The 57,671-nt window shown below is 54.0% G+C and carries 46 protein-coding genes and 3 tRNA genes (1 of these 49 running past the window's edge); 32 read left to right on the top strand and 17 right to left on the bottom strand.

Annotated elements, in window-relative coordinates:
- On the bottom strand, positions 1–288 hold the 5' portion of the coding sequence (gene rpl7ae / locus QFX31_RS02665; protein WP_348530600.1) for a 50S ribosomal protein L7Ae. The gene continues 81 nt to the left of window position 1, outside the view; the window shows 288 of its 369 coding nt (coding positions 1–288); the start codon lies at positions 286–288; its stop codon lies beyond the left edge, outside the window.
- Between the two features lie 108 nt (positions 289–396).
- Positions 397–1,272 (bottom strand): hypothetical protein, encoded by an 876-nt coding sequence (locus QFX31_RS02660; RefSeq protein WP_348530599.1) that lies wholly within the window; start codon positions 1,270–1,272, stop codon positions 397–399.
- A 460-nt stretch (positions 1,273–1,732) separates the two neighbouring features.
- Here QFX31_RS02660 and QFX31_RS02655 point away from each other — a divergent pair, with 460 nt between their 5' ends.
- The 3 genes from QFX31_RS02655 (at position 1,733) to QFX31_RS02645 (ending at position 3,927) form a co-directional block, all read left to right on the top strand.
- The gene (locus QFX31_RS02655) at positions 1,733–2,194 is read left to right on the top strand and encodes a hypothetical protein (protein ID WP_348530598.1); all 462 of its coding nucleotides are present in this window, start codon (positions 1,733–1,735) and stop codon (positions 2,192–2,194) included.
- Between the two features lie 99 nt (positions 2,195–2,293).
- The gene (locus QFX31_RS02650) at positions 2,294–3,190 is read left to right on the top strand and encodes a cation diffusion facilitator family transporter (protein ID WP_348530597.1); all 897 of its coding nucleotides are present in this window, start codon (positions 2,294–2,296) and stop codon (positions 3,188–3,190) included.
- Between the two features lie 182 nt (positions 3,191–3,372).
- The gene (locus QFX31_RS02645; RefSeq protein WP_348530596.1) at positions 3,373–3,927 is read left to right on the top strand and encodes a TMEM165/GDT1 family protein; all 555 of its coding nucleotides are present in this window, start codon (positions 3,373–3,375) and stop codon (positions 3,925–3,927) included.
- A 213-nt stretch (positions 3,928–4,140) separates the two neighbouring features.
- On the opposite strand, the gene QFX31_RS02640 is transcribed toward QFX31_RS02645, so the two are convergent.
- Both QFX31_RS02640 and QFX31_RS02635 read right to left on the bottom strand, forming a co-directional pair.
- The gene (locus QFX31_RS02640; RefSeq protein WP_348530595.1) at positions 4,141–5,895 is read right to left on the bottom strand and encodes a ribosome biogenesis/translation initiation ATPase RLI; all 1,755 of its coding nucleotides are present in this window, start codon (positions 5,893–5,895) and stop codon (positions 4,141–4,143) included.
- A gap of 9 nt (positions 5,896–5,904) precedes the next feature.
- Entirely contained in the window at positions 5,905–6,324 is a 420-nt protein-coding gene (locus QFX31_RS02635) for a hypothetical protein (RefSeq protein WP_348530594.1), read from the bottom strand.
- A 728-nt stretch (positions 6,325–7,052) separates the two neighbouring features.
- Between QFX31_RS02635 and QFX31_RS02630 the strand changes: the two genes are divergently transcribed.
- From QFX31_RS02630 to engB, 5 genes are all read left to right on the top strand, one after another.
- Positions 7,053–9,245 carry an elongation factor EF-2 gene (locus QFX31_RS02630; RefSeq protein WP_348530593.1) on the top strand — a complete coding sequence of 731 codons (2,193 nt, stop codon included), beginning with the start codon at positions 7,053–7,055 and terminating at the stop codon, positions 9,243–9,245.
- Between the two features lie 67 nt (positions 9,246–9,312).
- On the top strand, positions 9,313–10,587 hold the full coding sequence (tuf, locus tag QFX31_RS02625) for a translation elongation factor EF-1 subunit alpha (RefSeq protein WP_348530592.1): 1,275 nt from the start codon (positions 9,313–9,315) through the stop codon (positions 10,585–10,587).
- Positions 10,588–10,602: 15 nt separating this feature from the next.
- Entirely contained in the window at positions 10,603–10,911 is a 309-nt protein-coding gene (rpsJ, locus tag QFX31_RS02620) for a 30S ribosomal protein S10 (RefSeq protein WP_011696007.1), read from the top strand.
- A gap of 2 nt (positions 10,912–10,913) precedes the next feature.
- Positions 10,914–11,001 (top strand) — tRNA-Arg (locus QFX31_RS02615).
- A 40-nt stretch (positions 11,002–11,041) separates the two neighbouring features.
- Positions 11,042–11,614 (top strand): GTP-binding protein EngB, encoded by a 573-nt coding sequence (engB, locus tag QFX31_RS02610; RefSeq protein ID WP_348530590.1) that lies wholly within the window; start codon positions 11,042–11,044, stop codon positions 11,612–11,614.
- Positions 11,615–11,789: 175 nt separating this feature from the next.
- Here the strand turns inward: engB and QFX31_RS02605 are convergent, their stop codons facing one another.
- The 3 genes from QFX31_RS02605 to QFX31_RS02595 all read right to left on the bottom strand — a co-directional run bounded on the left by QFX31_RS02605 (position 11,790) and on the right by QFX31_RS02595 (position 19,627).
- Positions 11,790–14,603, bottom strand: coding sequence for a hypothetical protein (locus QFX31_RS02605; RefSeq protein WP_348530589.1), 2,814 nt, complete (start codon positions 14,601–14,603; stop codon positions 11,790–11,792).
- A gap of 333 nt (positions 14,604–14,936) precedes the next feature.
- Positions 14,937–18,650, bottom strand: a complete 3,714-nt coding sequence (locus QFX31_RS02600; RefSeq protein ID WP_348530588.1) for a DUF11 domain-containing protein — start codon at positions 18,648–18,650, stop codon at positions 14,937–14,939.
- On the bottom strand, positions 18,647–19,627 hold the full coding sequence (locus tag QFX31_RS02595) for a PKD domain-containing protein (RefSeq protein ID WP_348530587.1): 981 nt from the start codon (positions 19,625–19,627) through the stop codon (positions 18,647–18,649). Before QFX31_RS02595 ends, QFX31_RS02600 begins: the two co-directional genes overlap by 4 nt.
- A gap of 293 nt (positions 19,628–19,920) precedes the next feature.
- Between QFX31_RS02595 and QFX31_RS02590 the strand changes: the two genes are divergently transcribed.
- Positions 19,921–20,304: a translation initiation factor IF-5A gene (locus QFX31_RS02590; RefSeq protein ID WP_297758167.1), complete on the top strand. Its 384-nt coding sequence runs from the start codon at positions 19,921–19,923 to the stop codon at positions 20,302–20,304.
- 17 nt (positions 20,305–20,321) lie between these two features.
- On the opposite strand, the gene QFX31_RS02585 is transcribed toward QFX31_RS02590, so the two are convergent.
- Together QFX31_RS02585 and tes are read right to left on the bottom strand one after the other, a co-directional pair.
- Complete coding sequence (locus tag QFX31_RS02585; protein ID WP_348530586.1) at positions 20,322–21,257, bottom strand: aldolase; 936 nt, start codon at positions 21,255–21,257, stop codon at positions 20,322–20,324.
- A gap of 146 nt (positions 21,258–21,403) precedes the next feature.
- Positions 21,404–22,927, bottom strand: a complete 1,524-nt coding sequence (tes, locus tag QFX31_RS02580) for a tetraether lipid synthase Tes (RefSeq protein ID WP_348530585.1) — start codon at positions 22,925–22,927, stop codon at positions 21,404–21,406.
- Positions 22,928–22,980: 53 nt separating this feature from the next.
- Between tes and QFX31_RS02575 the strand changes: the two genes are divergently transcribed.
- The gene (locus tag QFX31_RS02575; RefSeq protein ID WP_348530584.1) at positions 22,981–23,829 is read left to right on the top strand and encodes a helix-turn-helix domain-containing protein; all 849 of its coding nucleotides are present in this window, start codon (positions 22,981–22,983) and stop codon (positions 23,827–23,829) included.
- Positions 23,830–24,114: 285 nt separating this feature from the next.
- Positions 24,115–25,278: a phosphoserine phosphatase SerB gene (gene serB, locus QFX31_RS02570; RefSeq protein ID WP_348530583.1), complete on the top strand. Its 1,164-nt coding sequence runs from the start codon at positions 24,115–24,117 to the stop codon at positions 25,276–25,278.
- 454 nt (positions 25,279–25,732) lie between these two features.
- On the opposite strand, the gene QFX31_RS02565 is transcribed toward serB, so the two are convergent.
- The 3 genes from QFX31_RS02565 to glmU all read right to left on the bottom strand — a co-directional run bounded on the left by QFX31_RS02565 (position 25,733) and on the right by glmU (position 29,862).
- On the bottom strand, positions 25,733–26,530 hold the full coding sequence (locus QFX31_RS02565; RefSeq protein WP_348530582.1) for a metal ABC transporter substrate-binding protein: 798 nt from the start codon (positions 26,528–26,530) through the stop codon (positions 25,733–25,735).
- A gap of 329 nt (positions 26,531–26,859) precedes the next feature.
- Positions 26,860–28,677 (bottom strand): glutamine--fructose-6-phosphate transaminase (isomerizing), encoded by a 1,818-nt coding sequence (glmS, locus tag QFX31_RS02560; RefSeq protein ID WP_348530581.1) that lies wholly within the window; start codon positions 28,675–28,677, stop codon positions 26,860–26,862.
- Positions 28,678–29,862, bottom strand: coding sequence for a bifunctional sugar-1-phosphate nucleotidylyltransferase/acetyltransferase (gene glmU / locus QFX31_RS02555; RefSeq protein WP_348530642.1), 1,185 nt, complete (start codon positions 29,860–29,862; stop codon positions 28,678–28,680).
- A gap of 84 nt (positions 29,863–29,946) precedes the next feature.
- On the opposite strand from glmU, the gene QFX31_RS02550 reads away from it, so the two are divergent.
- From QFX31_RS02550 to asnB, 4 genes are all read left to right on the top strand, one after another.
- Positions 29,947–31,068, top strand: a complete 1,122-nt coding sequence (locus tag QFX31_RS02550; RefSeq protein ID WP_348530580.1) for a glycosyltransferase — start codon at positions 29,947–29,949, stop codon at positions 31,066–31,068.
- Positions 31,069–31,118: 50 nt separating this feature from the next.
- Positions 31,119–32,096 carry a glycosyltransferase gene (locus QFX31_RS02545; RefSeq protein WP_348530579.1) on the top strand — a complete coding sequence of 326 codons (978 nt, stop codon included), beginning with the start codon at positions 31,119–31,121 and terminating at the stop codon, positions 32,094–32,096.
- 82 nt (positions 32,097–32,178) lie between these two features.
- Positions 32,179–33,381 carry a glycosyltransferase family 4 protein gene (locus tag QFX31_RS02540; protein WP_348530578.1) on the top strand — a complete coding sequence of 401 codons (1,203 nt, stop codon included), beginning with the start codon at positions 32,179–32,181 and terminating at the stop codon, positions 33,379–33,381.
- Between the two features lie 183 nt (positions 33,382–33,564).
- On the top strand, positions 33,565–35,415 hold the full coding sequence (asnB, locus tag QFX31_RS02535) for an asparagine synthase (glutamine-hydrolyzing) (protein ID WP_348530577.1): 1,851 nt from the start codon (positions 33,565–33,567) through the stop codon (positions 35,413–35,415).
- A 63-nt stretch (positions 35,416–35,478) separates the two neighbouring features.
- Here asnB and QFX31_RS02530 read toward each other — a convergent pair whose 3' ends face one another.
- On the bottom strand, positions 35,479–36,807 hold the full coding sequence (locus QFX31_RS02530; protein WP_348530576.1) for a flippase: 1,329 nt from the start codon (positions 36,805–36,807) through the stop codon (positions 35,479–35,481).
- Between the two features lie 87 nt (positions 36,808–36,894).
- Positions 36,895–38,097 carry a glycosyltransferase gene (locus QFX31_RS02525; RefSeq protein WP_348530575.1) on the bottom strand — a complete coding sequence of 401 codons (1,203 nt, stop codon included), beginning with the start codon at positions 38,095–38,097 and terminating at the stop codon, positions 36,895–36,897.
- A 370-nt stretch (positions 38,098–38,467) separates the two neighbouring features.
- Between QFX31_RS02525 and QFX31_RS02520 the strand changes: the two genes are divergently transcribed.
- The 5 genes from QFX31_RS02520 to QFX31_RS02500 all read left to right on the top strand — a co-directional run bounded on the left by QFX31_RS02520 (position 38,468) and on the right by QFX31_RS02500 (position 43,044).
- Positions 38,468–39,004, top strand: coding sequence for an adenylyl-sulfate kinase (locus QFX31_RS02520; protein WP_348530574.1), 537 nt, complete (start codon positions 38,468–38,470; stop codon positions 39,002–39,004).
- Positions 39,005–39,150: 146 nt separating this feature from the next.
- Positions 39,151–39,738 carry a flavodoxin family protein gene (locus QFX31_RS02515; protein WP_348530573.1) on the top strand — a complete coding sequence of 196 codons (588 nt, stop codon included), beginning with the start codon at positions 39,151–39,153 and terminating at the stop codon, positions 39,736–39,738.
- On the top strand, positions 39,735–40,157 hold the full coding sequence (gene rnhA, locus QFX31_RS02510) for a ribonuclease HI (RefSeq protein WP_348530572.1): 423 nt from the start codon (positions 39,735–39,737) through the stop codon (positions 40,155–40,157). Before QFX31_RS02515 ends, rnhA begins: the two co-directional genes overlap by 4 nt.
- A 3-nt stretch (positions 40,158–40,160) precedes the next feature.
- Positions 40,161–41,279 carry a chorismate synthase gene (gene aroC / locus QFX31_RS02505; RefSeq protein ID WP_348530571.1) on the top strand — a complete coding sequence of 373 codons (1,119 nt, stop codon included), beginning with the start codon at positions 40,161–40,163 and terminating at the stop codon, positions 41,277–41,279.
- 4 nt (positions 41,280–41,283) lie between these two features.
- The gene (locus QFX31_RS02500) at positions 41,284–43,044 is read left to right on the top strand and encodes a molybdopterin biosynthesis protein (protein ID WP_348530570.1); all 1,761 of its coding nucleotides are present in this window, start codon (positions 41,284–41,286) and stop codon (positions 43,042–43,044) included.
- A gap of 117 nt (positions 43,045–43,161) precedes the next feature.
- Here the strand turns inward: QFX31_RS02500 and cofC are convergent, their stop codons facing one another.
- The 3 genes from cofC to QFX31_RS02485 all read right to left on the bottom strand — a co-directional run bounded on the left by cofC (position 43,162) and on the right by QFX31_RS02485 (position 45,382).
- The gene (gene cofC / locus QFX31_RS02495) at positions 43,162–43,827 is read right to left on the bottom strand and encodes a 2-phospho-L-lactate guanylyltransferase (protein WP_348530569.1); all 666 of its coding nucleotides are present in this window, start codon (positions 43,825–43,827) and stop codon (positions 43,162–43,164) included.
- A 157-nt stretch (positions 43,828–43,984) separates the two neighbouring features.
- The gene (locus tag QFX31_RS02490; RefSeq protein WP_348530568.1) at positions 43,985–44,956 is read right to left on the bottom strand and encodes a hypothetical protein; all 972 of its coding nucleotides are present in this window, start codon (positions 44,954–44,956) and stop codon (positions 43,985–43,987) included.
- A gap of 338 nt (positions 44,957–45,294) precedes the next feature.
- Positions 45,295–45,382, bottom strand: a tRNA-Arg gene (locus QFX31_RS02485).
- A gap of 132 nt (positions 45,383–45,514) precedes the next feature.
- Between QFX31_RS02485 and QFX31_RS02480 the strand changes: the two genes are divergently transcribed.
- From QFX31_RS02480 to QFX31_RS02425, 12 genes are all read left to right on the top strand, one after another.
- Complete coding sequence (locus tag QFX31_RS02480) at positions 45,515–47,935, top strand: U32 family peptidase (RefSeq protein ID WP_348530567.1); 2,421 nt, start codon at positions 45,515–45,517, stop codon at positions 47,933–47,935.
- 198 nt (positions 47,936–48,133) lie between these two features.
- Positions 48,134–48,682: an XRE family transcriptional regulator gene (locus QFX31_RS02475; protein ID WP_011695353.1), complete on the top strand. Its 549-nt coding sequence runs from the start codon at positions 48,134–48,136 to the stop codon at positions 48,680–48,682.
- 14 nt (positions 48,683–48,696) lie between these two features.
- Positions 48,697–50,580: an AMP-binding protein gene (locus QFX31_RS02470; protein WP_348530566.1), complete on the top strand. Its 1,884-nt coding sequence runs from the start codon at positions 48,697–48,699 to the stop codon at positions 50,578–50,580.
- Positions 50,581–50,584: 4 nt separating this feature from the next.
- Positions 50,585–51,628: a 3-methyl-2-oxobutanoate dehydrogenase subunit VorB gene (locus QFX31_RS02465; protein ID WP_348530565.1), complete on the top strand. Its 1,044-nt coding sequence runs from the start codon at positions 50,585–50,587 to the stop codon at positions 51,626–51,628.
- Positions 51,625–53,037, top strand: coding sequence for a 2-oxoacid:acceptor oxidoreductase family protein (locus QFX31_RS02460; protein WP_348530564.1), 1,413 nt, complete (start codon positions 51,625–51,627; stop codon positions 53,035–53,037). The genes QFX31_RS02465 and QFX31_RS02460 overlap by 4 nt, the downstream gene beginning before the upstream one ends.
- The gene (locus QFX31_RS02455; RefSeq protein WP_348530563.1) at positions 53,034–53,777 is read left to right on the top strand and encodes a coenzyme F420-0:L-glutamate ligase; all 744 of its coding nucleotides are present in this window, start codon (positions 53,034–53,036) and stop codon (positions 53,775–53,777) included. Before QFX31_RS02460 ends, QFX31_RS02455 begins: the two co-directional genes overlap by 4 nt.
- Positions 53,778–54,328: 551 nt before the next feature.
- Entirely contained in the window at positions 54,329–54,811 is a 483-nt protein-coding gene (locus tag QFX31_RS02450; protein ID WP_348530562.1) for a 30S ribosomal protein S13, read from the top strand.
- Positions 54,812–54,828: 17 nt separating this feature from the next.
- Positions 54,829–55,380, top strand: a complete 552-nt coding sequence (locus QFX31_RS02445; protein WP_297761556.1) for a 30S ribosomal protein S4 — start codon at positions 54,829–54,831, stop codon at positions 55,378–55,380.
- Entirely contained in the window at positions 55,377–55,766 is a 390-nt protein-coding gene (locus QFX31_RS02440) for a 30S ribosomal protein S11 (protein ID WP_011696765.1), read from the top strand. The genes QFX31_RS02445 and QFX31_RS02440 overlap by 4 nt, the downstream gene beginning before the upstream one ends.
- A gap of 13 nt (positions 55,767–55,779) precedes the next feature.
- The gene (locus tag QFX31_RS02435; RefSeq protein WP_348530561.1) at positions 55,780–56,574 is read left to right on the top strand and encodes a DNA-directed RNA polymerase subunit D; all 795 of its coding nucleotides are present in this window, start codon (positions 55,780–55,782) and stop codon (positions 56,572–56,574) included.
- A gap of 44 nt (positions 56,575–56,618) precedes the next feature.
- Positions 56,619–56,703, top strand: a tRNA-Leu gene (locus tag QFX31_RS02430).
- 96 nt (positions 56,704–56,799) lie between these two features.
- A partial coding sequence (locus QFX31_RS02425; RefSeq protein WP_348530560.1) for a tyrosine-type recombinase/integrase occupies positions 56,800–57,671 on the top strand: 872 nt, incomplete at its 3' end.

The raw sequence follows: 57,671 nt of genomic DNA, 5'->3' as shown, positions 1-57,671 counted from the left end.
GCTCTTCACGCTCAGACCGGCAGCCGCCCCCACGTCGCTCTGTTTCTTCACATACACGTAGGGGGTGTTCTTCTCCTCGCAGAGCGGGGGCAGGTGCGCCACTATCTCGGGCGGCTCCACGTCCTCTCCAATTATCACGAGCTTCGCAACCCCTCGCTCCACGGCCTTTGTAGCTTCATTCGTTCCCTTCTTTATCCTTCCGGTATCTCGAGCCAGCTCAAGCGCCTCAAGCGACTTGGCTGCCAGCTCAGGTGGAACATCAAACCTCACATATATCGGTCTCGCCATATCACACATCTCCTTCAGGGCACCAGCCCATCATCATTCATCGTGGAAAATTGCCTCACCCGAATGAACAGATCCAGCTGCATCTCCGTATCTAAAAAGCTTACGCTATCAGGGCGCGAGCAGATCTGCGATCACGCCCCTCAGCTCCTCCGGGGGCACAGTCCCTTCGAGGCGCAGGATACTCCCATCGCGCGAGATGCTCATCTTGTACTTGGAGGCGAGCGTCTGTATTCTTGTCAGTGTGCTCCCGTAGGGCGACATGTAGCTGCATCTCACAGAGATGCCGTTCTCCCTCTGGGAGATCCCCGCGTAGAACTCATCGTACCCGCCGCCGAGCGGTGCATTCTCGACGCCACCGACTCCTGCGATCTGGAGGTCCGCGACCTCGTCATACGCCAGGGTCAGCCGATCTGTCGGGAATCCGCCAAGAATCACATCGATGATCTGCTTCAGCGCGCTCTCAGGGCCGAACAGTATCGGCCTCCCGAAAATCCTTCCGAGATCCCCCGTCGCCGGTACGATCATGAAATCGCTGTAGGGTATCACAAGCCCCTGGTAGTTGTAGCTGAACGGCATGACCCAGTGGAACTCAGCCCAGGTGTTGTTGAAGAATACCGATGCCCCCCGCCTGATCTCTGTGGGGTACATCTTCTCCCTGTACATCAGCCCTGCAGCAGGTGGATACATCTCCGGGATAACAGCGGCTGCAGCCTCTGTTATATTCTGCGATGCCCCGAGATCGATCCAGTATGCGAATGTTGTGTTTTCTGGACACATCTCAAGCAGGTCCTGCATGCCTGAGAAGCTCATATCGATCAGATTTCCCCTCACTCCGAAGGCTGAGAGCGGTGCAGTCTCAACCGATTCCGGCCCGGACCGGGTCTCCACATCCCCGCTCCGCAGAACAAACCCTGCAAAGGCGGAGAGCACCATCACAGCCCCCACGAATATCGCAAATGCCTTGGCAAACTCCTTCTGGTTCATAGAACCTCCTGGGGTGTAGGGGCAGCGGAACCCCGCCCTTCAGAGCGGGGAGGAGCATACCCCACCCAGAAACAGATATATCTCTGTTCCTACCACTTTCTCCTGAGATGCCTCTCAGACCTACAAGACACTCCGTAGCGGAGAAACGGTTGCAACACGGGACGACAGGCATTTTGGAACGCTCCGAATCCGCAGCAATGCGGAAGCTGAAACCTGCATTTGAGGCCAGGAGCGTCTCCAGGGCCGCTGCTCTTCGGAGCTCTATCCTGTGATGTCAACCGGCCTATTGTCTCGTACATTTCGGATTCTCCGCATGGCGCCAGGGACAAGCTCCGGTCTTCAGGCCGGAGTAGTTGACTCAGCCCTCACTACCTGATGATGTTATTTAATCTTTGGGATATTATCGAGCGAGCGTTGTACCGGGCAAAGAGATAACTACAATCACACCAAAGTAGATTTCATGAGAAGATTGGGAATCTGTCTTCTGTTCCTTGCGCTGCTCTTTGTCGCTTCGGTAAATGCGCAGGTTGAGTACGCACCCGGCGAGAGGCGAGCGGAGGCTCTCTTCAACATGGGCATTGGACGACCCTGGCTCATAAGTGAGCACGCCCCGTGGCTCTACGGCTGCACAACGATGCCTGCTCGCGGCTTCAGCTACAGGTTCTACGATCCATTTGGTGGTCTGGCCGCAGAGTACCGCGACAGGAGGTACAGCTCTCTGAAAAGCATCTCTCTAAGAGAGGGAACAGTTCTGGGATATGTCACCGTCGACAGCGGCATGCTTAGTGTGCTCGATGCGGACACCCAGAACCCGATTGGTGTAGTCAAGATTCACACAAGGAGAGGTGCGTATCCTGTGATCGCCATGGTGGACAGGGACGGGTATCTGAGGGGGGTTTACATAGATCTGCGTTATTCGTGATTCATCTCGAGCGCCTCATGCGAATTGTCAATACCGCATGCAGGCGCATATGGTGATCAACAAGGCACAGAGATGGAGCTCTGAGCTTCCACAATCCCGATGAGAGCACACGAGGTCAGAGTTATCGAGCGGCGCTTTGCGCTGGCCATGATCCTCACGATATCCATACTGATAGCTGAGCTCATCGGGAGCTGGTGGACCGGCAGCCTGGCGCTGCTCTCTGACGCAGCACACGTATTCCTCGACCTCTTCGCTCTTGGTCTGAGCTGGTTCGCGATCAGGATCTCAGCGCTTCCTGCAAGCGAGCGGTACAGCTACGGATTCCACCGTTTCGAGGTGGTTGCGGCGCTGGCTAACGGGCTCACCCTCGGGTTTGTGGCCCTGGTCATTCTCATCGAGGCATACAGGAGATTCCTGGAGCCTGCGCCTGTGAAGGGGATGGAACTGCTGCTCATCGCGAGCTTCGGCCTCATCGTGAACCTCTTCGTCGCCTTTGTTCTGAGCAGGGGCGGCCACGGGGAGGATCTTAACCTCAGATCCGCAATCCTTCACGTCCTTGGAGATGCAGCAGCATCACTTGGCGTGATTGCAGCGGGGCTTGTGATCTGGAGGACAGGCTGGTACCCTGCGGATTCGATCATCAGCGTATTCATTTCTGTTCTCATATTTGCCGGCTCGTACAGGCTCCTCAAGGATTCCTTCCGCCTGATAATGGAGGGAGTGCCGGAGTGCATAAGAACAGATGAGGTCGTGAACCAGATCTCCACAGCGCCCGGGGTAATTCAGGTTCACGATCTGCACATATGGGGCGTCTGCTCCTCAAACATAGTGCTAAGCGCACATGTTGTAGTGTCTCCGGAGTCAGATTATCAGAGGACCCTCAACGAGATACGGCACCGGCTCAGGTCCGTATTCGGGATAGAGCACGCTACGATACAGCTCGAGGAGGAGTACTGCGGGCAGGGCAGGATTGTCTCACAGAAGCATGTGAACTGACAGCATAGCTGCACATCATCGAATCAGATGAACCTTTGAATACCTGGCATCCTTCACGAACCAGTTCTCTGCAACGATCCCCGCTGGATTAACGTTCTCTCTAATGTCATGGCTGTCATGGATGTTAGAAAGCGTCGGATCTGAGAGAAAGCGCTATAAACACTGTGAACGACCGCTGATGGATGCTTGCAGATCTGCTCATACCCTTTATCACCATCGCCATCGCGGAGTTCGGCGATAAAACACAGCTCTCCGTTCTCCTGCTCTCCACAAGAACTGGCAGACATCTGATGCTGCTCACAGGCGTTATGTCCGCATTTCTTATTGTCGACGGATTTGCAATACTTCTCGGCGCGTGGATAACAGATGTCGTTCCTGCGAACGTCCTTAAGATCATCTCAGGGGCGATCTTTCTGCTCTTCGGGATAACCACGCTGAGGGATCTGGATGGGGATGAGGATGAGAGCAGGACATTTGATGACAGCCCATTTCTTTCAGGCTTTCTGGTGATTTTCCTGGCCGAGTGGGGGGATAAGACACAGATCGCATCCGCGATATTCGCGACGCAGTACAACCCGTGGATGGTTCTCGGCGGCACCATGCTTGCGCTGTTCATGCTCTCACTGAGCGCCATATACCTTGGAAGGTTCATACTGAGATATGTAAAGCGGAGGACCATCACACTGGCAGCGGGGCTGATCTTCATGGTCATGGGCGCGGTGATTCTCCTGCTCTAGCTGATGGCCTGTCTGAAAAAGCCCGGATGCCATCGGTGCTGACATCGGTCTCCTGAGAACCAGATGCGCTGAAGCTATCGGATTGCTTATGCCGCTCAGAGGGCTTGCTCTCAATCTCCTGCTGCCATATCGTCTGAGTGCCTGGGCACTGATCGGCTGCCCATTTTGGTCGGGTGATTCCATCGCAGCCAGTCGCCCCACACTTCTATGTTATCAGCTCAGAGCGTAGTAGTACTCGCCCATCTCTCTCTGGGCCCTGTCGAGCTTCGATCCCGGCTTGTTCACCCTCGGCCTCTTCGTGTCCTCATCGCGCCTGAATGTTATACCGATCGCTGAGAGGAATCTATTCATCCCCTCGCGCATATCGCATGGCGGGTTTGCTATTCCTCTCACCCCAGGCTGGCCCTCAAAGACTATCAGCCGCTCTGAGAGCATGTCTATCAGGTAGATATCATGATCCACGACCACGACAGATCGCTCTGTCGACTCAGCAAACCGTCTCATGACCTTGGCGGCCATCATCCTCTGCTCCACATCGAGATGCGCCGATGGCTCATCCAGGAGATACAGATCCGCGTCCATGCTCAGGCATGCTATTATGGCGACCCTCTGGAGCTCTCCGCCGCTCAGCTCTGTCAGGCGTTGATCCAGAAGCCGCTCGAGCCCCATCGGCTTTACGAACTCAGACTGGTAGTAGCTGCTGTCGAAGTCGTGGGTTATGCCCCTGAGGAGCGCCTCCACGGTGACATCTGATTCGGCTTTAAGATACTGAGGCTTGTAGGAGATCCTGAGCTTCGCATCGATACTGCCCTTTGTGGGCTTCTCGATCCCCCCCAGGATCTTTATGTAAGTTGATTTTCCTATGCCGTTAGGCCCCAGGATTCCCACAACCTCGCTTCTTCTTATGACACCAGGCATGGCCAGGAGTTCAAATCTATCGTAGCTCTTGGAGAACTCCCCGTACTCAACAAGGACCGGAACATCCTTCTCATCCCTCGGAGCATGTACCTCGAACTCTATGCTCTCCGAGCGTATACGGACGTTCTCCTCGGGCAGGAAGCCTCTCAGATACTGGTTTATCCCGACCCTTATGCCCTTCGGCCTGGTTATGACGCCGTATGCGCCGGGAGTTCCGTAGGCGAGATGCACGCTTTCCGCGAGCAGATCCAGAAGCGCCAGGTCGTGCTCGACGACCATCACCGCTTTATCCGAGGCAAGCTCCTGGAGCATCCTCGCGGCCAGGATCCTCTGGTTGATATCAAGATACGGGCTAATCTCGTCGAAGAAGTAGAAATCGGCGTCACGTGCGGCAGTTGCTGCGATGGCCACTCTCTGCAGCTCGCCGCCGCTGAGGCTGTCTATATCGCGGTCCAGCAGAGGTCTCAAGCCGAGACGATCCACGAGAGCGTCGAGCTCCCCCCGCTCATCTGTTCTCCTCAAGAGCTCTCTAACGGATCCCTTGTAGCTCTTTGGTATCCTGTCGACATACTGCGGCTTGTATGCTGTCCTGACGCCCTTCTCAGCGACCCTCTTGAGGTAATCTCCGATCGCCGAGCCTGCGAACCTCTCAAGAACATCGTCCCAGGAGGCATCTCTGCCTAGATTAGGTCTCAGGAGCCCGGAGAGTATCGCAACAGCCGTCGACTTTCCTATGCCGTTAGGCCCCAGGAGGCCTGTGACCTTTCCCTCGACCGGTATGGGCAGGCCGTAGAGCGCGAAGCCGTTGCTGCCGTAGCGGTGCACCGGCGCTCCGATCTCCTCAGGCAGGTTCGTAATCGTTATCGCGCCGAACGGGCACTTCCTAACACATATCCCGCAGCCCACGCAGAGGTTCTCTGTTATCACAGGCTTGTCATCAACGAAGACTATCGTCTCATCTCCTGTGCGCACAGGCGGGCAGAAGTACTCGCACTCCCTGGCGCACTTCCTCGGCTGGCACCGATCTCTGTTGACAACCGCTATCCTCATGAAGGCACCTCAGTTCAGGAGTATGGTCCAGGTCACAGCCCACAGATCGACCACAATAAACTCTACGTAGAACCAGTCCTTCCCCTTGAAAGCGAGGACGTCTATCCCTATGAGCGGGTATATAAATCTCTGCACTATCGTTGTGATGAGTATCAGGTTCAGAAGGATGAAGTGCCACTCAACCCTGACCCCACCGAGCATCATATCGGTTCCGGTGCCGAGAAGATGGTAGCACAGAATACCGGATATTATCCCGAGGATCGAGGGGACGAGTGTTTTCTTTATTCCCTCTATCTGCGCCCTCCTTCGCTCCTCAGGTGTTTTCTTTTTCAAAACCTTCCTGGCTTCCCTCTCCGCTTCCGGTGTTTTCTGGGGGGTCTCCTTCCGGTCGGTCTCCCTGCTCTTCGCCTTTTTCTTCTGCTTGGCCATCGGAGACTCAGAGCTGCCCTCATATGATAATAGCATTTTGGTCTGGGCGAGGAGGAGGTCGCAGCTTCTCGCTTGCATCTGCCAAAATTTGCTAGAGAATAACAGGCGCAAACCCGGTCTTCAGGCCGGAGAGAAGGTCACTGGCAGATAAGCTGCCGGGTCGTGGTATCTAGCCACTTTAGGGGTTGATCGCTGAGGTTTTTAACGATGGCTAGCACACCCGATAAAAGAGTACTCAGAGTCTCCAAGAAAGCGATCAGCAGCCCAATACACAAGTCTCAAAAAAGTACTGTGCAGCGTATGCTGCGCCTACTCGATCTTGTCTATGCGGCCGGCTCGGGTAGTCTACCTACGACGTGTGGATAAGTGCAAAGCAATAGCTTCAGGCAATTCGCAGCCTTCAACCACGCTTTAGGGCGCCGGACAATTATTTGCAGGTCCAATGATGTCGATTTCCATGCCGACGTTGTTCAGAATAAACACATCTGAGGGAGCCGGCCCATCAAGATCAACTCAATGAAGGTAGACTACCGGTAAGCTGGATAACGCAGAAATCAGAGAGCAATATGTCATCAGGCATCACCTCTCTAAATTTCAGCGAACTAATTTTATACTCAGTTCTTATCTTATCCGGACAGGTCCGTTCAAACCTAACTAAGGCTTATATAGGTGGAATCAGAAGTTTTTGGGTCCGAGTTAATGCTTACACAAGTTCAGTGGTGCGTGTTATGGGCAAGAGAAAGAAGATTGCAGAGCGAGTGATAGCTCTGATGGACAAGCCCGAGATGATCAGAAATATCGGGATAGTCGCGCATATAGATCATGGCAAGACGACTCTATCAGACAACCTCCTGGCAGGCGCGGGGATGATCTCCATGGAGCTCGCCGGGAAGCAGCTCTTCATGGACTTCGACCCTCTCGAGCAGGCGAGGGGCATAACGATAGATGCTGCAAACGTCTCCATGGTCCATGAGTATGAGGGAAAGGAGTATCTGATCAACATGATCGATACTCCGGGGCACGTGGATTTCGGCGGCGACGTCACACGAGCGATGCGTGCTGTTGATGGCGCTGTCGTTGTTGTGGATGCTGTTGAGGGCGCGATGCCGCAGACCGAGACTGTTCTGAGGCAGGCGCTTCGCGAGGGTGTTCGACCTGTTCTTTTCGTGAACAAGGTCGACAGGATGATCAACGAGCTCAAGGTCGAGAAGAAGGAGATGGCAGTTCGTCTCGGAAAGGTCATCGATAGCATAAACAAGCTCATCAGGAGCATGGACGAGGAGCACTACAAGGCAGGCTGGAGGCTGGACGCTGCAAACGGCAGCGTGGCGTTCGGCTCAGCCCTCTACAACTGGGCCATAAGCGTTCCGCAGATGAAGAAGACCGGCATAGGCTTCGATCAGGTCTACGAGTACTGCCGCTCGGATCGCATGAAGGAGCTGGCGCAGAAGTGTCCGCTCTACGTTGCGGTCAACGACATGATAATCCGCTTCCTGCCGAGCCCGCTCGAGGCCCAGAAGAACAGGATAAAGGTCATATGGAAGGGCGACTGGAACAGCCCTGTGGGAAAGGCCATGGCAGCGTGCGATCCGAACGGGCCTGTGGCCTTCATGGTCACGAAGATCAAGGTGGATCCGCATGCTGGAGAGGTCGCAACCGGACGGCTCTTCTCAGGCACGCTTGTTCGCGGCATGGAGCTTCACATCTCAGGGGTGCCTCACACCAACAGGATCCAGCAGACAGGCATCATGATGGGCGCTGAGCGCATAGAGGTCGAGAGGATTCCCGCAGGGAATATCGCAGCAGTCACCGGTCTGAGAGATGCGATCGTGGGCTCGACCGTCTCGAGCGATCCGAACATGACGCCGTTTGAGGTCATAAAGCACGTCTCAGAGCCTGTCATGACGGTCGCGGTCGAGGCGAAGAACATGCGCGATCTCCCCAAGCTCATAGAGGTACTGCGTCAGACAGCAAAAGAGGATCCGACGCTGCAGATAACGATCAATGAGGAGACAGGCGAGCATCTCATGGCCGGAATGGGCGAGCTCCACCTGGAGATCGTGGCGACCAGGATCCAGAGGGACAAGGGCGTCGAGATAAAGACATCTCCTCCGATCGTGGTCTACAGGGAGTCTGTGACCGGCAAGGCAGGACCTGTAGAGGGCAAGTCCCCGAACCACCACAACAGGTTCTACATAGAGATAGAGCCGCTGGAGCCGGGCGTGATCGAGGTCCTCAAGGAAGGAAAGATCAACATGAAGATGGAGGAGGTCGAGCGCAGGAGGATCCTGATCGAGGCGGGCATGGACAAGGAAGAGGCCAGGAACATGGTGAACTTCATCGGAACCAATATGTTCCTGAACATGACAAAGGGCGTCCAGTACCTCAAGGAGACCATGGAGCTCATACTCGAGGGCTTCGAGGAGGCGATAACTGCAGGTCCGATATGCAGGGAGCCTGTGCAGGGCATAAAGGCGAAGCTCGTGGATGTCAAGCTCCATGAGGACGCTGTCCACAGAGGACCCGCTCAGGTGATACCCGCGGTCAGGCAGGCGGTCCAGGCCGGAATACTCATGGCGAACCCGACGCTGCTGGAGCCGATGCAGAACGTCTTTATACAGGTGCCCCAGGACCAGATGGGCGGAGCCATGTCCGAGATCCAGGGTCGCCGCGGTGTGATCCTGAGCATGGAGACTCAGGGTGACATGATCACGATCAAGGCCAAGATGCCAGTCGCAGAGATGTTCGGATTCGCAGGCGCGATCCGGTCCGCCACCGAGGGCAGGGCGCTCTGGTCCACAGAGTTCGCAGGATTCGAGCCGATTCCGGCAAACCTGCTGCTGGATACAGTCCGGCAGATCAGGACCAGAAAGGGATTGAAGCCTGAGATGCCGACACCGAGCGACTATCTCAAGGCGTGAATCGCTGGAAAAGATTTAAAGGCAGAAAGAAAATACGGATGAAACCACTTGAAAGGAGATGAATAAAATGGCAGATACAAAGCCTCACCTTAATCTGGCATTCATCGGACACGTTGACCATGGCAAGTCAACGCTTGTCGGAAGGATGATGTACGAGATGGGGGCCATCGATGAGCACACCATCGAGGAGTACAGGAAGGAAGCTGCTGCGAAGGGCAAGGCGACATTCGAGTTCGCCTGGGTCATGGACAGCCTGAAGGAGGAGCGCGAGAGGGGCGTGACGATCGATATCGCTCACCAGCGCTTCGATACTGACAAGTACTACTTCACGGTGGTCGACTGCCCCGGTCACAGGGATTTCGTGAAGAACATGATCACAGGCGCCAGCCAGGCAGACGCAGCGGTGCTGGTTGTTGCTGCGCCCGATGGTGTGATGGCCCAGACGAAGGAGCACGTCTTCCTCGCAAGGACTCTTGGAGTGAACCAGCTGATCGTGGCCATAAACAAGATGGACGCGACAGAGCCGCCATACGATGAGAAGAGGTTCAAGGAGGTCAAGGAGGAGGTCGGCAAGCTCCTGAGGATGGTCGGGTACAAGGTCGATGAGATCCCGTTCATCCCGGTGTCTGCTTACAACGGAGATAACGTGGTTAAGCACAGCGATAAGACCAAGTGGTACACAGGTCCGACCGTACTGGATGCGCTGAACGCGCTGAAGGAGCCGCAGAAGCCGGTGAACCTCCCGCTCCGCATACCCGTGCAGGATGTGTACACGATCTCAGGCGTCGGCACCGTGCCCGTCGGGCGCGTTGAGACCGGCGTGCTCAAGAAGGGCGACAAGGTCATATTCGAGCCCGCACACGTCACAGGCGAGGTCAAGTCCATAGAGATGCACCACCAGGAGATCCCCGAGGCATACCCCGGAGACAACATCGGGTGGAACGTCAGGGGCATCAGCAAGAACGACATCAAGAGGGGAGATGTCTGCGGCCACGTCGACAATCCGCCGACAGTGGCGAAGGAGTTCACAGCCCAGATCGTGGTGCTGCAGCATCCGAGCGCGATCTCCGCCGGCTACACGCCTGTCTTCCACTGCCACACCGCGCAGGTGGCGTGCACGATAACGGAGATCAAGGCCAAGCTCGATCCCAGGACCGGCTCTGTCAAGGAGCAGAACCCGGCGTTCATTAAGACAGGTGATGCTGCCATCATCGCTGTCAGGCCGACAAAGCCGATGGTGATCGAGAAGGTGAAGGAGATCCCGCAGCTCGGCAGGTTCGCGATCAGGGATATGGGCATGACGATCGCCGCGGGCATGTGCCAGAACGTGACTCCAAGATAAAACCGGTGTCTTAGCATGCAAAAGGCGAGGATACGGCTCTCAGGGACGAACCCCGCGACGCTTGATGAGATATGCAACCAGGTTCGCGGGATCGCCCAGAGGACTGGAGTGCACATGGCGGGCCCGATTCCGCTCCCGACCAAGAGGCTGGTGGTTCCGTGCCGCAAGAGCCCTGATGGAGAGGGCTCTGCGACCTGGGATCACTGGGAGATGAGGGTTCACAAGCGGCTGATAGATCTGGATGCGGATGAGAGGGCCCTGAGGCAGCTCATGCGGATCCAGGTTCCCAAGAACGTGAACATCGAGATAGTGCTCGAAAGTTAGCTGGACTCGTAGTATAGTCTGGATAGAACAGAGGCCTCCGGAGGTCCCCGGGGATAGCCTCAAACCCGGGTTCGAATCCCGGCGGGTCCGCTGCTTTAATTTTTATTTTTAACTTAATTCTTTTCTTGTCATGTGCGAGATAGTTCTGGTCGGCAGGTCGAATGTTGGCAAGTCGACGCTCTTCAGAGCTCTTACCGGTGAGAAGGTCCCGATCGGAAGGAGACCAGGGGTGACAGTGCGGCCGTATTCTGTCAGAGCCGGCAGCCTGACGTACGTCGATATGCCCGGCTACGGGTTCATGAAGTACCGGAGCTGGCGGGAGCAGGAGCGTGTAAAGGATCTCATAGTGAGGTACCTCGAGGATCATGCGGACAGGATAGTAACAGCAATCCAGGTCACAGATGCAGCTTCATTCCTGGAGATCGCAGACAGGTGGGAGAGCAGGGGTGAGGTACCTGTGGAGATCGAGATGTGGGAGTTTCTCTGTGAGCTGGAGCTCAACCCGATACTGGCTGCGAACAAGATGGATAGGATTGCTAACAGAGAGCAGGTCCTGGACTGGATCGCGGAGCGCCTCGGGATGGAGCCGCCATGGACTCGATGGGAGGATCGCATCGCCCCGGTATCCGCGAAGCGCGGCGAGATCGAGCCGCTCAGGCGTCTTATAAGATCGAGGATGGAGAGCAGCAAGGGGCGATGCTGAGCGAGGATATCTCACGCAAGCGCCATGGGCTCACAAAATGATAGCTGCAGCTCTGAGGGTTTTAACGGTGCTAGCGCACAACCGATAAGAGCGGATTCACATCGTCCAAAGAAAGCGATCAGCAGCCCGAATACATGCGACTCAAAGAAAAGTATTGTGCAGCCATACGCTGCACCTACTCGATCTTTATCTCTGCGGCCGGCTCGGGTATGACCTTTATCTCCTTTGTGCAGTACTGGATCAGCGGGACCTCCTCAGCAATGTGCGGGTTCTTCCTGTACGCTGTCACACGCAGCTCCAGCTTCAGAACATCGCCATCTTTGTATCCAGCTCCGGATATCGTCACCTCGTCCTCTGTGCCTATCGTCTCTCCGTTCAGCTTCCACTCGTACTCGTACCTCTCGCCCTTGACCAGCGGGACGTTCGCGGTGTATGTCTCCTCCTTGTTCGTGCAGAGTGTATCGGATCCGTCTATCGAGCAGATGCTCGGGCAGGTCGCAGCGGCGTCTGCTGTGGCAGCGGTCTCATCGAGCAGCCACTCGATCTTCTTCTCCTTGAATCGCGTGACGAACGCGTTCTCCTTCACGCCCGGCTCGAACACCTCCGGCTGTCCCTGGTGCGGATTGCCAGGCCTGAACATGTTCCTCTTGCCGGCTTTAAGCTTAACAGCCACCTTGTTTGGATTGCTGTACCCCCATGTCACTGTGTAGGTGCCATCTCCGTTGTCGTTGACGCATCCGACCATCGGCGCCAGTGTCTCTCTTGTAATCTCAACACTTGATGTGGCTGATGCTGTGACGGTCTCGCCGACAGGGTTTCTCCCGATGGCCTTGCAGCTGTTCGGTAGCTTTCCGCTCAGCTCCTCGCCGATTATATCCTGAGTTGCTGTGTATGTGTAAGTGCCTGTCGCGGTCTCTCCGGGTCTGAGCGTCTTTTTATCGAGTGTTATGGAGCCGAACCTCTCATCTTCGACCTGTACTCCAGATATCGTCGTGGAGCCTGTGTTCGTCACGGTGTATGTGTATGTGATGCTATCTCCGATGGCGACTCTGTCTGCTGACGGCCTCTGCTCCACGCTTATCGATGAGGTGTATGAGATCGGAAGAGATGCGGTTGTGGACGCTGAGACCGGGTTGTTCATGACATCTTTCGCGTACGCGGTCGCGGTGTTTGTTATGGGTCCAGGCAGGTCATTCTCAGTCACAGTGTACTGCTTTGTGCCACTGGCACTCTCACCCGGAGCGAGCACATCTTTGTCCAGATCCACTTTGCCTAGCTCGCTGTCCTCAAGCGAGACGCCGCTGAGCGTCACGTCTCCGGTGTTTGTGACCACGTACTCATAAGTCACGGTCTGGCCGATCCCGGCCGGCGATGGCGTCGGCGTCTTGGTCACGCTCATAGCGGCTCTGTATGTCAGATCCACGAAGGCTCTGGTGGTTGCGCTGACATCATTGCCCAGGACGTCCTTCGCGCTTACTGTGGCGTTGTTTCTGATCGGACCCGGCAGGTCGTTCTGTGTGACCTGATATGTATTTGTGGCAGTGATGCTCTCTCCAGGAGCCAGCACAGCCTTGGTGAGCGTCAGGTCTCCGAGCTTATCATCTGTGGCTTTGATCTCGCTCAGTGTCACATCCCCTGTGTTGCTTATCCTGTAGGTGTACGTGATCGTCTGGCCGACGTTTGCAGGAGAGGGCGTGGCGGTCTTCTCAATGCTCACGCTCGCAGTGTATGTGAGATCAACGGATTCGGAGTCCTGAGCGCTGACCTCTCTTCCAAGAACATCAACAGCTTTGACGGTCGCGCTGTTCGTGATCGGACCCGGCAGGTCTGCCTCTGCAACTTTGTACGTCGCGGTTGCTGTAGCCGATTCACCTGGCTTCAGCTCATTTGTTCCGAGCTTTATGCCTGTTATCCTGTCATCAGAAAGCGCCAGATTCTTCAGTGTTACCTCGCCGCTGTTTGTTATCGTGTAGGTGTATGTCACTGTATCTCCGACCCTTGCCGGATTTGGTGAAGCAGATTTGTCCAGGGTGATCGATGCTGTGTACTCCAGTGTGACCGTGGCAATCGCGGTCTCGGACACAACCTGCTTTCCGGTGTGCATCTCTGTGCCGCTTGCGGTCACGTTGTTTGTCAGTGGCCCTGGAAGGTCTGTCTCTTTTACAGTGTACTTTGCAGTTGCAGTCGCGGTCTCGCCTGGCTTTAGCATTTTCTTATCAGGCTTTATCTCCCCGAGCTTGTCGTCCTTCAGAACTATGTCATTGATGCGTATCGTTCCTGTGTTTGTTATCACGTATGTGTATGTTATCTCAGTGCCGACCCTGGCTGTGCTCACCGATGGGGTTTTTGTGACAGTGAGACCTGATGTGTACGTCACGTTCACAGGAAGCTCACAGCTAACAGATCTGTATGGCTCGCGCTCGTTGGGAACCACATCAGAGTAATCCCTGGTTATCTTCAGCCCAACTGTATGCTTTCCGGGGACGTAGTTCGACCAGTCGACCTGGAGCGTATCGGAATTCGTACCTGCTGGATTGCCATCGACGCTCCACTCGTATGTCAGCTTCCCTGCAGTTCCGCCTGTGTACCTGTACGTCGCAGTCTCCTCAGCAGTAACCTCCTCCGGACCCTCCATGCCGCATACGGGCATCGGATACACTGTTATCTCGCCAGTTGCCTGGTTGACGCATCCGCCAACCTTGGTCCTTATGAGGAGGTTGATGGTCACAACCTTCGATCCCTCTTCCTGTGTCACCTTTGGTGCCTTGAATGTGAATACCTGGGAGTCCCCCTGGGCGAATATCTTCCCATCAGCTTCGGCGGACCAGTCGTAGATGTAATCGCCTTCTGGGGCCTTGAGAGTCACAGTCTCCTCGGACACCACCAGCTTGTTCCCTAGATCCGCGAAGTTTCCAACGGCAACAGAGGCTGCAGGCGATGATATCGACAGAACCGCTAGTATCACAATTAAACACCATCGTGCATTCATCCCTCAACACCTCCTGTAAAATACACAGCAACGTATGTACGAATATCTACGTTACTTATTTATGGTTCTTAATTATGATTAGTAACCAAATTCTATTTTAACTTTTTGGGCATGAGGTCCTTCTGTGGGACAGCGTGACAAATGCTGTTTTTGATCGTGCATGTTCCAAGGCGCAGGATTGAGGGCCATGTCACGTAGGTGTTCGCGGGTTCGAATCCCGTCCCTGCAATCTACCTATCGCTATTCTTAATGTTTTGACGCATAGACGTCCGCTGATTTTTCATGTATCTCGTGCAGTTTCCCGTGTGAGTAGACTGCTGCCGTTCATGCTCTTCATATGCACCCCTTGGTGCAGTCATCCCTCTTCTCCATCTCATCGTATACCTCATCGATCGCGCCCTCGCAGTCCTCGAAGCTCCCGTTCATGCCGATGCAGCTGTACGATTCTGGAAGCACAAGTGTCCGGTTCTCCGCGGTGAGATTCTCTGCAGTGCTGCCAATACAGCACGATAGCCACTCCCTGTCGAACCTGACGGAGGCCTCTGCTGATACATCACCCTTCTCAGCTCTTGCTGCCACATTGACGTGATTCTCGAAGATATCAATCTCAGGATCCATGCTTGCGAAGAGCCTTATCTCCATCCTCCTGCTGATCTCCAGGAGCGGTATGCTCCAGTTGATGCATCTTCCCTCCATCGAAGGCCGCAGCGTGGAGTTGATCATCTCCAGACCCTCGGGAAGCACGTCTCTGACAATCACATCCCTCAGCGGCTCGTTCCCATCGTTTGTCACATTTATGATGAACAGCACATTGTTCTCATCGACAGGCACCGCCATCTTCGTGATGTTGATGTGAGGATAGAGATGCTTCGGCACGGCGTAAACGCTCACCGCGAGATCTACTGTGTACATGCCGGCGAGATCCTGCTCAACCCGGAGCGTCTCAGGCCTGCCCATCGTGGCTCTGATCTCTCCTCTCCCCTCGAACTCCCCCAGCATCGAGAGGGTTGATCTGCTGAGCTCAGACTCCATCCTGATGTACCTCGCATGGGTTATGCGCTCCATCATCGCTAGATCCCTTGATCGGTCCTCTGTCATTGATGATTCATGCCAGAGGCTGCTGAACCTGATCTCCCTCCCGTCCAGCGTCGTGTTCACATCTGAGCTCGACGCCTCAAGATCTCTTTTCATGATCTCGGTCTGGCGGATCAGGTCTGAGCGATAGTAACCGCTGCCGCTCTCCCTGGACTCCATCGATCCTGCACGGAGCTCAGAACCGACAAAACCCTCTCCGGATGATGCTCTCCTGTACGCAAGACCGCTTCCATATGAGTCGATCGATGATTCAGATCTGAAGCTCCCCGCGTATCTCTCGTCTATGAGCGATGATGTATCCCTCGAGACGTATCTAATGCGCATGACGCCCTGCTCCACCTCCGAGACCTCCCTGAAGGTGGTCTGGTTCGGGTCGGCCTGGTACCTGCTGCTCAGATCCAGGGACCTGGCGTACATGTAGCTCCCCTCGATCATCTCTCCCCGATTCCGGTTCCTGGACTCGGTGCTCTCGAACCATGATGATCTGAACTCGATCTTTCTCCGGGGCAGAGAGAAGCTTGTGGGCCTCTGCTCCGCGAAGAGATCCTTCTCAACTGAGACGTTCCTGCTCGAGAGGTTGAGGTTCGCCAGGAGCTCCTCCTCGTAGTAGCCGCTCCCGTGCTCTCCTGTCCTGATCTCAGATCCCGGATCTCCTGCGACCGTTATGCTCTTCGAGGTCGAGGCGTTGTGGTAAACCTTTCTCCCATCATCGCTGTAGTACCCGGTGATGTACGCCCTGTTTGTGTGCGACTTAGACTCGATGGCAGTCGAGAATCTCTTTCTGACCCTGACGAAACCCTCTCCAGAGACGCTTGAGCTCTCATTGTAAATGAGGTTCGATCTCTCCGGCACCCTCATCGTTATCACCACCGTCCCGTTCTCGCCGCTTCTCAGATCTCCGATGTTCCACACGAGCGTCCTGCCCCTCGCGGAGGGGTTGCCAGAGGCGCTTATAAGCTCCAGGTCAGGGAGCACATCCGTGAGGTTGACATCATGCGCCTCGTAGTTTCCTTTGTTGCCGAATCTCACCGTGAACACGACATCCTCGCCTGGCGCGTACACATCCTTGTCAGAGCTCTTGTTCACCCACAGGCTCTGGATTACACCTGTGATGAGGGTGCTGTTAACCCCCGTGAATCTGTCAGAATCTATGCGGTATGTGTTGACGATGAAATCCCTGTCAGTGCTTCCGACCAGTACCTTGATCTCGATCTCCCCGCCAGCGCCGGGCGCGAGCTCCGGTATGCTCCAGGTGTAGGTGTTACCAGAGGTATGAGACGGTGCCGGAGACGCGCTAAGGTACTCCACCGTGGGATCTAAAATGTCAGTTATGCGGACGTCTTTATGTGTGTATGACCCATCGTTGCTGTACTTTATCCTGTACGTCAGTCTCGATCCAGGCACCACGAGACCTGGTGACGCGCTCTTGCTTATGTTTAGGCCTGTGCTGACGACCGTGGTATTAAGAACATACTCATCACCGGACCCATCAGCGCTACGGATCTCGACCCTGTTCGTTATGAGATCTGCTTCATCTGATGTCCTTCCCAGGATGCGTATCGTGCCTGACTCTCCTGCTCTCAGATCCCCGATATTCCACACGTTCGTGCCGGAGTCGGGTGGTGGATATGAGGAGATGAAGCTGAAGTTTCCATCGTAGTGCTCCCTTATCACAACACCATGCGCATCCTCAGATCCCGCGTTCTCATAGCTGATCGTGTAGTTCAGGAACGAGCCGCGAAATGCGATCTCAGGATCGGAGCTCTTGTAGACCCTGAGCGCGGGCAGAGGCCTGAGAACATCGAGCGTGAAGGTGTCGATCGCAGATACCACAAGACCGCTGGCATCCCTGGCCGTGACTGTTGCGATGTTCGTGAGCATGACCCGCTCCTCGTACACCCTGTAGCCTGGGGTCCTGCGGTACTCCTTGCTCACGATATTCCCGAAAGGATCCTGAATCGCTATGAGCGTGTCTCCTGTGGTGTAATCTGTTATTGTATACGTTTTATACCCGGGAGATGGCGCATCGTACTCAATTTTAATGTACTCTCTTGTCAGCTCGAAGAGACACTCCTCGGAGGATACACGACCGTCGCGCCTGTACTCGGTTCTGAGCCTCGCGCGCGATATCGGGTCGCTGTACTCTTTGGAGATCAGAGCGCCGCCCGCATCGAACGACTCCAGGAGATACTCCCCGGTGATGCTGTTCGTATGGTTCTCGAACCTGAGTCTTTGTCTAATGTAGGAGAATGTCTGAGCTCTGGAGAGGTTAAAGCTCCTCTGTCTCTCTCTGACGATGGAAAGCTTCGCCTCCAGCCTCTGCTTTCTCTTCAGCAGCGACCTTACGATCTCGCCCGTATCCGGGGCTGCCATTATGCTGAGAACCGCATCGCCTGTCATGCCATACTTCCTGGGATCCGGGAGCGTGAACCTCGCCTCGTAGTGCCACGTCTCCCCGGGGTTGAGAACGCCGTCTCCATCATCCCCGCTGATGTAAACGGGCTCACACCCAGGACCCCAGCTGTGTGAGTCTGTGAGATTGAGATCGAAAAGATCGCTTTCCCCTGTATTAGAGACGTTGTAGGTGTAGATAACAGAATCGCCAACATGGACCGGTTTTGTGTACACACAGTCCTTATCGAGATGTATCTCGGACCTGCCGAGCTGTCCCGTCACGATCTCTATCGAGGAGCTGTTGACGCATCCGCCCTCAATGGATTTAACAAGAAGCGTGACCTTCACCCTCTTCCCTGGCGTCTCGGGAAGCTGGAATGTGAATATACGCTCATCACCCTGGGCGATCACCTCATCATCCACCTGTGCGATCCAGTGGTAGATGTAATCCCCCTCAGGTCCGGTGAGAGTGATGCTCCTACCATCATCTGCGGAGCACGCAGCTACGAGAAGCACCATCACCGCGAATCCTCGGATCCTGGATGAGAGCAGCGTCATTCCTCCACAAATGATATGAAGATCTCTGGCTTTGGTATGACTCTTATCTCTTTCACGCACGAAATGTTAGCTGCGATCAGCCGGAGCTCGTGGATTCCAGCGCCGGATTCCGACCATGAGATCTCCACGCTCTCTCCGCGTCCGATCTCCCGGCCATCAAGCATCCATATGTATTCTCTGCCGGTGGCGTTTGCTGTGTATCTCTGAACCGATTCCTCACATGCCACCTCAGGTCCATCGATCTCGCAGGAGCATCCCTCGATTATTATGAGAGATGAGCTCCTGGCTGATCTGCCCTTTGAATCGGTTACGTTTTGAGTTACGAGGTATCTCCCCGGACGCGAATATGCATGCACCGGATTTGCCGCAGAGCTCCTGCTCCCATCGCCCAGGTCCCAGTCGTAGGTGTAGGGAGCTGCTCCGCCCCTCGTCAGATCTATGAGATTTACACTACGGCAGCTCGCCTTATACCCAAAACCTGCTGAGAGCGGGATGTCGACTCTCATCTCTGGGTATGCATAGCACTGCGTCGTCCTCTCGCCGCATTTCATCCTTGATATATCGCAAGCTTTCGCTCCGGATGTCTCCCAGCTCAGGATCACATCTTTTATGCGCAGTTCTTCACCGCAGTTCCACTCAATCTTGTATATGGGGAAAGACCTGGTCGATTTGCCCTCTAAAACATCAAGCACGCATCTCTCGATTCTTTCGAGATCGCCATTAATAACGAGATCCGCGAGCAGAACCAGGTTGTACCTCGGAGCGCTGGCCCTGTTTGTTATGGTGATCCAGATGTATGCACTCGAGGCAGCGCCCTGAGAGCAGGGCTGGAGGGGGTTGCCTGATGCGTCTCCGAGATATGCTCTCTCAACCACCACATCCTTGGCAGTGCACTGGAACTTGCAGCCAGGCCACTCTGCAGCTGTGGCGGAGATGAGCATGATGGCCATCAGGAAGACTGTCGATCTGCAGTTCATGGTGATCGCCAACCTGAGGGAGACGAGCCGTATCGGGGATGGGCACAATGTATCACATTTCAGTACACATTGCTCCGACACAATTTACAGTTACGTTGCAGTTTAACCTGATCAATCTTCCGTATGGTACCTACTGCTGACGATCCATCTGTCGATTTAGACTCCGTTGAGATCATCGGGCCTGTGCAGGATTGATGTGGAATTATGATAATACAGAGCTGAACATGTTCCTCACCTTTAAATATATGATCAGATCATTCCACCGGAAGACGAAAGACCTGGGTTGATCTCAAATGAAGGAGCAAGTAGAGATAAGGACGCTCAAGGAAGGAAGGTACATAATAATCGATGACGAGCCCTGCATAATAAAGAGCATAGCGCATTCGAAGCCTGGCAAGCATGGAGCTGCCAAGGCGAGGATAGACGCGATAGGCATATTCGACAACCAGAAGCGGTCCATCGTTGCACCGGTCACCACAAAGGTCTACGCTCCGATAGTCGAGCGGAAGACAGGGCAGGTGCTCTCAGTGGGTGAGACCAGTGTTCAGCTCATGGATCTCAAGGACTACACAACCATAGATGTGCCGATAACAGAGGATATGAAGTCGAAGCTCGAGCCCGGAAAGGAGGTGGCCTACCTCTCCTCGATGGGAAAGGTGAAGATGGACATCAGGTGAAGGTCACAGGCGTTGGACTAAACGCCGATCGCATCTCTTATCATAGACTGGGTCTCCTCAGGCGTTCCTGTGGTGTTGACCTCCCATACAGATGCGCTGGAGAGCATCGCCCTGAAGAACCCGCTCCGTATCCTCCTCTTGAGATCCCCATCGACGAGCAGATGGGGGTTGAAGTAACCGTTTTTTTCGACTATCTGAAGGGCATCCTCAGAAGAGAGACGTACGATCTGTTTGTCTGAATGATCTCGTTTGAGAATGAACACGTGTCGGATGGTGGTGAGAGGCAGTATTCTGCCCTTCCCTATGGCCCATCTCAGGTCTACGACTCCACGACCCATGGAATCGAGCTCCGCCCTCTCCACAAGCCAGGAGAACTCCCTCCAGATGCCCGAGAGCTCAGATCTTATGTAGAAGTTCTTCTCGGATCCGTAGCCCAGGACATCTTTGCCGTAGATCCTCCCGAAGAACCAGTCATCCGATACCACCCTCACCCTGGGATCCCTGAGAAGGCCGTAGGTGTGGGTCGTCTTTCCCGTGCCAGGGCCTCCGATGATGCATATGCCCCTGCCATCGAGGTCAAGGCATGCGCCATGCACCGAGTGGATACCGTGCTCATCCTCCAGTATGTCTCCAGCAAGTGATAAAGCCAGAGACTTTATCCATCCATAGTAATCGAAGTTCAAAAGGAACGCGGTCTTCGAATGGGGATCATAGAGAACTCGGTTCTTCCCGCCTGGATCATTAACAACATACATCCGCCCGTGGGAGCGGACGCTCTGGGACATGAAGTAGAAGCTATCCTCCCACCTGCCCCTCACGTCACGCATGCCTGTGAGGAGCTTTATGCAGCATCCGTATATCTCGGATTTGACCTCATACAGGACCTGATCCGCGTACTCCTCGGCGAGCTCGATCTTTCTCTCTGGCGATATCAACTCCACTGAGTATCTCATGCTGCCATCCTCCTTTGGGAGATTGTTTTCACCGGCGTGCGCGGGGCGAATCTGCAGGATGTGCGGCCGGCAGCTGCGCCAGGAACCGGCAGGCACCCGTGAAGTCGCTGTGCCTATCTGCAGGCCGGATTTAAACGGGGGAGCAGCTATGTGACCGGAGACACACCCAGACGCTGTGGCGGTGCGCATGCCTCAGCGATGGAGTACCGATTCTCCACCTCGCTCCTGTGGATCGTGTTGTACGTGCAGAACGGTATGATCCTGCCATCCGGGGTGGCGTAATGTATACCGCATCTGCTGACCCTTTCTAGATCCAGGTTGTACAGATCCTGGAAGTGCATGATGCCTATGAACAGATTCCTTGAGTGGAACTCCCTCAGCGAATCGAAGGTGCCTGTTCTGAGCACATTCATCAGGAGCTTTGTGATGTGCAGATCCTTCGGGGCTCTGCTCTCATCTATAAACCCTGGGAGGTCCTTCAGAAGTGACCCCTGAATCTTCAGCCTTGATATCCTCGATCCGTTGTAGTCCTGCAGGATATCCCTGAGCCTCTCCATCAGGCCCTCCACATCCACAAACCTCGTTATGGGTATCAGCCTGTCTCCCTCACAGTAGACGTAGGTGGCAGCACCGCAGCATGGATGGACTGTGAAGACAAGTCTGGGCCTCTCGGTCAGCACCTCCACGATCCTTGAGACCGGGGCGACGAAGGGGACCGGATAGAAATCATCCCTGGAGATCTCCCCATCAGTCTGCTCCTCGATGGAGAGTATCAGGTCAGGTATGGTGATCCTGTTCGATTTTCGCTCCGCCTCCTCGACCCTTCCCGCAAATGATATGGGCTGCATGTTGACCCCGCGGACGACATCCACATTACGGCTCGCGAATCTTATGATCTCTCCCAGCTGAACGTCATTAACTCCCTTCGCGACAGTCGGTACCAGAACCACGCTATTCAGCCCACCTCTCCTGCAGGACTCTATCGCGCGGAGCTTCACGCCGAGGAGGTCCCTGCCCCTCATTTTGATATACGGCCCTTCATCCACCCCATCGAACTGGAGATAGACCGTGCTCAGTCCAGCCTCGCTGAGCTCTCTCGCAAGACCTGGGGATGACGCAAGCCTCAGGCCATTTGTGGCGATCTGGATCTGCGTGAAGCCCATGCTCCTGGCGAGGGCCATTATCTCAGGGAGATCCTCACGTACAGTGGGCTCTCCGCCCGAGAACTGCACAGCGTAGCATGGTACAGGTCGCTCCTCCCGCAGGATCCTCAGCATGCGCTCGATCTGCTCCATTGTGGGCTCGTAGACCCTCTTTGGAGATGCATCTGCAAAGCATATCGGGCATGCGAGGTTGCATCTCGTCGTAACATCTATGTTCGCGAGAAGCGTTGAGGTTTTATGGTTATCACAGAGACCGCAGCTGAGCGGGCAGTCTCCCTTTGTGATGAAGTTCTCTATGCCTCTGCCAGTCTCAACATATCTCATAAACCTTCTGTAAAGCTCGGCATCGGACCAATAGACATCCTCGAACTCTCCATGCTCCGGACAGGACTTCCGGATCATGACCGCCTGATCCCGCTGGAATATGTGCGCACTTACAGTCCTGAGACACACCGGACAGACGGAAGCCACATCTCTGTCTATTGTATTTAATGCCATAACGACCATACTGTTACTTTACAGAAAGACATATAAAACCTTCTATCAAAGATATAGCCAGGATGTCGGAGAAGAATGCGATCAAAGCTCTGCGCGACCTCGGGCTCACGGAGTACGAGGCCAGGGTTTACACAGCACTGACCCGACTCAAGGCGGGGATAGCCTCTGAGATCCACCAGATCTCCGGAATACCCAGGCCTGCGGTTTATGGCGCTCTGAAGAGGCTCGTGATGAGGGGCATAGTGGAGGTCCAGCCCTCGAAGCCCATGAGGTACAGGGTCGCGGATCCTGCTGCAGCGCTCGAGCGCCTTAAGAGCAGCTTCATGACCGATGCAGAGGCTGCGCTGCACGCGCTGGAGGAGGTGTACTCAGCTGATGGCTCCGGGCGCGAGGAGGAGATGGGGATATGGGTGCATCAGGGAGCCGGCAGGGTGTGCGAGAAGGTTGTGGAGGTGCTATCCAGAGCTGAGAGGGATATCCTCATAATCAACCCAGCCCTGCTCGAGAGTCTGGGAGATCTGTACAACATATTCCGGCATGTGAATGAAATCATAAAAAATATACATGAACGAAGCGTATCGATCAGGGCTGTATCTCCCGAAGATATACCTTCGTGGAACATCCCGGGCGCAGAGCGGAGAATCCACCCGTGGAGGGAGAGGGGGATCTGCGCGATGATACCAGACAGGGGAGATGTGCTCGTGGTCGTATCCGGAGAGCGCGAGCCCATAGCAATAACAGCAGGATCCGCTCTCGCCCGAATGTACAGAGACCTCGGAGAGGCATTGTGGAGAGCTTCTGCTACCACAGAGGTCGATGCATCCCGGAGGTATCAGACCACTGATGGAGAGCAGCAGGAAGCTCCGTCTTCGGGCCTGAGAGGAGGTCACAGCTTCAAATCTAAATACTAGAAATGCATCCATCACGCCCAATGTCATCCGTCTCCAGATTTCTTTTGCGCACGCATGAGCACAGGCCGGATCAGATCTCAGGCCCGGAGATCCCCTCTGAACGCCCGCTCTGCGGAGGTGGCTCCCGGGAGCGCATGGGATCGAGAAACAGCAGGCTGCCCTCAATGAGCTGCATCCGCGCTTTGCACATCACTGTCAGAACTCATACGGCAGATTCACTGAGATGGACGAAGGAGCATGCTGGTTATGTGCGCCAATCCTGAAGATCATTTTAAAGACCTGTGGGTGATATCATTCGTGGGGAGGGACCGGCCCGGCCTCATACGCGATATACTCCAGCTCCCCGCAGAGCGGAATGTGAACATAGTGGACATGGATCAGAGGGTGCTCCAGGGTCTGTTCATCATGTCTGTGGTCGCGGATTTCAGCAGGGCAGCGATCACACCAGAGGAGCTTGAGGGGGAGATGCAGAGACGCTCTGAGTCACTTGGGATCCAGTGCATGTTCCTGCCGCTGGAGAGGTACCGTGGAATAAGGAGGAGCAGGAAGAACCTCTATGTGGTCACTATAATAGCACGGGACAGGGTTGGAATTATAAGAGATGTCGCATCTGTCGCGTCCGCCAGGGACATCAACATCGAGAGGGCTGCGGTGACAGCGCGCGGCGATCTGATATCCATAGAGTTCGTGATGGACTTCGGTGAATCCGATCCGGACGAGTGCAGGGAGTGGATCAGATCAGAGTGCGAGCGTCTGGGCCTCGATGTCGTGGTCCAGAGGCTGGATAAGGCCAGAAAGGAGAAGCGCCTGATCGTCTTCGACATGGATATGACGATTGTGGACTTCGAGATAATAAACAGGCTTGCAAGCTTCGCTGGCGTCGATGAGGAGGTCAGGCAGATAACAGACAAGGCCATGAACGGCGAGATCGATTTCGAGGAATCGCTCAGACGCCGCGTGAGGCTTCTGAAGGGCATGCCGGTCTCTGCGCTGAAGGAGATCGCGGATCAGCTCTCCCTGACTCCCGGCTCGGAGGAGCTCATACACCACCTGAAGCAGATGGGGTACAAGATAGCGCTCATAAGCGGAGGGTTCACATACTTCACAGATGTCCTGAAGGAGCGGCTGGGTTTCGACTACACATTCGCCAATGAGCTGGAGATACAGGACGGCCGTCTGACTGGGGAGATCAAGGGCGAGATAATCGATGCAGAGGCGAAGGGGGAGATAGTCAAGCGGCTCGCTGAGATCGAGGGAATAAGCCCTGACAGTATCGTCGCTGTCGGGGACGGGGCGAATGACTGCATCATGATACAGAATGCGGGACTTGGAGTGGCATTCAATGCGAAGGATGTGCTGAAGAAGGTCTCCGACGGATCGATATCCAGGGAGAACCTGCTCGGGCTGCTCAATATTCTGGGGCTCGCTGACAGGAGAAGCCTGCTCTGAAGGGCTGTTGTGCGGAAGCTCTCCTGATTTTGGCCACGCTCGGAGAGCGGGAAGAAGCCGATCTGAATGGTTTTTGGCGCAGAGCTTCGATCGGTAGTCTACCTTCTGTGAGTGGATCTTGATGGGCCGGCCCACTCAGATGTGTTTATTTTGAACAAAGTCTGCATGGAAATCAACATCCTGGGACATGTTAATACTCGTCCGATACCCTGCAGCGTGATTGATGACCATGAATCGCCTAACGCTATTGCTTTCGCGTTTATCCACACGTCGTAGGTAGACTACCGCTTCGATCAGCCTTGAATAAAAATCTGGAGAGGCTCATCCTGGTGATTTGGCGGATCGGTAACCCAGCAGAGAGATGGTGTATTGTACCTGAGGAGCTATTATAGCTCGCCACTCCGACGATTCGACTACATGAGCCTCAGGAGAAAATTCCTCCGCAGAGGGGCCATCAAGCGGCTTTGGGGACTGCTGCAAGCAGCGCCTCTCCATTATGTAGCATCATCTTATCGAGCGTCTCTGTTCCCTCGATCGCTCCGGGGAAGTTCGTGAGTACCACATGCGTTGCGTTTATCTCGCTGGCTATCTGCTCGCCAACCCTCACACCGCTCTGGAGGTTGTCCACAACTATTGAGACGTTATTCTCCCTGCCCACTTCGATCAAATCGTTAACATCCTTCAGCGAGAGCTTCTCCTCAGAGGCGTATGTCTTCACCACATCAAATCCCATCCACGAGACGAATCCAGATTGCCATTCCATGCAGAGGACCTTCACATTCTTTGTGTCAGCCTCCCTAGCCTGCTTGCTCAGAACCTCGGAGACATTCCGGAAGCGCTCGACCAGCATCGCCGCTCTCCTATCGTACTCCTCTGCATGCTCCGGATCGGCTTCCTTGAGAGCAGCCGCGATCTGCAGGGTCTTGTTTATCGCCATCTGAGGCGTGTTCCAGGGACCGGAGAGGACTACCACCTTCTGATCAGGCCGCGTGACGTTCTTCAGCCATCCCTCCATCCCGTGCTGGAATATTATGCTCGCCTCGTTCAGAGCGGCAACCTGTGATGGCTTCAGATCCCAGTGGTCGGGGCATACTCCTGAGGATACTATGTAGGTGACCTCAACATAATCCCCTCCCACGCCCTTTATGAGATCCTCCAATGTGGAAGTCGTGGCCACTATCTTGATCGGCTCAGCAGATGCTGAGTGAACAGCGATTAGCGCTAAAATCAGAAGCAATATCGCTTTCTTCATACCAATCACAAAATGTTAGTTACTAAGTTCTATATTTAAGTATTATGGTAATAACAAGTGGCCGAACCTCATACAAATTGGCCTTGAACTGCTATGAGCATGCAGATCATGAGTCCCGCGCAGGGGGGCATGTAAAAAAAGATTCAAAGGTTCAGTTGCGGGCGCGAATAAGTAAGCATGTTTTTGCGGTACATTAACGACGCAGCACGCGATGAAAAGCGTGCCAAAGCCGTATGACCTGTGGTTCTACGCATCCTCTTTTCATGGAAATGCGTTGTGGGCCGATGCTGGGAGGCAATGGGCTTTGCTGAAACTTGAACCGCTTGCTTTCACTCCACCGTAACGCTCTTCGCCAGGTTTCTGGGCTTGTCGATCTCCCTTCCCAGGATCTGTGCGGTGTAGTAGGCGAGGAGCTGGACCCCCACGGTGCAGAGGACCGCGGAGAAGACCGGCAGTGTGCTGGGGAGTTCTACGACCGTGTCGGTGATCTCAGCTGCCTCCCTGTCACCCTCTCTGGCGAAGGCTATCACCTCCCCGCCGCGAGCCCGGACCTCCTTCATGTTGGAGTATATCTTATCCCCGCAGGTCGCGAACGCCACAACAGGGGTGCCATCAGCGATCAGTGCGAGAGGTCCGTGCTTCAGCTCGCCCGCAGGGTACCCCTCCGCCGGTATGTATGCGATCTCCTTCATCTTAAGAGCGCCCTCGAGAGCTATGGGGTATAGAATATCCCTGCCTATGAAGAAGTATATGTCCGCACCTGAGAACCTCCGGGCAATCTCCCTTATCTGATCCCTCTTCTCGAGAACTGTCTGTATGAGCCCTGGCAGGCGTGATAGCTCTCCCAGCAGCCTCCTCCCCTGCTCCGGAAGCAGATGGTTTCTCGCCCTGCCAAGCCTTATCCCGAGAAGAACCAGCGCCACGAGCTGCCCGACAAAAGTCTTCGTGGCCGCGACCCCGATCTCAGGACCGCATCTCGTGTATATCGTGGCATCGACGATCTCTGTTATCGAGCTTCCGACGACGTTGGTTATAGCAATGCTCTTGACGCCACATGTCTTCGCCTTCTTGAGCGCCATGAGCGTGTCTGCGGTCTCTCCGGACTGCGATATCGCCACCAGGAGAGTTCCCGGGCGGAGCTGCATGTGCTGGAACTCGGACGCGACCTCAACATCAACGGGCAGTCCGGCTATGCGCGGGAAGAAGTAGCGTGCCAGAAGGCCTGCATGATATGATGTGCCGCATGCAAGTATCGATACCCTCTGCAGGGTCTGCATCTCCCACTGGTTGAGCCCGAGGTCCAGCCTGACATCGCCCTCCATCTCGGAGATCCTTCCTGCAAGAGTCTCCTGAACCGCCCTCGGCTGCTCGTGGATCTCCTTGAGCATGAAGTGCGGGTAGCCGCCGCGCTCCGCAGCATCCGCATCCCATGTGATGCGCTCCAGCGCAGGCTCACGCACAGCCCCGGAGAGGTCCTGTATCTCGATCTTATCCCTGTGAACTACCGCGATCTCACCATCCCTGAGCCTTATCACCTCGCGTGTGTACGGCAGCAGGGCGGGAACATCAGAGGCTATGTAGTTGGAGGATCTGCCTATTCCTATCACCAGAGGGCTGTCCTTTCTTGCGCATACAAGGTACGGCGTACCTGATGCCATGACGACTATCGCGTAGGATCCTCTGACATCCTTCAGAGCCCTTGAGACGGATGCTGCAAGCTCCCCACTAGTCTCCCCGCTGTAGTAGTAGTTGATCAGATGCGCCAGAACCTCGCTGTCCGTCTCCGATGTGAATACGTATCCCCTATCCCTGAGCTGCTCCCTGAGTTCAAGGTAATTCTCTATTATCCCATTGTGAACAACCGCAATATCCCCAGAGGTGTGAGGGTGCGCGTTCTCATCGCTGGGTCGCCCGTGTGTTGCCCATCTGGTGTGTCCTATACCCATCGAGCCCCCGGGCTCCCCCATGGATCTGTAGGTTATCTCGAGATCTGAGATCCTTCCCGCGGCCTTCAGAACCTCCATGCTGCCATTCGATGAGACAGCTATCCCCGCGGAGTCGTAGCCCCTGTACTCGAGCCTCTTGAGCGTATCGAAGAGTATGGGGCCAGCCTTCTCGGTGCCTATGTATGCAACTATCCCGCACATCTAAACCACCCGGCTCCCCCGCTCCACACTGCCCCGGATCGTGACACCAGACCCGAGTCTGGCAGAGGATCCCACAACGCTGCATGGCAACATCATAATCCTGCTCCCTGCAACCACAGAATCGCCCATCACAGCGCCAAACTCAGCTCTGTAGAACTCTCCCTCGACCTCTGCCAGTGAGCTGCCCGATTCCACCAAACACATATCGCCGAGGCAGCAGTCCTCTCCGATGACAGAGTCTGATATGACAGACATCGATCCTATCCTTGACCCTCTCATAACGATGCTGTTCCTGATCTCCGTGAACGATCCAACACGGACTGAATCACCAATTGTCGTCGATGGTAGAATCGTTACATTTGGGCCTATGTCGCATCCCTCGCCTATGAGCACGGGACCGATTATGTAGGATCCGGATCTGATCAGGCTGCCCTTTCCGAGCGCGACCGGCCCTCTGATGACCGCACCATCCTCTATCTCCCCACGAATCCCGGCCTTCATCAAGCCAGCTGCAATGCTGTTTGCGGCGAGCAGATCCCATGCGAAGACCGCATCTCCCCAGATCCCCTTTGTGACGACTGCTCTGATCTTCACACCCCTCTCCAGCATCTGGCTCAGCGTCTGGGTGATCTCATAGCCCCCCCTCTCGGATATTGGCGTCTTCGGTATCTCATCGAAGATATCGGGCATCATCTTGTACGCGCCTGTGTTCACGATGCCCGCACATGCCCTCCCCGGCTTCTCGTGGATCTGCTTTACCACATCTCCATCAACGACAAGAACTCCGTAATCCCCAGCATGCTCCCTGAGCGCGCCGAGGATGACGTAATCGCCATCCGCGCTTAAGAGATCCCTTACAGCTCTGCTGTCCAGTATGTTGTCGCCGTTCAGGACCAGAAACTGATCATCGATCTGCTTCTGCGCCCTGCGTAGTGCGTGTGCTGTACCAAGACGCTCCTCCTGGAAGACATATGTTATGCGGGCGCCGAACTTCACACCATCCTCGAAGTAATCCATCACCCGCTCCTTCTGATAGCCGACGACCGCCACGATCTCCTCTATACCATTATCCACAAGGGCTCTGACGACATGCTCCATGAACGGCATGTTCGCCAGGGGAAGCATGACCTTGGGCCTGGTCTGGGTCAGGGGCCTGCACCTGTGCCCCTCTCCGGCAGCAAGTATGACAGCCTTCAGATTCTCACGCCCTGAACAGAAACCAGATATGCAGCTAGTTTATATATTTTGGTGATTCTCCTCAGATCGCCCATGAAGATACTGGTCATACCTACAACCGACTGGATAAGGCACCCATTTCCAAATCGATTGAATTTCATATTCGATATAATAGCGGAGAGGCATGATGTGCGGGTCCTGCACTTCGAGCTCTCGAGGTTCAGGGATAACAGCCCGAGATGGACGAGATGCTCTCTTGTGAGGGCAGGATCCTCCAGAGCTGAGGACCCGTCCATTTACTACATCACAAGCGCTTTATCTCATCTCCGCGTGATTCGCGATGCTGCCAGTGACTCTGATGTGATACTCTCAGCGAACATACTCCCTTCGCTCATGGCGAACCTCACAGATGCTCCGGTGGTCTTCGACTATCTCGATCACCTGGAGGAGTCCGCATCGATATACTACCCGGGATCGCTCTTCGGCAGGGCTGTCAAGCTCGGGGTCAGGGCGATCACAAGGTACAACCTCAGGCACGCCAGGGCTGTGATCACCGTGACCCAGGAGCTCAAAGAGTATCTCAGGGGCATCGGTGTTCGTGATGTCGAGGTCATTCCGAACGGCGTGGATACAGCTCTCCTGAAACCGATCGACGCCGGGAAGGCCAAGAGCGCTCTTGGCCTTGAGGGCGATGTGATAGGCTACGTCGGATCGCTGGAGTACTGGGTCGATCTCGAGACCGTTGTGAGCGCTCTTCCTGAGCTCAATGTCACACTGCTCGTTGTGGGCCCGAGCCTGTTCACGGACTACGGCGAGCGCATAAAGGATATGGCTGAGAGGCTGGGTATTAGGGACAGGATCATCTTCACTGGAGCTGTGCCTTACGCGGAGCTCGGCAGGTACATATCTGCGATGGACATAGGTCTCAATCCTCTGAGAATGATGAAGAAGAACGAGTATGCCGCAGGCGGCAAGATCTTCAACTACCTCGCATGCGGCAGGCCTGTTCTCACCACAAGAATGCTCTCGCTCGAGCGGCTTCTCGGGGACAGCCTCTACTACTATGATGACAGAGATAGCTTCATACAGCAGGTCAAAAGGATTCTGGAGAGTCCACAGGATCGGAGAAGGTACAGGGAGATCGCTGAGAGATACGACTGGCGTGCCCTTGCAGCCAGGTACGAGGGCGTGCTGAGGAGGGCTGCGGAAGATTGATGAGAGCAGGAACTGCAACCACCGCTGCTCGAAGGTGGAGATGAACTCAGATGAGGGTGCTGCTTCTTGCAAACCAGCCGGAGAGGACGACGAGGCTCAGGCTCTTCGAGGCTACGCTGAGGGATCTCGGATATGAGACCGTGGTCCCGAGATTTGGTACGGTCAACTGGATCTCCATAGCAAGAAAGGCCAGAGAGATCATTCTGAGGGAAAGGCCTGATGTCGTTCATCTCTTCAACGTTCCTGATGTCATATACCACTGGCTTCCCGCGCTGCGTGGATCTGGATACAGACGCCTCATATACGACTACAGATCCCCATGGGGTGTGGAGACGCAGCTGCGCTTCGGTTCCATCGCGAGGGGTGTATGCGAGCGCTTCGAGCGGCAGCTGGCTGAGGCTGCTGATCTTATAACCACGGTGAACACCCCTTTGAAGGAGAAGGCCAGGTCCTATGCGCCCGGAAAGGAGATACATGTGATCCCAAATTACCCGCAGAGGAGCTTCACGGAGGTTGGAGATGATCTCGAGTCAGAGGATGCTGTGATATTCGTCGGGCGGGTATGCGAGCAGGAGGGCATTGATTCACTTCTCAGGCTCGCGAGGGATATGCAGGAGAGGGAGTTCTGGATCGTGGGAGGCGGGCCGTTCGCATGGTGGTACCTCAGGAGAAAGACAGAGAACGTTAAAGCGCTCGGCTGGCAGCCGCACACCAGGGTCGCAGCGCTTGTGAGAAGGGCCAGAGTCTGCATAATACCGAGAAGGGAGAACGCGCTTACCTTGTACTCAACAGACAAGAGCATATGGAAGCTGAACGAGTACCTGAACCTGGGAAAGCAGGTTGTCGCTGCTGGGATCACTCTGGAGGAGAAGAGGAAGAACCTCAGGGTCGTGAGGAGCAACGAGCTTAGAGGCGCAGTGGAGGAGAGCATGGAGAGAGAGCCTGAAAGAATGAAGGAGAGCGACTACAGGTTCTGGGAGGAGAACGTGGAGCGGGTGAAAGAGGTGTACGAGAGGGTGTGGGGGTAGATGGGAGTGTTGGACTGGAAGTTATACGTGCTGTCGTGGTTTGGGTTACATCTCTAATGTACTTAGGGGTGGATCTGAGAGCATGAACATACAGATGATACTGTCTGATAACTTATATCCTCCAGATATCAGGGTTAAAAAGGAATCGAAATCACTTTCAAAGGCTGGGCATAGTGTGTTTTTATTATGCAGGAAAGGAAAAAGCCAAAAAAGTGAAGAAACCTTAGATCAGATAAAGATAAACAGGGTCAACCTTCCGTTTTACGACGTCCAGTCGCTAGGCGGATTTTTATATTATTTTCTATATAGATATTTATTAGTATTTCATATTATAAAAACATCTGTTAAAAATAGAGCCGACGTCCTTCATGTGCATGATCTTCCTCTTGCATTAGCGACCTGTGTTGCTGGCAGACTACTGAAGAAACCAGTAGTTTTCGATATGCATGAAGATTATGTGGAAATGATTTACTCTTGGGGTTTCAAGACAGAGAAGGGTATAAAGAGCGCTGCTATAATCTTGCTATCTAAGATTTTAGCCATAGAAGAAAAGTTTTGTCTTAAATGTGTAGACCGTATAATAGTAGTTGTTGAGGAAGAGATCGACAGACTGGTAAAGATGGGTTATCCAAAAGAAAAAATCTTTGTTGTGCATAATGCAGTAGATTTGGATGAACTTGATAATATATCAGAAGTTGTATCAGAGACATCCGGTCTCCAAAAATTTGATAAAAAATTCATAATTTCTTATGTAGGGGGTTTCTCAAACCACAGAGGATTAGAAACTTTGTTGAAGGCTATGCCTTTAATCATTTCATCAATTCCTGAGGCGCATCTGATCTTGGTGGGAGATGGTTTAATCGAAGCAAAACTCAGGAATTTAGTTAGAGAGCTAAAGTTAGATAACCACGTGACTTTTACGGGTTGGATTCCATTTATCGAAGCGATGAAGTATATTAAAATCAGCAACCTATGTGCTTTGCCATACGACCGAAACCGTCTTACAGAGAAATCTTTTCCCCATAAGATGTGCCAATATATGTATTATGGAAAGCCCATTTTGGCTAGTGATGTTGCATCCCTTAAAAGGATGATATCCGAGTCCAAATGCGGAATAATATTTCAGGCGGGTAACCACAAAGATCTTGCCATGAAAGTCATAGAGGCCAAATCTAAAGGAATGCTTGAGCAGCTCGGAAAGAATGGTAAAATGGCAGCAGAGACTCGCTTCAACTGGGAAAAATCTGCAAATACCTTGGTTGGGCTTTATAATACTCTATCTTGATGTTCGTATCTTCATAACAACTTAGGATCACATCCGCAAATTACCGGAGATCCAGATTGAGTAGAGCTTTCTGGATCAGAGGGTTCTATTATTATTCTATACTAATGAGTGGATTCAACTAGATATGCCTTAAAATAGGTCTATCCGCAAAATACTTTGCCTAGTCTCTCAAAACATCATGTGATGTGCGGAATATGTGGCTTTACCTGGAATGATCAAGAGCTAATCTCAAAGATGAATCATGCGATAAAACACAGAGGTCCAGATGATGCCGGTACATACATAGATGAGCTCGTAAGCTTGGGTCATTGCAGGCTTTCTATAATCGATCTTTCGTCTGCTGGTCATCAGCCGATGCCCAATGAAGATGAAAGCATGTGGATCGTATATAATGGAGAAATATATAATTTTGTGGAACTTCGCTCAATACTTGTTTCTGCAGGTCATAAATTTCGCTCCAAAACCGACACCGAGGTGGTATTGCATTCATATGAGGAGTGGGGCCCTTATTGCGTGGAGAAATTTAATGGCATGTGGGCCTTTGCAATCTACAATAAAGCGAAAAAAGAGCTTTTCCTCAGCCGAGATAGGTTTGGTGTAAAGCCACTGTACTATCATATCAGCGATAAAGGCTTGATATTTTGCTCAGAGATTAAAGGAATATTAGAGCACGATTTCAAAGTGCATCCAGAAGACAGCGTCATATATGATTATCTGGCGTTTGGTTTAATGGATCACAGACGTGAGACGTTCTTCTCAGGCATTCACAGACTTATGCCTGGAGAAAATATGATTTATGATCTCCAGCGAAAGGATATGAAACTAATCTCTTGGTACAACTTAAAAGATCGTTTAAATAAAATCCCCAGAACGGATTTTTACGATGAGGAGACGGTTAAAGCAAAGGTACGATCCCTTTTAGAGGACAGTGTCCGATATAGACTTATTGCTGATGTTCCTGTTGGGTCCTGTCTGAGTGGTGGAATTGACTCATCAGCCATTGTTTACATCATGAAGAAATCCAAGATCAATCAATTAATTAATACGTTTTCTATGGTTTTTCCTAATCATAGGATGGACGAATCGCATTATATTCGTGAGGTTGTTAAGGATACAAAAGTTAATGCATTCACGGTAACTCCTACCACCGAAGATCTGATTGCGGATCTACAGGACCTTATTCGCACACAGGAGGAACCATTTCGTTCTTTGAGCATATATGGTCAGTATCGTGTTATGAAGCTAGCAAATGAAACGGGAATGAAAGTCCTACTGGATGGCCAAGGTGCTGACGAACTATTTGCAGGTTATCGAATTTATATGAAATATTATATTTTTGATTCTTTAATTCACATGCAGCTACGTGAAGCTGCAAAAGCATTGCAGTCAGCAGAAGAAACACCATTAGAATTAATGCTATTTTTTTCGGCAACAATTGCTTTAAAGCTTGGCCTTACTTCTGTTTTTCATTATCTCTGGAACAAAAGGCTAAAATATCTCAAACCTTTCTATAAAGGATCCAGTGTCAATATTATAAAGGAGAGAGGTTTCAGCCTGAACCATGCGCTCTGGAGCGATCTTATTAAGTACAGCCTACCGCAGCTTTTACGCTACGAGGACAAGAACTCCATGCGGTGGAGCATAGAATCGAGAGTACCTTTTTTGGACTATCGGCTGGTAGAGTTTGTTTCCGGCCTTCCTGCAAATTTAAAGATACGGAACGGCATTACTAAATATATACTGCGAAGGGCACTAAAGGGTCTTGTATCTGAGATGATCCTATCACGTAAGGATAAGATTGGGTTCGCAACGCCAGATGATAATTGGCTTGAAAACAAGCAGTTTAGAGATATGGTTCTTAGTATAATAAAATCAGATAAATTCAGGTCTAGGCCGTACTGGCGCTCAGAAGTGATTGAGAAAATGATAGAGGATAAACACAATGTGCAAAAAAACTGGAGTGAACTTATATGGAGGGTTATCAATCTTGAACTCTGGTTAAGGGCTTATGATTTGCAACCTCAGACAGTGTAACTTGACCTCCCCACAATTTATAGTTGTTTGATCCACTCCAGATGCAGCTTAGATTCAAAGTTCTTACCTCCACCAACACACCCACTTAAATGTTGCTTTAGCACTCTTCCAGTAGAGTGAAAAATCACCCTTTTGCGGTAAAACAACTATGCTCCATCGGTTGCCGGATAGTTTAGAATAAAAGTAGATAAAGCATAGGAACGAAGCCACATATGATACTGTAGAAGCCCAAGCAGCACCTACAATCCCGTAGGTGGGAATCCATAATAGATTGAGGGCCACATTAGTAATTACAGCAGCTACTCCACTGTAAATATTCAGGCGTGGAAATCCCCGCCCAGCAATGTCGTTCGCCAACACTCTACCAGCACTAAGCGCTATTATCCCAGGTAGTAATGCCTGCAAAGCGCCGACTGTGGGCAAAAACTTCTCAGAATACAGAAGAAGTACAATATAACGACTAAAAAACACGAAAGCTAAAGCGCCTAATGTAGTTATCCACATTACTGTACGAGCTACTAAGGGAGTAAAATCTTTCCTACTACGCTCATTAGTCTCTGCAGAAACTATTGGGAATAAAACTGTGCTAGCAGATTGGGAGATGATCCAGAGCCTTTCTACCAGCCCGACCCCCACAGCGTAAAGCCCAACGGCTGCAGGTCCTAAAAAGAAATTCACAAGAACCATGTCTATCCGGTAATTGAGAAAGCCCAGGATATTTGATATATGCGCCTGAATACCATATTTGCTTGCCCTCTTTATGTAGCAAATGTTGGGCTTAAAATTGATTCCTCCGGCAATCTTCTTAGTTAATCGAAGTATTATGAGATCTACAATAATCCACGTAAATATTCCAGCAAGTATTGCTCCAGCTACTCCAGCTCTAAAAAGGAAAAGAGCAATAAAAACAAACCCAAAAAAAAGAACAGACTGACAAACCTGAGCGTAATTATAATCCTCGATGCGCTGTGCACCAAGCAATATGTAATGGAGGTAGGAGAAAAAGATCTCCAATGGTACAAGAACTAACGCTAGAAGAAGATATTCAGTCATAATACCGGGAAATACTATTTCTCGAAAGAATATCACAACTATTAAACCAGTTAGAATTCCGGCGACGCTAATAGCTATACTGAGCAATACGTTATTCCCTAGAATCTCTTGCCAACGAAACTCACCGCGGGCCACGTAGTAGACCGTTGCAGGACCAATCCCAACGTTGACGAAAGTTATGATAAAAGAAGGGAGAAGCAAAGCAATGTAATATGCTCCATTACCCTCTGGGCCCAGAATTCTGGCCAAAATGACGGAAGTTCCCATACCCAAAAGCAAATTGAGTATGCCTACACAAAATGTGACTGCCGTTCCTCTAGCAAAATTTCTGTTATTCATAAATATATTTGAAATAATTTTATTTAATATGATACAAGGTGGTTGGTTTCTCACTATGTTCCAATCTCATGCAGCAGTGCATAACGTTCACGCACCACTTGTAGGATTACTTAATTCTTTATATATTTTATAAAATTGTTCTCCTATAATCTCATAACTGTACCGTTGTCTAACATATTCTGCTAGCTTTATCGGATAATAATTTTGATAATGGTCTAACATATAATTGATAACCTCCGCTAAAGCTTTTGAATTACCAGGTGCGACAAGTTTTCCCACAGCATCAGTTATAATCTCTCGTGATGGCCCTATATCTGAAGCAATTACTGGTTTCCCACAAGCTAAAGCTTCGATCAGCACCACACCGAAAGTCTCAACATAGCTGGGAAGAATAAAAATATCACATTGTTTCATGAATTTCGCAACCTCTTGCTTAGTTTTCAAAAATCCATGAAATCGGACAATGTCCTGTAAATCAAGTTTGCTAGACAAGTCTTCATACTCAGCACGATTCGGACCATCACCCACAATATCTAGGACGAAATCATTCCGCACCTCCTTAAGTAGGGCCAGAGCATGAAGTAGTGTCGGCACGCCTTTCTTGGGGGTTAACAATGCCACAAGAAGTAATCGCTTTAGATTCGACTCTCTCATATGGGTTGTATCCTCAGGTGCGAAAAGCGATGTATCAACAACATTGGGGACCACACGAAAACGCGCCCTTATTCCATACGCCTCTATACATCTTCTCAGATAATCACTCACCGGACATACCATGTTTGCCTGCTCAAAGGCAAATTTCGCCATTTGTTTGGTAATACCCCGAATTATCCCTAACGGAAATCCCGTATAATGTTCGGTGATAACCACCGGTATTCCATAGCGCTTCCCTATCAGCACTGCTGGAACACCTGCAGAGTATATATGCCCATGAATAACATCAGGCTGCCACCCCTCACGCAATAGCTTTCGAAATGCTGCAAATATACCCCACATATAAATGAGGTAAGATGTCTTGGGGAGAGGAGACTTCCTGCAGCGTATGCGCAAAACACGAATGGTGTTATCCCTATTGTCTTCGATCTCATAAGGACCATTAACTTGCTCATATACGCTTTCTGCATATATAACAATCACCTCACAGTGTAGTGCTGTTGCCTTCACATGCTCATAAACAAAAATTCCTGCAACAGGGTTTTGCTTTGTGGGAAACAAACCAGCAATGTGCAGAACCTTAAGCCGCTTTGGATTTAATGACCTAGCTTTGGTTATGCTATCATACTCCAACACGATCTCACCACCAAACTGCAAGTTGTTGATATTTCATGAACCTTCATCAGACTGATTTTCAGATAACTACATTTGTTTTGACTTAAAAGCTTGAATGTGGCATATTAATATGTTCCGCTTTTATTGATCCAGCGACTTATATTAAAATTTTCAAATATTCTGGGATCTGTCCGAATAAGATTAAAGCCAATAACCAGATAAGGGATGTTTTCTTCCAAAATAAGAGTATTGTTTTGGTTAATGCAGGATATCGTGTGGCCAGCCACAGAACCACACACACTGTTAAACCCACCCTTAACCGATGATGCATGGCTTTCGCTGTGCTGGCTGTGTGCGCAGCTTTATTAGATCGCCTGCCACACTCCTGACCATGGCCTGGGCTGTATGGTTCACCGGTCTTCCCGGATGCGGCAAGACCACGATCGCCAGAAGGACGAGGGAGCACCTCTCGAGGATGGGCGTCGAGGCCAGGATACTGGAGCTCGACGAGATAAGAAAGGTGATAACGCCTAATCCGAGGTACACAGATGAGGAGAGGGATATCGTATATGCGAGCCTTGCATACATGGCGAAGCTGCTATGCGATGCAGGCGTCAATGTGATCATCGATGCGACTGCAAACCGGAGGAGCTACAGAGATCTCGCGAGAAAGCTCGTGGATAGGTTCGCGGAGGTTTACATAAAGGCCCCACTGGATGTGTGCATGGAAAGGGAGGCTGCCAGAAAGGCGGAGTTCGCGCCGAAGAACGTATACAAAAAAGCCGCCTCAGGCGCCAGGGTCCCGGGCGTCGGTGTGGCATACGAGGAGCCTCTCAGACCGGAAATTGTAGTCGACACGACCACGATGGACCCTGAAAGCGCAGCGGAGCACATATCAAAAAGGATACTGGAGATCTTTGCGATGTGAGTGTGGCCTGAACGTGTTCTCATTTGCTGTCTGACAGTGGAGCGCCGGCTTTCTGACACCACTCCGCGCTCCTCAGATCAGCAGGATCCCAGAATCCAGACCGAGAGCTCATATAGATGCGTGGAATCTCTTTGAAGGGTGATACGATGGCGATGGTGCTTGGAATATCCGGAAGCCCGAAGAGCGGAAGGAACACAGAGTACCTCCTCCAGAGGGCGCTCAGGGTTGCCTCGGAGAGGGGGTACAGAACTGAGAGCGTGCTCTGCTCGCAGCTCAGAGTCGGGTTCTGCACTGACTGTGGCGAGTGCGGCAGGGGGAAGGCATGCCCGATCGACGATGACATGGTTAAAATCTATGAGCTGCTCCAGAGCGCGGACGGCATCGTGGTCGCATCTCCCGTTTACTTCGGCTCGGTCACAGCGCAGCTCAAGGCGATCTTCGACCGCACCCTGCCGTTGCGCAGGCAGGGCTTCAAGCTCAAAGACAAGGCCGGGTGCGCGATAGCCGTCGGCGGATCTAGGAACGGCGGCCAGGAGAAGACGATAGAGGCGATACACGCATGGATGCACATCCACGGAATGATCGTTGTTGGCGACAACAGCCACTTCGGCGGGATCGCGGTCAGGCCCGCTGAGAACGATGATGTGGGCATCTCAACGGTCGAGGCAACTGCCAGCAAGCTCTGCGATCTGCTGGATCTCAAAAAGAAGGGCGGATGCTGGAGCAGCGAATGATCACGGTATTCTTCGACGGCCTCTGCAGTCCAAAGAATCCGGGCGGCGTGGCAGCATATGGTTATCTCGTCTACCGCAACGGCGAGCTGATTCACAAAGGATGGGGTGTCGTGGGCGAGGGCATGGGCATGACGAACAACGTGGCAGAGTACGAGGCCCTTCTCGCGGCGATCCGGTGGATTCGCGCAAATGCCCCTCAGGATAGAGTGGTGTTCAAGGGTGATTCCAGGCTGGTCGTAAAGCAGATGAGGGGCGAATGGATGGTCAGATCGGAGACGTCCAGGCGGTACGTCCCCCTGATAAAGAGCATGCTCGAGGGAATCGATCACGAGTTCGTCTGGGTACCGAGAGAGGCGAACGCAGAGGCAGATGCTCTCTCCAAATACGCGTATGAGATGCACAGAAGGCGGCAGGAGTGAACGATGGGCGGGAGCACATTCGGAACGGTCTTCAGGGTCACGACCTGGGGCGAATCGCACGGAAGAGCGGTGGGCGCTGTGGTTGATGGCTGCCCTGCAGGGATAGAGCTCAGCGAGAGGGATGTGCAGAGGGAGCTCGACCGGAGGCGCCCAGGGCAGAGCACGGCGACGACTGAGCGGCGTGAGGCTGACACCGTCGAGATCCTGAGCGGTGTCTTTGAGGGGCTCACAACCGGCACGCCCATATCGATGCTGGTGTGGAACAGGGACGCGAGGAGCTTGCACTACGATGCCATCCGCCACACCCCGAGGCCCGGGCATGCTGATTACACTTACCATGCGAAGTACGGGATCAGGGACCACCGCGGCGGCGGAAGGGCATCTGCTAGGGAGACAGTGGGCAGGGTCGCGGCCGGGGCTGTGGCGAAGAAGCTCCTCTCAGAGTTCGGGGTGGAGATCGTTGGGTATGTCATCGAGCTCGGCGGCATCAGGGCGTCTCTGCCGTTATGGACATCGCGGGGCAGCATAGATCGTGAGGAGCTTCTTGGCATCAGAGAGAGAGCGGAATCGAGCCCCATAAGATGCCCGGACGCGGATGCTTCGGCCAGAATGCTCTCGCTCCTTGAGTCCGTGAGATCAGAGGGAGACAGCATGGGCGGGGTGGTGGAGGTCGTGGCGATCGGTGTGCCCCCCGGACTTGGCGAGCCTGTCTTCGACAAGCTGGACGCTGATCTCGCAAAGGCGCTGATGAGCATAGGCGCGGTGAAGGCCGTTGAGATAGGAGCGGGTACAGAGAGCGCCCGGCTGAGGGGAAGTGGGATGAACGATCCTATATTTTATGAGAACGGCAGGATATCGTTCGAGAGGAACAGCGCCGGTGGAATACTTGGAGGCATATCCACCGGCGCCCCGATTTTGTGCAGGATATCCGTGAAGCCCACTCCATCCATCGCCATCTCCCAGAGGACCGTGGATCTGCAGTCAGGGGAGTCCGTGGATATTTCTGTCAGGGGGCGGCATGATCCCGCGATCCCCCCGAGGATAGTGCCTGTGGCAGAGGCGATGGTCGCGCTGGTTCTTGCGGATCATCTCCTCCGCCAGAGGTCCGCGAGGCTGAGGTGATGCTGTGCACAGCTTCCACAGGCTCATAGCCCTGGATAAGGCGATCGAGCTAGTTCTCGGAGATGCACCAGCTCCCAGGGTAAGAAGTGTTCATCTGAAGGATGCGCTCGGCAGGGTTCTCGCTGAGAATGTGATAGCGGAGATCGATGTTCCTCACTTCGATCGCGCCGCCATGGATGGATATGCTGTGAGATCCCAGGATACCTTCGGCGCGTCAGAGCCCTCTCCGGTCATGCTCAGGATCGTGGGGTCTGTGTCTGCCGGCAGCGTTCCCGATGCATCTGCGGGCCCTGGAGAGGCTGTCGAGATCTCCACAGGTTCTGCGCTGCCCGGGGGCGCGGATGCTGTTGTGATGGTCGAGCATGCTGATGTGGTCGATGGTTATGTTGTGATAAGAAGACCGGTGCATCCATATGAGAATGTCCAGAGAAGGGGCGCTGATGTCTCCTTAGGAGAAAGAGTGCTCAGCGCGGGCACACCTCTCGGCCCGAGGGAGATAGGCATGCTCGCAGCCCTCGGCATCTCCAGGGTTAACATCAGGTCTCTCAAGGTGGGGGTGGCATCGACAGGCAATGAGATCGTATCGCCTGATGAGGATCTGATGCCCTGCAGGATCTACGACGTGAACACATACACGATCTCATCCGCTCTATCACAGCTCGGCGCAGAGCCTGTGGTCTACGGCGTCGTTCCGGACAGCTACGATGCCCTTTCAGAGGCTGTTGCCAATGCTGTGATCGATTGCGATATGGTGATTTTGAGCGGGTCGACATCTGCAGGCCGGGGCGATATGCTCTACAGGGTTGTTGGCGATCTGGGGGAGCTGGTATTCCACGGGATAAACCTCAAGCCTGGCAAGCCCACGCTCTTCGGGAGGGTGGGTGGGAAGCCTGTGGTAGGTCTGCCAGGGTATCCGACGAGCGCGCTGGCCGTCTTCTGGCAGCTTGTATCTCCAGTGATACATCGCTCCCTTGGGCTGAGATCCCGTCCGGTCTCCGTAAAAGCAGCACTCGCCAGGCCTTTCAGGTCTGAATCCAGGAGGCAGATGCTTCCTGTTATCCTGCACAGGGGCAGGGCGTACCCGTTCGACAGGGGAAGCGGCGCTGTCACGACTCTTGCAGCGTCCGATGGAATCATCGACATCCCTGCTGATAGAGAGTATCTGAATGCAGGGGAGGTTGTCGATGTCCATCCGCTCTCCTGTGATGACATCGATCTCATCATCAGCGGGGAGAGCTGCCCCCTGCTGGAGGATGCTCTGGACCGCATGGATCTACGGTTCAGGTACCTTGTAAGGGGTTCGCTGAGAGCGCTATCAGATCTCCAGGACGGGCTGGCGGATCTCGCGTGCGTCACAGCAGCAACAGAGCTGCCCGCAGATCTCATGGTCGTCGCATCTTACAGGAGAGAGCTGGGGCTGATCTCCAGGAATCATGACATTCTTTTGAATCCGGATGGCGCCGCGTTCGCAGCATGGAGCAGGGAGTCTGGTATCAGATCCATAATGGATTCGATGCTCCCGGACGTCAGGATATCTATGGAGGTCAGGACCCACTCAGGCGCAGCTCTGGCCGTGCTCCAGGGAAGGGCGGATCTGGCCTTCGGCATTAAAGAATCAGCTGAGATGTGGGGGCTGCAGTTCAAGTATATGGCTGAGGATGTGGCCCACATTGTGGCGAGAACAGACGATGAGAGTGATGTCATAAAAAACATCGCTGATGCGCTCAGGAAGATATCCCAGAACGCGGATGCATCAGATGAATGAACCAGACTGGATGAAACAAACGAATTTTAGGCGCGTCCTCCGCTTTCCTACTTCAGATGCGTCGGAGCCCTACGAGAGAAATGGTGGGCATTGGCGAATCCCAGACCCCCACATGCGCTACCCATCAGCCTGGAGCTGATTCAGCCTGGCTCTTCCCTCGCCCTCGATTATGCGGAGCCCGAAGCTCTCCAGCAGCGCCCTCGCCTCGCCGTTGCTGTGAAGCATTATCTCGATCAGATCCCCGGGCTCGTCTATGTCGCATCCTGCCCTGTATGAATAGTAGTATCCCGTCTCGATTCCCAGCTCCTCAGCCTCTCTCAGGTGCCTCGCAAAGCTCATGCCCTGGTACACAGTCCTGAACCTCCTGTCCCTTATCAGGATCATGTTGGTACCGCCCCCGCGGCCCGGGGCCAGCACCACGCCGCCCGGGGACCGGAGCATTCCGAGCACATCCTCCTCCCTGAGCAGGGGGAGATCTGCCATGACTATAAGAACATCATAAGGCCATCCAGATGCTGCATTCTCATCGATGAACTCGTTCAGAGCATCCCCGAGCTCCAGCTCGGAGAACCTCAGGGATGCATTGAGATCTGCAATGAGATCTCCGCTCATCCCGGGGCGCGCCAGCACGGTCACCATCCCGATCGACCTCAGCGCCCTGAGCACATCCCTGAGCATCGCCACTGCCAGAAGCCATCTCTGCTCACCGGAAAGCACCGGGGACAGGCGTGTCTTGCACCCGCTCGACTTGAACGGCACGACGCACTGTACAGGTCTGAGCACACGCTGATCTCAGATGATGCAGATAAATGGTTTTCGTGTGCAAGAGACAGAGCCGATGCTTTCTCAGCGTCAGCTCCGGACCGCCTGCACATCGAAGCCCTCTAAGAACTGCCTCAGCACCCGCTGATGGAGAGCATCAGGGCGCAAAATACGATGCTCACCTGCGCCTTCTCCTTGCGGCCCGCAGGCTGGATCTCCGTCTCAGACCACCAGCGCGCCTCATGCGGTTCGCTGCGATGAGAATTGCAAGGAGAACAGCTGCTGCCATCCATGTGATCGACGAACGACCTCTGGAGATTCTCACAGGGAATGTCAGACGCTCCGTACCCTCATCGTGGTCTATCAGGCATGAGATCCGGTACTGATCGAGGCTGGCATTCCCCTCCACATCAGCCCACACCCTCACCAGGGCCGGCTCGCCGGGCATCAGATTGCCAATCCATACAGCCGGCTGTGACGATCGAATGGGATCGGATGCGATGAGCTTGACACTGCAGTTCCTCAGCGTCCATGGAGACTGGTTTTTGATCACTATCCCCAGGCTCCTGTTGGAGCCTGCCCGGAGCTCTCCATCGGTATGAAGCACTCTGAGCCTCTCGCTCCTGCGAACCTCCAGGGGTATGCTCCTGCTCGCATTGCCTGGAACGTACAGCTGCACCGGCTTTCCCTTCGAGATCTTGGCATCTATCTGATGCTCGTATGTGACATTCACATTCAGGATGCAGCTCGATGCGTTGAAATCCACGACCACAGGAAACTCGAGAACTGCATGAGACCCCGCCGGGAGCAGAGGGATGCTCCTCCTCTGAACAGGTGTCCTCAATCCTACATCAGCTGATACCTCCACAACCACATTCAGAGCATCCGCTGCCCTCATCTCCTCCCTCATCTCCCCCTCCGGATCCTCGGAGCCTGAGAAGCCTGTGGGGATGAGCGCATCGAGCCTGCCGTCGTTCGCAACGATGAGTTTCAGGACACAGGGCATTCCAGCATCGATGAGGGGATTCACAGCTGAGATCTGTATATCAGGGGAGCCAGCGGCCTTGTAGCAGTCATCTGCAAAGAGCATGAACTCCTGAGATGCCACGGAAGGTATGAGGATCAATACAACAAGCAGGCAGCGGAGCATCCTGGTTGTATAGAATGCATTTACATGTGACCTCCTTTCCCCTGAAGGGGATTGGCTTCCTGCGCTTCGACTCGCTTCGAAGCCTCTCGATTGTATCGAGAGTCGTCGAAGCCCCCCGACGAAGTCGAAGGTTTCTTCGATTCGATTCATCCGATACCCCACAGGCTCTATACCCCAAAGTCCGGGAGCGTGAGCATGTTCAAAGTGGTTCTACCAGCGTAGATGCAGCGGCCTGCTATAAGTAGCCGCTCTGCATTGTGGTCCCGGTCCAGCCTGAGCCCGCACCGCGGGCATTCATGACTCAATACCCAAGGTACAATAACCAGCATGTCGCAAGACGGACTCGCTGGGAATCGAACCCAGGTCAGCGGGTCTCCTCGATGAGATCTCCGAAGCCCGCTAGGATATCCTCTACCCCACGAGCCCGCGTGATCACCTCGTGCTCCCTCTGTTATTAACCTTTCCAGGCGCTGCATGGAGCTCTCCCGTTAGTAGATGCAGCTTCAGCGGTGACCGGGGACATGCATATTAATGATGCCGCTGCAGAACTCATCTGAAATGCGTTCGATAGGGAATGCGATACCGGAGCTTCTGGCGCCGGCCGGCTCATGGGATGCGCTTGTAGCGGCTGTTGCAGCTGGAGCGGATGCTGTCTACCTTGGAGGAAGGCGATTCAACGCGCGGATGTTCGCAGAGAACTTCCCCAGCCTGGAGGATGCTGTGGATTACGCCCACGCGAGGGGTGTCAGGGTCTATGTGACTGTGAACACTCTGGTTCACGATGGTGAGATCCACGAGCTGGAGGATTACCTCACAGAGCTCTGCGAGATCGGCGCAGACGCGATACTCGTGCAGGATCCTGGAGTCATCAGGCTCGCCAGGGAGATCGTGCCGGAGCTGGAGCTTCATGCCTCAACCCAGATGACGATCCACAGCACGGATGGGGTGATCTGGGCCGCAAGAAACGGGCTGAAGAGGGTGGTGCTCGCCAGAGAGCTGTCTGTTGATGATATAAAAAATATAAAAATAGTTTCTGATGATCTGAACATCGGGCTTGAGGTCTTTGTGCACGGTGCGCTCTGTTACTCCTACTCAGGTCAGTGCCTCTTGTCCTCATCGATGGGCGGGAGAAGCGGAAACCGCGGGATGTGCGCCCAGCCGTGCAGGAAGCCCTACAGCCTGCTCAGGGGCGCTGCGGACGAATACGGAAGGCTGAGAGAGCTGAAAAGTGATGGGGTTGATGGATATCTGCTCTCCACACGTGATCTCTGCACCTATCTGTCCCTTGATAGGATCGTAGCAGCCGGCATCGACGCGCTCAAGATCGAGGGGCGGATGAAGTCTCCAGAGTATGTTGCTGTTGTGACGAGTGTTTACAGAGAGGCTCTCGATGCCATCGCGAGAGGCGAGTGGACGCCGGATGAGAAAGAGATCCAGAGGCTCGCTCTCGCCTTCAACAGGGGATTTACAGAAGGGTACATCCTGGGCGCAGATGATATCATGGGAAGGGAGATGCCGGATAACAGGGGCGTCCTGGTGGGCAGGATCCTGAACTGCTCAGGCGGTGTCGCAGTTGTATCTGCCACCGGGATCATCCCAGAGCCCGGTGACGGGGCTGTGCTACGCTCCGGATCCGAGGAGATCGGATTCGTTGTGAGAGGGAAGATATATCTGAGGGATGGTCTGCTCAGGCTCAGGGTGCCTGAGGGTGCTCGGGCAGGAATGGATGTTTACATAACGCGATCCGCACGCCTGAAGGAGGATGCTGAGAGCATCATCAGAAGAGGCAGAGATAGAATCCCCATCGATCTGAGGATATCATTCGATAACGGGGTGCCGGTTGCGGATGTGTATCTCGATGGTCCATCGGGAAGGATGGAGTTATCCGTGAGAGGGGGCTTTGTCATGGAGGCTGCGAGAACGCTTCCACTGAGCGTCTCACAGATAGAATCCCACATCAGGAGAACCGGCGGCACCCAGTTCGTCTTCAGGGAGATCACAGTCGATTATCCTGGGAGTCTTTACACCACGCCGGCGAACCTCAACCAGCTTCGCAGAGATATCCTCAAGGCTGCGGAGACAGCTCTTGTGCGTGCTCACAAAAGAAGGTGCATCGTAAGAAGAATGCCATCCCTCGATAGAACTGGGAGGAGAGCTGAGCGGCTGAGGGTATCGGTTTATGCCGGCTGCCTGGATGTGATTGATGGAGCGCTGGAGGGTGGCGCGGAGAGGGTGTACTTCGAGCCGCTGATCAGGGATGAGCACGATCTGGTCTCTGCCCTTGAGAGGGCATGCGATCTCTGCGAGGGGCGCGCAGAGCTGGTCTGGAAGTGGCCCCGGATAACCAGGGATCGTTTCCTCCGCATGGCCGGGGACGTTCTGCGCGAGATTTCAGTTGATAAGATCATGGTAGAGAACCTGGGCGCTCTCGAGGCCGCAGAGCGATACGGATGCAGGATCTTCGGAGGTCCGGGGCTGAACATCTGGAACTCACTCAGCGTCTGCATGCTCTCCGGAGCGAGAGCCCTGACGCTCTCGCCTGAGCTCTCCGCCCGCCAGATCGCCTCCATCGCGTCCCTCCGGCAGAGACCCGATCTCGAGCTGATCGCCCAGGGGAACATCGTGATCGCTGTGACAGAGGACAGGCTCATCTCAGAGGGAGAGAGCTGCGCGATCAGGGACCGCAAGCGCATCTTTCCTGTCAGGAGGGATTCCACAGGTGTAACGAACATACTGAACAGCGTGGAGACCTGCCTCCTGGATCACATCCCGCAGATCTCCTCTATGGGTGTGGATTATGTGGCGATAGATGCCAGATGGAGGACCGGCAGGTACGCCAGGGAGATGGCAGAGATCTACTCGAGGGCAGCGAGGGAGCCTTCAGCGATCCCGGAGCTCAAAAGCAGGATCCTGCGAATGGCCATGGGCGGGATCACCTCAGGTCACTTCCTCAGGGGAGTTGCAGAGGCAGGCGTGTAGGGGAAGAGCTCTGCGTCAGCGGCAACTCTTATGCTGTTGAGGCGCACGGATTTTGTTTGCTTTATTCGCGAACGTTTCAGCAGGGGCCACGGGCACCATCAGCCTCTGGCGCCTGACAGTCATGAGACAGGGAACATGGTCCAGTAAACGCACCTTCAGCGACAGGTTCTATATACATGCAGATATTGCTTGACCACCATGAACGAGAAGCTTGAGGAGATCGGATCGCGGATACGTGAGCTTCGAGAGCTCTCAAAGATATCACCTGAGGAGATGGCCGGTTATCTCAAAGTGCCGCTTGAGACGTACTGCGGCTACGAGTCAGGCCATCTCGATATACCGGCGAGCCTGCTTTTCAAGATCGCGCAGCGCCTCGATGTGGACATGAGCCTCCTGCTCACAGGCCAGGAGCCGAAGATGAGCATCTTCACCGTGACCAGAAAGGGAGAGGGCGTGGAGGTAGAGAGGAGGAAGCAGTACAGGTACCAGAGCCTTGCGGGAAGGTTCGCTCACAAGAAGGCGGAGCCGTTCATAGTCACCGTCGAGCCGAGGTCTGAAAAGCCAGCAGTATACAGCCACCCAGGCCAGGAGTTCGATTACATCCTCGAGGGGACCATAAAGATATACATCCACAACAACGAGATCGTCCTCAACGAGGGCGATTCGATATTCTTCGATTCGTCGTATGATCATGCCATGGAGGCTCTCAACAACAGACCTGCCAGGATGCTTGTCATTGTCATGTGAGGGAGGGGCTTTATTTGGCATCGCTTCTGCACAAGTTCGTGTCAAGGGTCGAGTTCGACTCATACGAGGATTTCAGGAACAACTTCAGAATAATAGTTCCGGAGAACTTCAACTTCGCCTACGATGTCGTCGATGTTTACGCTGAGGAACAGCCTGATAAGATTGCTCTTGTCTGGTGCAACGATCACGGAGAGGAGAGGATATTCACATTCAGGGACATGAAGCACTGGAGCGACAAGGCTGCGAACCTCTTCAGGAGCTATGGAATCAGAAAAGGCGATACCGTGATGCTCACGCTGAAGAGCCGCTACGACTTCTGGATCTGCATGATAGGGCTCAACAAGATAGGAGCTGTGGCGATCCCGTCGACGCACATGCTGAAAGCAAAGGACATCGTCTACAGAATAAAAAAGGCGAACCTGAAGATGGTTGTGTGCATCATAGAGGATGGTGTGCCCGAGGAGGTCGATCTCGCTCACAAAGAGCTTGGCGATGTCGATCTCATAAAAGCGTTTGTGGGAGGAGAGGATCAGGAGAGGGATGGATGGATAAACTTCCGGCGTGCGCTTGCTGATGCATCTCCTGATTTCACAAGACCTGTGGGAGAGGAGGCCACCAGGAACGAGGATGTTCTTATAGCTTACTTCACCTCCGGAACCACCGGATATCCTAAGATGGTGAAGCACGACCAGACGTATCCGCTGGGTCACATACTGACAGCAAAGTACTGGCAGAATGTCATGGACGATGGACTGCACTACACGGTCGCGGATACAGGCTGGGCGAAGTGCGCCTGGGGCAAGATATACGGCCAGTGGATAGCTGGCTCAGCGGTCTTCGTCTACGACTACGACAGGTTTGACGCGGGAAGGATGATGGAGAAGCTCGCAAAATACAGGGTCACAACATTCTGCGCTCCTCCGACGATCTACAGGTTCATGATCAAGGGAGATATGTCGAAGTACGATTTCTCCACGTTGAAGTATGCGGTCACCGCAGGCGAGCCTTTGAACCCATCGGTGTATGAGAAGTTCCTGGAGGTAACAGGTCTCAGGCTCATGGAGGGCTACGGCCAGACCGAGACCGTGGTGACCATAGCGAACTTCCCGTGGATGGAGCCGAAGCCTGGATCGATGGGCAAGCCTGCCCCTGGCTTTGATATCATACTTCTTAAAGACAGCAGGCCTTGTGAGGTTGGAGAGGAGGGCGAGATAGTCATCCGCACGGACAAAGGGAAGCCGATAGGGCTCTTCATCGACTACCACCTCGATCCGGACAGGGTGAGGAACACCTGGCATGATGGATACTATCACACAGGAGATACCGCCTGGGTCGACGAGGACGGATACATATGGTTCGTCGGAAGGACAGACGACATGATAAAGACCTCCGGCTACAGGGTCGGGCCGTTTGAGGTCGAGAGCGCACTGATGACACATCCCGCAGTTCTGGAATGCGCGATAACAGGCGTTCCAGATCCCATCAGAGGGCAGGTGATCAAGGCGACGGTGGTTCTTACAAAAGGATACACCCCCTCAGAGGAGCTGAAGAGAGAGCTGCAGGAGCATGTCAAGAGGATAACAGCTCCCTACAAGTACCCCAGGATCGTGGAGTTTGTGGAGGAGCTCCCCAAGACAATAAGCGGGAAGATACGCAGGGTCGAGATAAGGGAGAAGGACAAGCCGTATCCTGTTATAAACATAACTGAGTGCAAGGGATGTGAGCGGTGCGTTCTCGCATGCCCTGTCAACGTGCTCAGGATGAGCGAGGAGCTGAACAGCAGGGGCTACAGGTATTCCGTGTACGCAGGCGACGGATGCATCGGATGCGGCGCGTGCTACTACACATGCCCTGAGCCGAACGCGCTTGCTGTTCACATACCATCGAAGGGCGAGTGAGACCATGCCATCAAAGCTGGTAGCGGGCAACACAGCTGTTGTGATCGGGGCGATGTATGCTGGCTGCGACTGCTTCTTCGGCTACCCGATAACTCCTGCAAGTGAAATACTGCAGGAGGCCTCCCGGTACTTCCCGATGCTTGGGAGGAAGTTCGTCCAGGCTGAGTCTGAGGAGGCCGCGATAAACATGGTTTACGGGGCTGCGGCTGCCGGCCATAGGGTGCTGGCCGCCTCCTCAGGTCCAGGCATGAGCCTCAAGCAGGAGGGTATAAGCTACCTGGCAGGAGCGGAGCTCCCGTGCGTCATTGTCGATATCAACAGAGCAGGTCCAGGTTTGGGGAACATAGGGCCCGAGCAGTCGGATTACAACCAGACTGTCAAGGGCGGAGGGCACGGCTGCTACAGGAACATCGTGCTCGCTCCGAACTCGGTGCAGGAGATGTGCGATCTCACGATGAAAGCATTCGATCTGGCTTTCAAATACAGGAATCCCGCTGTGGTGCTTGCAGATGGCGTTCTGGGGCACATGGTCGAGCCGCTGAGGTTCCCTGAGAGAGCCATCACTCCTGTTATCGATACATCGTGGGCTGTCTGCGGCACAAAGGAGACCAGAGGGAATGTGATAACATCAATCTTCCTGAACTTCGACGAACTTGAAAGACACAACCTCAGGCTCCAGGAGAAGTACAGGCGGATGAGGGAGAACGAGGTCTCCTATGAGACCTACAGAATGGATGATGCAGATGTGGTTCTGGTATCGTATGGCATAAGCAGCAGGATCGCCAGGTCTGCGGTCGATGCCGCCAGGCGTGAGGGCATCAGGGCAGGTCTCTTCAGGCCCATAACGCTCTTCCCGTTCCCGGACATGGCGCTGAAGGAGATCGCTGAAAGGGGCTGCAGGTTCATATCTGTGGAGATGAGCGACGGTCAGATGAGGGAGGATATAATTCTCGCAACAGGCGCTGATGTTGAGCTTGTCTCGAGATACGGGGGCAATCTGATCACGCGCGAGGAGATCATGAGAAAGATCAGGGAGGTGAGCCGATGAGAAGGGATCTGGGCGGGCATCCGGGCCTTTACAGCGAGTATCCGCGAAAGGGAGGAAGCGCGCCAGGAGCGACACACTACTGTCCCGGCTGCGGTCATGGCATTCTTCACAAGCTGATAGGCGAGGCGATGGCGGATCTGGGCATACAGGACAGATGCGTCCTTCTGAGCCCTGTGGGATGTGCTGTCTTCGCCTACTACTACCTCGACTGCGGCCATGTCCAGGCAGCCCATGGGAGAGCTCCTGCGATAGCCACAGGGATCTCAAGGGCTGAGGACGATGCGATAGTGATCTCGTACCAGGGGGATGGTGATCTCGCCTCCATAGGTCTCAACGAGACGATACAGGCCGCGAACCGCGGGGAGAAGATGGCAGTTTTCTTCGTGAACAACACGGTCTACGGGATGACGGGCGGCCAGATGGCACCGACCACGCTGGTCGGAGAGGTCACATCCACGACGCCAACCGGCAGGGATCCAAAGGAGGCTGGCTATCCACTGCACATCTGCGAGATCCTGGACACGCTCAAGGCGCCTGTGTACATAGAGCGCGTCTCGTTGTCAGATATAGAGCACATTCGAAAGGCAAGAAGGGCGGTGAGAAAGGCGCTGGAGATACAGCGGGACAAGAAGGGGTATGCGTTTGTGGAGTTCCTCTCGCCATGCCCGACAATACTGAGGATGGACGCCAGGGGAGTTGAGCGCTTCATAAACGAGGAGATGGAGAAGGAGTTTCCGCTGAGGCGATTCCGGGATAGATCTGCAGAGGCCGAGCCGATTGTGCGGATGAAGAGCGATTTCTCAAAGGAGTCGCTTGACCGGATATTCGGTGTGTCTGGGGAAAAGTCGATAGAGCCTGAGCATGATCCGGAGTTTGTTACAAGGAGCATCAGGATCTCCGGATTTGGAGGGCAGGGAGTTCTCAGCATGGGTCTCGCGCTCGCCCAGGCAGCATACCTCTCACGCAGGTTCGTCTCATGGTACCCGGACTACGGCCCGGAGCAGAGGGGAGGAACATCGAACTGCACCGTGGTCATATCCGGAGAGCCGATAGCATCTCCTGTCGTGGATGAGATCGACATCCTGGTGGCGTTCAACCGCCCCTCTCTGGAGAAGTTCTCGTCCAGCGTCAGAGAGCTGGTTCTCTACGATATGCTCGCTGGCGAGTTTCAGGGAGGCGTCAGATCGGTACCTGTGCCCGCGACGGAGATAGCCACGCAGAAGGGAGCGCAGCAGGCTGCAAATACCGCGATGCTCGGCGCCCTCATGGCCTCCGACCGTCTCGGTCTTCCTGAGGACTCTTTTGTGGGCGCGATAAAGGATGCGTTCTCGAAGAAGCCAAAGCTGGTGCCGCTGAACCTGGAGATATTCAGGGCAGGGGCGGACTGGGTGCGGAAGATGGTTCGATGATGGAATCTGTAAGCCTGCATCTGGTCAGGGGTCTTCCTGTTATCGAGGAGGGCGATAACCTGGCAGAGCTGATCCAGTCTAGATTCGAGCTCCTAGATGGCGATCTGATCTGCATCGCGAGCACTGTTGTCTCGAAATCCGAGGGCCGGGTCAGGGAGCTGAGCTCCTACACGCCGGGGGAGAGGGCCTTGGAGATAGCAGGGAAACTCGGAAAGGACCCCAGGTTCGTTCAGGCGGTTCTCGAGGAGTCCTCTGAGATCCTCCTGGACAGCCCGTTTCTCCTGGTCGTCACAAGGTTCGGCCACGTCTGCGTCAACGCCGGCATAGACCAGTCGAATGTGCCCGCGGGGAAGATACTGCTCCTTCCGGAGAACCCATCGCTGAGCGCTGAGAGGATACGTGGAGAGCTGAGCAGGGATTGTCCGGTCATAATAACAGATACGTGCGGCAGACCGTTCAGGTTCGGCGTCACGGGCGTGGCCATCGGCTGGTCCGGCATCTCCCCCATCAGGGACTGGAGAGGAGCATCTGATATCCATGGCAGAAAGCTCGAGATAACCCTGGAGGCTGTAGCAGACGAGATCGCCGGTATGGCGAACCTGCTGATGGGCGAAGCAGGAGATTCGACACCTGCAGTCGTCGTTCGCGGCCTGCCGCGCTTCGATGGCGACGGCAGCGTATTCATGCCCCAGGAGCGGGATGTGATAAGAGCAGTACTGTCAAAATGCCGTGAGGCCTGAAAGGACTGCAGGAAATGAGCCCCTCTCAAAATATCGGTCGTGTACTTGGATCACTGAATGGAATTTCAGGAATCTCTTTTCAGGCAAAACAGATCACAATCCTGCACGGCCACATGCTGCTGATTTCAATGATCTGAGTACACGACCAGATCTTGTTCATCGAAGGCCTTCCAAGTTTCTTATCCCTGCGTTTGAAGTTCAGGTGGTCTACCACGTGTGGATAAGTGCAAAAGCAATAGCTTCAGGCGATTCATAGCCATCAACCACGCTGCAGGGCGTCGGACAAGTATTAACATGTTCAATGAGTCGATTTCCATGCCGACATTGTTCAAGACAAACATCTACAGGAGCCGGCCTGTCGAGATCAACTCAACAAAGATAGACCGGAAAACCGCCAAACAGATAATCTTATGTATCAGGAGCGTATCTTCGCATTGGATTTGCATCAATCGCCCCACCGCACAGCCGGTGAGTGGGCGGCGCCGGATCTGATCCGGGGCTGCTCCAGATCGGGCTCGTCGAGCCCAGGCGTTCTGGAGGAGTAATTGGAGATGGAGAAGAAGGATACTGAGAGCTCAGTTGAGCTGAGGCACATAGTCCGCATTTACAACACCGATCTTGATGGGAAGAAGCAGGTTCAGATGGCTCTTACCGGCATCAAGGGCGTCGGCAGAAGGCTGGCCAGGGTGTTCGCAGTGAAGGCAGGGGTAGATCCCTATGCGATTCTCGGAAAGCTGCCAGAGGAGCAGATAGAGGCTCTGAAGAACGTGATAGAGAATGCCACGGAGAGCATTCCGGCCTGGATGATGAACCGGAGGAAGGACATAATAACAGGCGTTGACAGGCATGTCATGGGCGCAGATGTCCTCACAACACTCCGCGAGGATCTCGACCTCATGAAGAAGGCCAGAAGCTACAAGGGCATAAGGCATGAGCTGGGCCTGAGAGTCAGGGGACAGAGGACCAGATCCACAGGCAGGAGCGGCGCGACCGTTGGCGTCACCAAGAAGAAGGCGCAGGCAACAAAGAGCTGATCTGAGCAGGTGATTTTATGGGATATCCTGGCAAGAGCCACAAGACATATGAGCGGCCCCGAAAGCCATGGGAAGCTGGAAGGATGGCCGAGGAGGTCGAGCTCATAAAGACCTACGGGCTGAGAAACAAGCGCGAGCTCTGGAAGGCCGAGAGCATTCTCAGGAAGTACAGGCGCGTTGGAAGGATGCTTCTCGCATCAAAGGCTCGAGGCGAGGCCAGAGCAGATGTCGAGGCCGCTGCGGTTATAGAGAGACTCTCGCGGTTCGGCATCCTGAAGGATGGAGCTGACCTCGATGCAATACTCTCGCTGAAGATCACAGATATCCTGGAGAGGCGTCTGCAGACCCAGGTGTACAGGCAGGGCCTCGCAAATACAATACGACAGGCGAGGCAGTTCATAACACACGGGCACATCCAGGTGGCAGGTCAGAGGGTTACCGTCCCGAGCTATCTTGTGAAGAGAGGGGACGAGATGACCATCGACTACTACGCAGGATCACCGCTCGCAAGAGAGGGGCATCCGGAGAGGTCATCTAAGATCGTCGCCAGGGCTGGAGGGTCGGCATGACAGAGGGAAAATGGGCCATAGCACACATCTACTCATCATTCAACAACACGCTGATAACGATAACAGATCTGACCGGTGCTGAGACGATCGCCAAGATCTCAGGCGGTATGGTGGTAAAGGCCGCCAGAGACGAGAGCTCCCCGTACACCGCGATGCAGATGGCGATGCAGGTCGCGGAGCAGGCCAAGGCCAAGGGCATAGTCGGAGTGCATGTGAAGGTCAGGGCACCCGGCGGGAACAAGCAGAGATCCCCAGGTCCTGGAGCACAGGCTGCGATAAGGGCGCTGGCGCGCGCAGGTCTGAGAATCGGGCGGATAGAGGATGTCACTCCGATCCCGCATGACGGCACAAAGCCTAAGGGCGGGAAGAGGGGCAGAAGGGTCTGACGGTGCATAAGCCTTGAATGTTGAGCTAATCGAGCTTAGGGACGACCGGGTGAGGTTCCTCCTCTCCGGCGTGACTCCTGCATTTGCAAATGCCATCAGGCGGTCGTGCATAGCTGAGGTCCCGAAGCTTGCTATCGACGAGATCTCGATATACGAGAACACATCCGTGCTGTTCGACGAGCAGATCGCCCTACGGCTCGGTCTTGTTCCCATAAAAGCTGATGATCTGAGCGTCTACTCTACCCCGGATGAGTGCCAGTGTGGCGGTGTTGGCTGTCCAGGCTGCAGGATTGATTTCATGATAACTGCTGAGGGCCCAGGGACAGTGTACTCACGGGATATAAAATTCAGCGATCCCGCCGTGAGGGCTGCATTCGATAACATACCGCTTGTTGTTCTCGGGGAGGGTGAGAAGCTCGTGATCGAGGGCTTCGCGACGCTCCGCACAGGAAAGGAGCATGCCAAGTGGCAGGCCGGCACGCTCTGCGGCTACAAGAACCTTCCGTCAATAGAGATCAGCGGGTGCAACGGCTGCGGGAGATGCGTGAAGGTATGCCCGCGTGGCGTGCTCGTGCTCGATGAGAACGATACCATCAAGGTGAAGGACATCACAGAGTGCTCGCTCTGCAGGCTCTGCGTCGAGGAGTGCGACCAGCGGGCCATCTCAGTCGTGCCGCTGGAGGATGCATTCATCATGAGCATAGAGAGCGATGGGTCTATAAATGCGAGGGATCTGGTTAGGATGGCCGCGGAGGAGCTTAAGAAGAAGGCTGAGGTCCTTCAGGATACGCTCGCCTCGATCTCCTGAGGCGAGAGGTTTAAATCCAATGCGGTATTCTCTGCCAGAAGCATGCGGGGGTTGCCAAGCATGGTCAAAGGCGCAGGATTGAGGGTCCTGTCACGTAGGTGTTCGCGGGTTCGAATCCCGTCCCCCGCATTCCTGCGTATCGATTTTTGAGCTATAACTCCCAGAGAATTTATATCAGGGGGACAGGATTCTTTTTCACGCTCGCTGCTTCAGGGATGATGCAGTATGTCCAGGAAGCGGCTGGATGTTAGCTGGAAGAGAGAAGTGCAGACAGAGGACTTCAAGCCAGCATTGAAGAGGTATACTCGATACCTCGAGGAGAGTGGTCTCAGGGAGTCAACGATATCCTCGTATGTCGTTCGGGTCGGGAAGTTCCTGGAGTTTGCACGGACGGATGAACCGGATGCTGACGATTTTGCTGCCTTCCAGGAAACACTTCACGAGAAAAGGCTCTCTCGAAGCTCGATCAACAACTACTGCTTCGCCATCCAGAGGTATTATGAGATGCGTGGGAAAGCCGTCAGTTTCAAGTTCATCCGACCTGCAAACACCATACCGTATTTCTTTGACGAAAATGATATTGCGAGGATCTTTTCGGCATGCACCAACCTGAAGCATCTGGCAATGCTCCAAACGCTGTTCTATGGATGCCTGAGGGCATCTGAGCTATGCAACCTGGATGATTGCGACCTGGATCTGCAGGCCTTAACACTGCGTGTGGAGGGCAAAGGCGGAAAGGAGGCGATAGTGTACATCACCGATGACTGCGCGAAGACGCTCAGGCGTTACCTGGAGGTCCGGCCTCCTCTCGTGATCGACGGTCGCAAACCGCTCTTTTACACGGACTTCGGGAAACGCTGGGAGCGCAGGGGAGTGTACAGGATGTTCATGTACTACAAGAAGCGTGCGGGTATCGAGAAGAAAGGGGGAGTCCATGTCTTCTCGCGGCACAGCGTCGGGAGCCTCCTGGTGAAACGCGGCTGCGATATCGTGACGGTCAAGGAGCTGATGCGGCATTCGGATGTCCACACCACCATGCGGTACATGCACATCTCGGATGCGACCAGGCGGGAGAAGTACGAGCAGTTCCTGAGACT

Origin of the sequence: Methanothrix sp., assembly GCF_030055635.1 — an archaeon.
In the GTDB taxonomy this organism is placed as follows: domain Archaea; phylum Halobacteriota; class Methanosarcinia; order Methanotrichales; family Methanotrichaceae; genus Methanothrix_B.
The sequence above is the reverse complement of the archived record's forward strand: the minus strand, read 5'-3'. Positions and strand labels throughout refer to the sequence as shown.

Bases quoted from the DNA above. Each gene is read 5' to 3' on its own strand.
- QFX31_RS02660 (WP_348530599.1), bottom strand. From the start codon at position 1,272: ATGAACCAGAAGGAGTTTGCCAAGGCATTTGCGATATTCGTGGGGGCT.
- QFX31_RS02655 (WP_348530598.1), top strand. From the start codon at position 1,733: ATGAGAAGATTGGGAATCTGTCTTCTGTTCCTTGCGCTGCTCTTTGTC.
- QFX31_RS02650 (WP_348530597.1), top strand. From the start codon at position 2,294: ATGAGAGCACACGAGGTCAGAGTTATCGAGCGGCGCTTTGCGCTGGCC.
- QFX31_RS02645 (WP_348530596.1), top strand. From the start codon at position 3,373: ATGCTTGCAGATCTGCTCATACCCTTTATCACCATCGCCATCGCGGAG.
- QFX31_RS02640 (WP_348530595.1), bottom strand. From the start codon at position 5,895: ATGAGGATAGCGGTTGTCAACAGAGATCGGTGCCAGCCGAGGAAGTGC.
- QFX31_RS02635 (WP_348530594.1), bottom strand. From the start codon at position 6,324: ATGGCCAAGCAGAAGAAAAAGGCGAAGAGCAGGGAGACCGACCGGAAG.
- QFX31_RS02630 (WP_348530593.1), top strand. From the start codon at position 7,053: ATGGGCAAGAGAAAGAAGATTGCAGAGCGAGTGATAGCTCTGATGGAC.
- tuf (WP_348530592.1), top strand. From the start codon at position 9,313: ATGGCAGATACAAAGCCTCACCTTAATCTGGCATTCATCGGACACGTT.
- rpsJ (WP_011696007.1), top strand. From the start codon at position 10,603: ATGCAAAAGGCGAGGATACGGCTCTCAGGGACGAACCCCGCGACGCTT.
- engB (WP_348530590.1), top strand. From the start codon at position 11,042: ATGTGCGAGATAGTTCTGGTCGGCAGGTCGAATGTTGGCAAGTCGACG.
- QFX31_RS02605 (WP_348530589.1), bottom strand. From the start codon at position 14,603: ATGAATGCACGATGGTGTTTAATTGTGATACTAGCGGTTCTGTCGATA.
- QFX31_RS02600 (WP_348530588.1), bottom strand. From the start codon at position 18,650: ATGACGCTGCTCTCATCCAGGATCCGAGGATTCGCGGTGATGGTGCTT.
- QFX31_RS02595 (WP_348530587.1), bottom strand. From the start codon at position 19,627: ATGAACTGCAGATCGACAGTCTTCCTGATGGCCATCATGCTCATCTCC.
- QFX31_RS02590 (WP_297758167.1), top strand. From the start codon at position 19,921: ATGAAGGAGCAAGTAGAGATAAGGACGCTCAAGGAAGGAAGGTACATA.
- QFX31_RS02585 (WP_348530586.1), bottom strand. From the start codon at position 21,257: ATGAGATACTCAGTGGAGTTGATATCGCCAGAGAGAAAGATCGAGCTC.
- tes (WP_348530585.1), bottom strand. From the start codon at position 22,927: ATGGTCGTTATGGCATTAAATACAATAGACAGAGATGTGGCTTCCGTC.
- QFX31_RS02575 (WP_348530584.1), top strand. From the start codon at position 22,981: ATGTCGGAGAAGAATGCGATCAAAGCTCTGCGCGACCTCGGGCTCACG.
- QFX31_RS02565 (WP_348530582.1), bottom strand. From the start codon at position 26,530: ATGAAGAAAGCGATATTGCTTCTGATTTTAGCGCTAATCGCTGTTCAC.
- glmS (WP_348530581.1), bottom strand. From the start codon at position 28,677: ATGTGCGGGATAGTTGCATACATAGGCACCGAGAAGGCTGGCCCCATA.
- QFX31_RS02550 (WP_348530580.1), top strand. From the start codon at position 29,947: ATGAAGATACTGGTCATACCTACAACCGACTGGATAAGGCACCCATTT.
- QFX31_RS02545 (WP_348530579.1), top strand. From the start codon at position 31,119: ATGAGGGTGCTGCTTCTTGCAAACCAGCCGGAGAGGACGACGAGGCTC.
- QFX31_RS02540 (WP_348530578.1), top strand. From the start codon at position 32,179: ATGAACATACAGATGATACTGTCTGATAACTTATATCCTCCAGATATC.
- asnB (WP_348530577.1), top strand. From the start codon at position 33,565: ATGTGCGGAATATGTGGCTTTACCTGGAATGATCAAGAGCTAATCTCA.
- QFX31_RS02530 (WP_348530576.1), bottom strand. From the start codon at position 36,807: ATGAATAACAGAAATTTTGCTAGAGGAACGGCAGTCACATTTTGTGTA.
- QFX31_RS02520 (WP_348530574.1), top strand. From the start codon at position 38,468: ATGGCCTGGGCTGTATGGTTCACCGGTCTTCCCGGATGCGGCAAGACC.
- QFX31_RS02515 (WP_348530573.1), top strand. From the start codon at position 39,151: ATGGCGATGGTGCTTGGAATATCCGGAAGCCCGAAGAGCGGAAGGAAC.
- rnhA (WP_348530572.1), top strand. From the start codon at position 39,735: ATGATCACGGTATTCTTCGACGGCCTCTGCAGTCCAAAGAATCCGGGC.
- aroC (WP_348530571.1), top strand. From the start codon at position 40,161: ATGGGCGGGAGCACATTCGGAACGGTCTTCAGGGTCACGACCTGGGGC.
- QFX31_RS02490 (WP_348530568.1), bottom strand. From the start codon at position 44,956: ATGCTCCGCTGCCTGCTTGTTGTATTGATCCTCATACCTTCCGTGGCA.
- QFX31_RS02480 (WP_348530567.1), top strand. From the start codon at position 45,515: ATGCGTTCGATAGGGAATGCGATACCGGAGCTTCTGGCGCCGGCCGGC.
- QFX31_RS02475 (WP_011695353.1), top strand. From the start codon at position 48,134: ATGAACGAGAAGCTTGAGGAGATCGGATCGCGGATACGTGAGCTTCGA.
- QFX31_RS02465 (WP_348530565.1), top strand. From the start codon at position 50,585: ATGCCATCAAAGCTGGTAGCGGGCAACACAGCTGTTGTGATCGGGGCG.
- QFX31_RS02460 (WP_348530564.1), top strand. From the start codon at position 51,625: ATGAGAAGGGATCTGGGCGGGCATCCGGGCCTTTACAGCGAGTATCCG.
- QFX31_RS02455 (WP_348530563.1), top strand. From the start codon at position 53,034: ATGATGGAATCTGTAAGCCTGCATCTGGTCAGGGGTCTTCCTGTTATC.
- QFX31_RS02450 (WP_348530562.1), top strand. From the start codon at position 54,329: ATGGAGAAGAAGGATACTGAGAGCTCAGTTGAGCTGAGGCACATAGTC.
- QFX31_RS02445 (WP_297761556.1), top strand. From the start codon at position 54,829: ATGGGATATCCTGGCAAGAGCCACAAGACATATGAGCGGCCCCGAAAG.
- QFX31_RS02440 (WP_011696765.1), top strand. From the start codon at position 55,377: ATGACAGAGGGAAAATGGGCCATAGCACACATCTACTCATCATTCAAC.